This window comes from Halomonas sp. Ps84H-12 (genome assembly GCF_024124725.1).
In the GTDB taxonomy this organism is placed as follows: domain Bacteria; phylum Pseudomonadota; class Gammaproteobacteria; order Pseudomonadales; family Halomonadaceae; genus Vreelandella; species Vreelandella aquamarina.
Genome location: NZ_JAMXSJ010000020.1, coordinates 1 through 57,157 on the forward strand (window position 1 = coordinate 1; position 57,157 = coordinate 57,157).

At 58.9% G+C, this 57,157-nt stretch carries 51 protein-coding genes and 1 riboswitch (1 of these 52 cut by a window edge); of the genes, 36 read left to right on the forward strand and 15 right to left on the reverse strand.

The window, feature by feature from the left end:
• Both NH344_RS10820 and NH344_RS10825 read right to left on the reverse strand, forming a co-directional pair.
• Window positions 1-502: hypothetical protein (locus NH344_RS10820; RefSeq protein ID WP_253027901.1), on the reverse strand; the 502-nt coding region annotated here is incomplete at its 3' end.
• A 162-nt stretch (window positions 503-664) separates the two neighbouring features.
• Window positions 665-1,534: a LysR family transcriptional regulator gene (locus NH344_RS10825; RefSeq protein WP_044629272.1), complete on the reverse strand. Its 870-nt coding sequence runs from the start codon at window positions 1,532-1,534 to the stop codon at window positions 665-667.
• A 120-nt stretch (window positions 1,535-1,654) separates the two neighbouring features.
• Here NH344_RS10825 and NH344_RS10830 point away from each other — a divergent pair, with 120 nt between their 5' ends.
• On the forward strand, window positions 1,655-2,518 hold the full coding sequence (locus NH344_RS10830) for a cation diffusion facilitator family transporter (RefSeq protein WP_044629271.1): 864 nt from the start codon (window positions 1,655-1,657) through the stop codon (window positions 2,516-2,518).
• A 72-nt stretch (window positions 2,519-2,590) separates the two neighbouring features.
• Here the strand turns inward: NH344_RS10830 and NH344_RS10835 are convergent, their stop codons facing one another.
• The gene (locus tag NH344_RS10835; RefSeq protein ID WP_044629270.1) at window positions 2,591-2,803 is read right to left on the reverse strand and encodes a DUF3008 family protein; all 213 of its coding nucleotides are present in this window, start codon (window positions 2,801-2,803) and stop codon (window positions 2,591-2,593) included.
• A gap of 107 nt (window positions 2,804-2,910) precedes the next feature.
• On the opposite strand from NH344_RS10835, the gene ybaK reads away from it, so the two are divergent.
• From ybaK to NH344_RS10865, 6 genes are all read left to right on the forward strand, one after another.
• Window positions 2,911-3,378 carry a Cys-tRNA(Pro) deacylase gene (ybaK, locus tag NH344_RS10840; RefSeq protein WP_044629269.1) on the forward strand — a complete coding sequence of 156 codons (468 nt, stop codon included), beginning with the start codon at window positions 2,911-2,913 and terminating at the stop codon, window positions 3,376-3,378.
• 109 nt (window positions 3,379-3,487) lie between these two features.
• The gene (gene dbpA, locus NH344_RS10845; RefSeq protein ID WP_044629268.1) at window positions 3,488-4,879 is read left to right on the forward strand and encodes an ATP-dependent RNA helicase DbpA; all 1,392 of its coding nucleotides are present in this window, start codon (window positions 3,488-3,490) and stop codon (window positions 4,877-4,879) included.
• A gap of 48 nt (window positions 4,880-4,927) precedes the next feature.
• Entirely contained in the window at window positions 4,928-5,785 is an 858-nt protein-coding gene (locus NH344_RS10850) for a PA4780 family RIO1-like protein kinase (protein WP_044629267.1), read from the forward strand.
• Window positions 5,786-6,036: 251 nt separating this feature from the next.
• Window positions 6,037-6,447, forward strand: a complete 411-nt coding sequence (locus NH344_RS10855; protein ID WP_252860484.1) for an AbrB family transcriptional regulator — start codon at window positions 6,037-6,039, stop codon at window positions 6,445-6,447.
• 66 nt (window positions 6,448-6,513) lie between these two features.
• Window positions 6,514-8,406: an ABC transporter ATP-binding protein gene (locus NH344_RS10860; protein ID WP_290444018.1), complete on the forward strand. Its 1,893-nt coding sequence runs from the start codon at window positions 6,514-6,516 to the stop codon at window positions 8,404-8,406.
• Window positions 8,407-8,451: 45 nt separating this feature from the next.
• Entirely contained in the window at window positions 8,452-9,459 is a 1,008-nt protein-coding gene (locus tag NH344_RS10865) for an NAD(P)-dependent alcohol dehydrogenase (protein WP_058576867.1), read from the forward strand.
• 73 nt (window positions 9,460-9,532) lie between these two features.
• Here NH344_RS10865 and NH344_RS10870 read toward each other — a convergent pair whose 3' ends face one another.
• Complete coding sequence (locus tag NH344_RS10870) at window positions 9,533-9,799, reverse strand: hypothetical protein (RefSeq protein WP_054641284.1); 267 nt, start codon at window positions 9,797-9,799, stop codon at window positions 9,533-9,535.
• Window positions 9,800-9,936: 137 nt separating this feature from the next.
• Here NH344_RS10870 and NH344_RS10875 point away from each other — a divergent pair, with 137 nt between their 5' ends.
• Window positions 9,937-11,124 (forward strand): hypothetical protein, encoded by a 1,188-nt coding sequence (locus NH344_RS10875; protein WP_054645132.1) that lies wholly within the window; start codon window positions 9,937-9,939, stop codon window positions 11,122-11,124.
• A gap of 8 nt (window positions 11,125-11,132) precedes the next feature.
• Window positions 11,133-11,960, forward strand: coding sequence for a mechanosensitive ion channel domain-containing protein (locus NH344_RS10880; RefSeq protein ID WP_054641285.1), 828 nt, complete (start codon window positions 11,133-11,135; stop codon window positions 11,958-11,960).
• 316 nt (window positions 11,961-12,276) lie between these two features.
• Here NH344_RS10880 and NH344_RS10885 read toward each other — a convergent pair whose 3' ends face one another.
• Window positions 12,277-13,008, reverse strand: coding sequence for a YebC/PmpR family DNA-binding transcriptional regulator (locus NH344_RS10885; RefSeq protein WP_044629261.1), 732 nt, complete (start codon window positions 13,006-13,008; stop codon window positions 12,277-12,279).
• Between the two features lie 233 nt (window positions 13,009-13,241).
• Here NH344_RS10885 and NH344_RS10890 point away from each other — a divergent pair, with 233 nt between their 5' ends.
• Together NH344_RS10890 and NH344_RS10895 are read left to right on the forward strand one after the other, a co-directional pair.
• Window positions 13,242-13,859, forward strand: a complete 618-nt coding sequence (locus NH344_RS10890) for a LysE family translocator (protein ID WP_139296637.1) — start codon at window positions 13,242-13,244, stop codon at window positions 13,857-13,859.
• 76 nt (window positions 13,860-13,935) lie between these two features.
• A complete protein-coding gene (locus NH344_RS10895) occupies window positions 13,936-14,421 on the forward strand; it encodes a glutathione peroxidase (RefSeq protein WP_044629284.1) in 486 nt (161 codons plus the stop codon).
• A 12-nt stretch (window positions 14,422-14,433) separates the two neighbouring features.
• On the opposite strand, the gene NH344_RS10900 is transcribed toward NH344_RS10895, so the two are convergent.
• The gene (locus NH344_RS10900) at window positions 14,434-14,817 is read right to left on the reverse strand and encodes a hypothetical protein (RefSeq protein WP_044629259.1); all 384 of its coding nucleotides are present in this window, start codon (window positions 14,815-14,817) and stop codon (window positions 14,434-14,436) included.
• Window positions 14,818-14,977: 160 nt separating this feature from the next.
• Here NH344_RS10900 and fabV point away from each other — a divergent pair, with 160 nt between their 5' ends.
• The 13 genes from fabV to NH344_RS10965 all read left to right on the forward strand — a co-directional run bounded on the left by fabV (window position 14,978) and on the right by NH344_RS10965 (window position 29,608).
• Entirely contained in the window at window positions 14,978-16,174 is a 1,197-nt protein-coding gene (gene fabV, locus NH344_RS10905) for an enoyl-ACP reductase FabV (RefSeq protein WP_253027902.1), read from the forward strand.
• Between the two features lie 67 nt (window positions 16,175-16,241).
• On the forward strand, window positions 16,242-16,457 hold the full coding sequence (locus NH344_RS10910) for a hypothetical protein (RefSeq protein ID WP_054645133.1): 216 nt from the start codon (window positions 16,242-16,244) through the stop codon (window positions 16,455-16,457).
• A gap of 195 nt (window positions 16,458-16,652) precedes the next feature.
• Window positions 16,653-17,627: a GlxA family transcriptional regulator gene (locus NH344_RS10915; protein ID WP_172514762.1), complete on the forward strand. Its 975-nt coding sequence runs from the start codon at window positions 16,653-16,655 to the stop codon at window positions 17,625-17,627.
• 100 nt (window positions 17,628-17,727) lie between these two features.
• Window positions 17,728-18,942, forward strand: a complete 1,215-nt coding sequence (locus tag NH344_RS10920; RefSeq protein WP_253027903.1) for an aspartate aminotransferase family protein — start codon at window positions 17,728-17,730, stop codon at window positions 18,940-18,942.
• Window positions 18,943-18,977: 35 nt separating this feature from the next.
• Window positions 18,978-20,042 (forward strand): arginine N-succinyltransferase, encoded by a 1,065-nt coding sequence (locus NH344_RS10925; RefSeq protein ID WP_253027904.1) that lies wholly within the window; start codon window positions 18,978-18,980, stop codon window positions 20,040-20,042.
• Window positions 20,042-21,073: an arginine N-succinyltransferase gene (gene astA, locus NH344_RS10930; protein WP_137093509.1), complete on the forward strand. Its 1,032-nt coding sequence runs from the start codon at window positions 20,042-20,044 to the stop codon at window positions 21,071-21,073. Before NH344_RS10925 ends, astA begins: the two co-directional genes overlap by 1 nt.
• A gap of 82 nt (window positions 21,074-21,155) precedes the next feature.
• The gene (gene astD, locus NH344_RS10935) at window positions 21,156-22,628 is read left to right on the forward strand and encodes a succinylglutamate-semialdehyde dehydrogenase (RefSeq protein WP_137093527.1); all 1,473 of its coding nucleotides are present in this window, start codon (window positions 21,156-21,158) and stop codon (window positions 22,626-22,628) included.
• Entirely contained in the window at window positions 22,625-23,974 is a 1,350-nt protein-coding gene (gene astB / locus NH344_RS10940; RefSeq protein WP_253027905.1) for an N-succinylarginine dihydrolase, read from the forward strand. The genes astD and astB overlap by 4 nt, the downstream gene beginning before the upstream one ends.
• 211 nt (window positions 23,975-24,185) lie before the next feature.
• Entirely contained in the window at window positions 24,186-25,163 is a 978-nt protein-coding gene (locus NH344_RS10945; RefSeq protein WP_054641288.1) for a DUF1852 domain-containing protein, read from the forward strand.
• A 25-nt stretch (window positions 25,164-25,188) separates the two neighbouring features.
• Entirely contained in the window at window positions 25,189-26,217 is a 1,029-nt protein-coding gene (locus NH344_RS10950) for a methionine synthase (RefSeq protein ID WP_172416368.1), read from the forward strand.
• Between the two features lie 212 nt (window positions 26,218-26,429).
• Window positions 26,430-26,729, forward strand: coding sequence for a hypothetical protein (locus tag NH344_RS10955; protein ID WP_228168647.1), 300 nt, complete (start codon window positions 26,430-26,432; stop codon window positions 26,727-26,729).
• A complete protein-coding gene (locus tag NH344_RS10960) occupies window positions 26,722-28,212 on the forward strand; it encodes a sodium:solute symporter family protein (RefSeq protein ID WP_172416367.1) in 1,491 nt (496 codons plus the stop codon). The genes NH344_RS10955 and NH344_RS10960 overlap by 8 nt, the downstream gene beginning before the upstream one ends.
• Before the next feature lie 67 nt (window positions 28,213-28,279).
• Complete coding sequence (locus NH344_RS10965; protein WP_044629249.1) at window positions 28,280-29,608, forward strand: DUF2252 family protein; 1,329 nt, start codon at window positions 28,280-28,282, stop codon at window positions 29,606-29,608.
• A 39-nt stretch (window positions 29,609-29,647) separates the two neighbouring features.
• On the opposite strand, the gene NH344_RS10970 is transcribed toward NH344_RS10965, so the two are convergent.
• Together NH344_RS10970 and NH344_RS10975 are read right to left on the reverse strand one after the other, a co-directional pair.
• The gene (locus NH344_RS10970; RefSeq protein WP_137093500.1) at window positions 29,648-30,697 is read right to left on the reverse strand and encodes an SPFH domain-containing protein; all 1,050 of its coding nucleotides are present in this window, start codon (window positions 30,695-30,697) and stop codon (window positions 29,648-29,650) included.
• 1 nt (window position 30,698) lies between these two features.
• Window positions 30,699-31,193 (reverse strand): NfeD family protein, encoded by a 495-nt coding sequence (locus NH344_RS10975; protein ID WP_058576881.1) that lies wholly within the window; start codon window positions 31,191-31,193, stop codon window positions 30,699-30,701.
• 227 nt (window positions 31,194-31,420) lie between these two features.
• Between NH344_RS10975 and NH344_RS10980 the strand changes: the two genes are divergently transcribed.
• Entirely contained in the window at window positions 31,421-32,134 is a 714-nt protein-coding gene (locus tag NH344_RS10980; protein ID WP_082051437.1) for a trimeric intracellular cation channel family protein, read from the forward strand.
• Here the strand turns inward: NH344_RS10980 and NH344_RS10985 are convergent.
• Window positions 32,131-35,079, reverse strand: a complete 2,949-nt coding sequence (locus tag NH344_RS10985; protein WP_137093498.1) for a hypothetical protein — start codon at window positions 35,077-35,079, stop codon at window positions 32,131-32,133. The genes NH344_RS10980 and NH344_RS10985 overlap by 4 nt on opposite strands.
• Before the next feature lie 107 nt (window positions 35,080-35,186).
• Between NH344_RS10985 and NH344_RS10990 the strand changes: the two genes are divergently transcribed.
• The 4 genes from NH344_RS10990 to NH344_RS11005 all read left to right on the forward strand — a co-directional run bounded on the left by NH344_RS10990 (window position 35,187) and on the right by NH344_RS11005 (window position 38,871).
• Window positions 35,187-35,894, forward strand: coding sequence for a DUF3581 family protein (locus NH344_RS10990; RefSeq protein WP_044629245.1), 708 nt, complete (start codon window positions 35,187-35,189; stop codon window positions 35,892-35,894).
• A 148-nt stretch (window positions 35,895-36,042) separates the two neighbouring features.
• Window positions 36,043-37,029 carry a TRAP transporter substrate-binding protein gene (locus NH344_RS10995; protein ID WP_253027906.1) on the forward strand — a complete coding sequence of 329 codons (987 nt, stop codon included), beginning with the start codon at window positions 36,043-36,045 and terminating at the stop codon, window positions 37,027-37,029.
• 43 nt (window positions 37,030-37,072) lie between these two features.
• The gene (locus NH344_RS11000) at window positions 37,073-37,609 is read left to right on the forward strand and encodes a TRAP transporter small permease subunit (protein ID WP_089675139.1); all 537 of its coding nucleotides are present in this window, start codon (window positions 37,073-37,075) and stop codon (window positions 37,607-37,609) included.
• Entirely contained in the window at window positions 37,606-38,871 is a 1,266-nt protein-coding gene (locus NH344_RS11005; RefSeq protein ID WP_253027907.1) for a TRAP transporter large permease, read from the forward strand. The genes NH344_RS11000 and NH344_RS11005 overlap by 4 nt, the downstream gene beginning before the upstream one ends.
• A gap of 18 nt (window positions 38,872-38,889) precedes the next feature.
• Here NH344_RS11005 and NH344_RS11010 read toward each other — a convergent pair whose 3' ends face one another.
• The 3 genes from NH344_RS11010 to NH344_RS11020 form a co-directional block, all read right to left on the reverse strand.
• Entirely contained in the window at window positions 38,890-39,768 is an 879-nt protein-coding gene (locus NH344_RS11010) for a transglutaminase family protein (RefSeq protein WP_044629241.1), read from the reverse strand.
• Window positions 39,765-42,173, reverse strand: coding sequence for a circularly permuted type 2 ATP-grasp protein (locus NH344_RS11015; protein ID WP_253027908.1), 2,409 nt, complete (start codon window positions 42,171-42,173; stop codon window positions 39,765-39,767). Before NH344_RS11015 ends, NH344_RS11010 begins: the two co-directional genes overlap by 4 nt.
• Window positions 42,174-42,248: 75 nt before the next feature.
• Entirely contained in the window at window positions 42,249-45,599 is a 3,351-nt protein-coding gene (locus NH344_RS11020) for a transglutaminase family protein (protein ID WP_253027909.1), read from the reverse strand.
• Between the two features lie 433 nt (window positions 45,600-46,032).
• Here NH344_RS11020 and NH344_RS11025 point away from each other — a divergent pair, with 433 nt between their 5' ends.
• Both NH344_RS11025 and NH344_RS11030 read left to right on the forward strand, forming a co-directional pair.
• The gene (locus NH344_RS11025; protein ID WP_137093489.1) at window positions 46,033-47,517 is read left to right on the forward strand and encodes a circularly permuted type 2 ATP-grasp protein; all 1,485 of its coding nucleotides are present in this window, start codon (window positions 46,033-46,035) and stop codon (window positions 47,515-47,517) included.
• 4 nt (window positions 47,518-47,521) lie between these two features.
• Complete coding sequence (locus tag NH344_RS11030) at window positions 47,522-48,520, forward strand: alpha-E domain-containing protein (RefSeq protein WP_253027910.1); 999 nt, start codon at window positions 47,522-47,524, stop codon at window positions 48,518-48,520.
• Here NH344_RS11030 and NH344_RS11035 read toward each other — a convergent pair whose 3' ends face one another.
• Window positions 48,521-49,582 carry a putative zinc-binding metallopeptidase gene (locus NH344_RS11035; protein ID WP_044629236.1) on the reverse strand — a complete coding sequence of 354 codons (1,062 nt, stop codon included), beginning with the start codon at window positions 49,580-49,582 and terminating at the stop codon, window positions 48,521-48,523. It lies immediately after the preceding gene.
• A 222-nt stretch (window positions 49,583-49,804) separates the two neighbouring features.
• Between NH344_RS11035 and NH344_RS11040 the strand changes: the two genes are divergently transcribed.
• Window positions 49,805-51,301 (forward strand): CoA-acylating methylmalonate-semialdehyde dehydrogenase, encoded by a 1,497-nt coding sequence (locus tag NH344_RS11040; protein WP_044629235.1) that lies wholly within the window; start codon window positions 49,805-49,807, stop codon window positions 51,299-51,301.
• A gap of 43 nt (window positions 51,302-51,344) precedes the next feature.
• On the opposite strand, the gene NH344_RS11045 is transcribed toward NH344_RS11040, so the two are convergent.
• Window positions 51,345-52,034, reverse strand: a complete 690-nt coding sequence (locus tag NH344_RS11045) for a hypothetical protein (protein ID WP_044629234.1) — start codon at window positions 52,032-52,034, stop codon at window positions 51,345-51,347.
• Window positions 52,035-52,214: 180 nt separating this feature from the next.
• Here NH344_RS11045 and NH344_RS11050 point away from each other — a divergent pair, with 180 nt between their 5' ends.
• The 4 genes from NH344_RS11050 (at window position 52,215) to NH344_RS11065 (ending at window position 56,834) form a co-directional block, all read left to right on the forward strand.
• The gene (locus NH344_RS11050; protein ID WP_044629233.1) at window positions 52,215-52,805 is read left to right on the forward strand and encodes a peroxidase-related enzyme; all 591 of its coding nucleotides are present in this window, start codon (window positions 52,215-52,217) and stop codon (window positions 52,803-52,805) included.
• A 65-nt stretch (window positions 52,806-52,870) separates the two neighbouring features.
• Window positions 52,871-52,974, forward strand: a riboswitch (TPP riboswitch).
• Window positions 52,964-54,343 carry a sodium:solute symporter gene (locus NH344_RS11055; RefSeq protein ID WP_044629232.1) on the forward strand — a complete coding sequence of 460 codons (1,380 nt, stop codon included), beginning with the start codon at window positions 52,964-52,966 and terminating at the stop codon, window positions 54,341-54,343. Its footprint overlaps the riboswitch before it by 11 nt.
• Before the next feature lie 74 nt (window positions 54,344-54,417).
• Window positions 54,418-55,848 carry a diguanylate cyclase gene (locus NH344_RS11060; protein ID WP_058576888.1) on the forward strand — a complete coding sequence of 477 codons (1,431 nt, stop codon included), beginning with the start codon at window positions 54,418-54,420 and terminating at the stop codon, window positions 55,846-55,848.
• Window positions 55,849-55,865: 17 nt separating this feature from the next.
• Window positions 55,866-56,834 (forward strand): magnesium transporter CorA family protein, encoded by a 969-nt coding sequence (locus NH344_RS11065; protein WP_044628402.1) that lies wholly within the window; start codon window positions 55,866-55,868, stop codon window positions 56,832-56,834.
• Here NH344_RS11065 and NH344_RS11070 read toward each other — a convergent pair.
• Window positions 56,831-57,157: the 3' end of an MFS transporter gene (locus NH344_RS11070; RefSeq protein WP_044628403.1), read on the reverse strand. Its footprint extends 852 nt past the window's final position; the window shows 327 of its 1,179 coding nt (coding positions 853-1,179); the start codon falls outside the window, past its right edge — the gene reads right to left on this strand; it ends in the stop codon at window positions 56,831-56,833. The two genes, NH344_RS11065 and NH344_RS11070, sit on opposite strands and share 4 nt — an antisense overlap.

Below are 57,157 nucleotides of genomic sequence, written 5' to 3' on the forward strand. Positions count from 1 at the left end.
TTTCACTGCGGTAGCCGCCGCGAGCCGGCGATAGCAGCCGCGTGAGCAGTGGCCAGGTGGTGCCCCGCTTCAGGTCGCGTGCCACCACGCTGATCAGCGGATAACCGCCGACGATCTCGCCGGTATCACCGTCGCGAACGCGGGTTCGGTATTCACTGGTCGGGGCGCCATCCCGGTTCAGGTCGCCCGGATCGATGGCCAGCACCATGTCATCGGTGATGTAAGGCGTGATCCGCTGGAGCTGCAGTTGCTCCGCGGCCCAAGCAAGCTCGCTGTGCCGGGACAGCATGCGCGACAACCGCTTCTGCGTGTGGTGCAGCCGACAGGGTTCCTTCAAGGCGCGGGCGATCTCGGCCTGGCGCAAACTACCGCTGGCCAGGATGCCAAAGAGCGTTTCTGCCGCCAGCTTCACGACGGGTCGAGCGAGGTGATCCGACAGGTCGTCACACCAGTCGATCAGGCGAGCTTTCCATTTGGCGCGGTCTTTGGCATCTTGAAGCATCGGGGTTTTCCTTTTGGTTCATGGTGTTAGGGGTAACAACATGATACCGACGGGAAAGCCCCGATCTCGTTGATAGCACTGAAACTTTCAACGCTATTCAGGCAGTTACAGCACCACCTGTGGAAAAGTGGGGAGACGCTAGTGCTATGGGGGTAAGTCCTATTAGCGAGTCGTCCCTAAAAAGCGTGTGACGTTTGTGAGTAATGCAGTGGCGACCACCCCAAGGCTCTCGCCTTCCACGTAACGGTAGTAGTGGCTTTCCAGCAGCAGGTCGTGGTTGAGCGCACACAGCGTGTGATTGGTTAAGGCGTCTTTAACCAGCGGGTAAGGCAGTAGCGCCCAGCCGGTTCCGTTAATTACCGCATCGCGAATCACCTCGAACATGGTCAGGCCCAGATAGTTGGTGGAGAACAGCGCCTCGCTCACCAATTTGTCGCCTTGGTCGAAGGTCAGGCATACCTGGGTGTACTGTGCCAAATCATCTTTGGTGACGTTGGGCAGGCGACTGAGTGGATGCCCAGGTGCCGCCACGAGACTCATGCTCACCGGGGCAAGGTTGCTGGCGTTCACCGAGGCCCCTTCAGCGGTGTAGAGCCCAAAGGCAATATCCACCGTTTGGCGCAGCACGAACTGGGCATGCTCCTGAGGTGGGAGCAGGTATACCGAAATGGCCGTGAGCGGGTAGCGCTGCTTCAGGTCGTGCATGACCTGTCGCCAAAACGCTTCGGGCAGCGCGTCGTCCCGCGCGATGCAGAGCTGGCTCTCAACGCCCTGCAAATGCTGCTGGCAGTGCTTGTTGATGCGGTTGGCACTGGTCAGTAGGCGGTAGCAGTCGGGTAGTACGCTTTCCCCCACCGCCGTTAGCTGCAAGCTGTTACCCGAGCGCTCAAACAGTGCCACACCCAGGCTATCTTCCAGTGCATTGACGGAGGCACTGAGCGTGCTGCGCTTTATGCCGGTATGCCGGGCAGCAGCGGCAAACGAACCGTGTTCTGTGACATCAATAAACGCCTGCACCTGTTCTGCGCGCATGAGAGCCACCTTATGAAAACCCTTTGAGCGCCAATATAATTGGCGCTGAGCGATTGGTGAAGCGTTAGTGTACTCACTATGATGGCCTGCGTTTACTATCCTCTTATTGGAGCAACCCGCGTGACCCCCTTTGTCGCCGAGCGCCGAGCGCTTAGATTTTCCGCCATTTCTGCCAGCCTATTTGCCTTTACCGGGCTTGCCTTAGGCCTTGCCAGTGGCTCAATTACGATACTCTTCGATAGTGGCTATTCGCTATTAAGTTTAGTGCTGGCATCGCTGTCGCTGTTTGCACTTCAGCAGGCCCGCAAACCCGCGGATGATCACTACCCCTTTGGGCGGCTAACGGTAGAACCGCTAGCCGTGCTGCTCAAAGGCGTGGTGATTGCGCTAGTGTGTCTGTTTTCGCTGGTCTCAGCGCTCTGGAGCCTGACTCAGGGTGGACGTTTGGTCACGCTGGACTTGGCGCTGATGTTTGGCGTGGTCAACGTGACGGGGTGTTTGCTGACTTGGTGGTGGTTAAACCAGTACGCCAAGGTCGCGCAATCTTCACTACTGGCGGCGGAGCTGCGCCAATGGCAGATGGATACCTGGCTCAGTGCTGCCGTCATGCTGGGCTTTGCCCTTACCTGGGGGTTAACCCTCTCGCCATGGGCACACTTGGCGCGTTTTGCCGATCCGGTGATGGTGCTGATTATTGCGGGTTACTTCCTGCCCATGCCCATTCGTATGGTCAAAGGCGCGCTGCGCGAGTTGATGTTCGGCGAACCGGTAGGCAGCGTCCGCCAGGAGGTGGTCCAGGAAGTCGCGGATTTCGATATTGCCGATGACGATGTGCGCCTAGCGCAGGTGGGCAGTTTTTTAATGGTCGATATTCAGCTGGATAAACAGCAGATTGACGACGCCGAAGAGATCGTCGAGAGCGTAGAACAGCACTGTAAGCTGCGTAATCTGCGTCCGGTGACGAGTATTACACTGGTTACATAGTGGCCGAATCAAAAACTATTGACGCTATTGCAGTTGGGGTGATATTTAGCGCTACCGACAATTGGTGTCGGCTTAACACTGCACTTTTGAGGGTTGCAAAAACATGCCATTGCGCCGCTGTTTGCCCTTACGCTGGGTACCCTCCATCTCTTCCAACTCCTCTTCGCTCATCGAGTCATACATCCCTTTCGAGGCGTCATACAGCTCGCTTGGCTTGGTCTCACCGCGCTTAGCCGAGAGGGCAGCCCCGGCGGCTTTCTGCTGTGCTTTGGAGGTGGCTTTCATTTTGCGACTCCTGTCAGTTGACTTCCGTTACTTGCTCACGTTATTAAGCCTAGCAGTGGGTACTAATGTTTTCAGATAGTCTGGCGCGTTTAACTTAAGAGACCTCCATGACACCGGCAATCAACAGCGCAAGGCACGCAGGTATTGCGTTTCAGCTCCATGAGTATCAGCACGATAATGCCGCTCCCTCTTATGGGCTGGAAGCGGCTGAAAAACTCGGCGTCACGGCTGAACAAGTCTTCAAAACCCTGGTGGTAAGCCTGGATGGCAAGCAATTGGCCGTGGGGATTGTGCCGGTGAATAGCCAGCTTGGTTTAAAGCAGATTGCCAAAGCCGCCGGGGCAAAAAAGGCCGTGATGGCGGCGCCTGAGATTGTCGAGCGCACTACCGGCTACGTACTGGGCGGCGTTAGCCCGCTGGGCCAGAAAAAGCGCCTGCCGACGTTCATTGATGCCTCGGCACAAGCGTGGTCGACGCTTTACGTGAGTGCTGGTCGGCGAGGGTTAGAAATCGAACTCTCGCCGGAGGACCTCGCTGCACTCAGCCAGGGCCGTTTCGCAGCGCTCTCTGCATAGAACGATACGCATCGGGTTAAGTGCCTGGCAAAGCAGGAGAGGGCGCTTTCTGGTATGGTGCTTCCATCAATCGGATCGCTGGGCACCGCCGCCCCTTCAGGAATTTTTTGTGTCAGATACCTCTTTTGCCTCCCTTGCCCTCTCGCCCGCGCTGCTGAGCACGCTCGACTCTCTGGGCTATCACGACATGACGCCCGTTCAGGCGCAGAGCCTGCCGCCCATGCTGGTGGGGCGCGATGTGATGGCGCAGGCCAAAACGGGCTCGGGTAAAACCGCCGCGTTTGGTTTGGCGCTGTTGTCACAGCTGCGTGTAGAAGCCTTCAGCGTACAGGGCTTGGTGCTGTGCCCCACCCGCGAACTGGCCGATCAGGTCGCCGAGGAGCTGCGACGCCTGGCGCGGGGCATGCCCAACGTCAAAGTACTCACACTGTGTGGCGGCGCGCCCTTTGGGCCGCAGCTCGCCTCGCTGGAGCACGGTGCGCATATCGTGGTGGGCACGCCGGGGCGGGTGGACGAGCACTTGCGCAAAGGCTCGCTCACGCTTGGGTCGCTGGCCGTGCTGGTGCTGGACGAAGCCGACCGTATGCTGGACATGGGCTTTCAGGTCACCATCGACGACATCATCGCCGATACCCCCACTGACCGACAAACGCTGCTGTTCAGCGCGACGTTTCCCGATGAGCGGGAGGGGCTGGCAGCCATGACCCGCGGCGTGCTGCGCGACCCGGTCAGTGTCAAGGTGGCAGAGACCCACGATGCCACGACCATCGAGCAGCACTTTTACCGTGTGTCCCATGACGACGACCGTTTTGCTGCGTTGATCGAGCTGCTGCTTGCCACGCGACCTACCACTAGCGTGGTGTTCTGTAATACCAAGCGGGAAACCCAGGCCGTGGCCGATGGCTTGGTCGATGCGGGATTTAGCGCCGTCGCCTTGCACGGCGATCTCGAGCAGAAAGACCGCGACCGGCTGCTGGTGCTGTTTGCCAATCAGAGCGCATCGATTTTGGTCGCCACCGATGTGGCCGCCCGCGGGCTCGACATTGCTCAACTAGACGCCGTTTTCAATTACCAAATCGCCCGCGAGCTGGACGTCCACGTTCATCGAGTCGGCCGCACGGGGCGCGCAGGAGCCAGCGGTATCGCCTGTACCCTGGTCACACCGCAAGAAGATTATCGACTCGAACGCCTCGCTGAGCTGTTGGGCGAGCCGCTCGCGACCGAGCCGCTGCCGAAAGCCACCAACGGTTCGCCGTTCGAGCCCCCCATGGCCACGCTACAGTTGGCGGGTGGCAAGAAAGATAAGCTGCGCCCTGGCGACATTCTGGGAGCATTGACCAGCGAAGGCGGTCTGCGCGGTGATCAGGTGGGTAAGATCAAGGTGTTGGCTCGAAGCGCTTACGTCGCGGTGGCGCGCAGCGCTGTCCAGAAAGCTCAGGCCAAGCTGGAGCGGGATAAACTCAAAGGGCGCGCTTTCCGCGTGCGACGCATTCGCCATTAACGATCCCAATGACGTGGTCGCTATCATAAGGAGCCTTCGCAGCAAGTTATGAAAACACCCAAACGATTACAGCCCCTGGTCGACGATGGCCTGATCGATGAGGTGCTGATGCAGTTGATGAGCGGCAAGGAAGCGCAGGTGTACATAGTGCGCTGTGGCGACGACACGCGCTGTGCCAAAGTCTTCAAAGAGGCCAAACAGCGTAGCTTCAAGCAGGCGGTGCAGTACCAGGAAGGGCGTAAAGAGCGCAACAGCCGCCGCGCCCGCGCCATGGCCAAGAAGACCCGCTACGGCCAGAAAGAGCAGGAGCAGGCGTGGCTGACCGCCGAGGTGGATGCGTTGTACCGCTTGGCCGCGGCCGAGGTGCGTGTGCCCAAGCCCTATGGTTTCGTGGATGGCGTACTGCTGATGGAGATGATCACCGATGCAGAGGGGGATGTGGCACCGCGCTTGGACGATGTCACCCTGACCGAAGAGCAGGCGCTGCGCTATCACGCCAAAGTGATCCAAGACGTGGTGCGCATGCTCTGTGCAGGCTTGATCCACGGTGATTTATCGGAATTCAACGTGCTCGTCGACGCCGATGGCCCGGTCATCATCGATTTACCTCAGGCGGTGGATGCGGCGGGCAATAACAGCGCTGCTGCCATGCTGGAGCGCGATGTGAACAACATGCGTGCCTATTTTGGCCGTTTTGCGCCCGAGCTGCTCGCTACCCATTACGGTAAAGAGATGTGGGCGCTGTATGAAGCGGGGAAGCTGCATCCCGATAGCCAGCTGACCGGCCACTTCGAGTTCGATGACCACATTGCCAATGTGGACGAGCTGATGGAAGTGATCGACGACGTCAAAGAGGAGGAGGCCGAGCGCCAAGCGCGCCTGCGCGATGACGACGACGAGGATTAACCCCAATAGTGATAAACTGAGGCAACGCTTAGCAGAGTAAGTAGTTGGATGAAACGACTCTGCCATATCGCATAGCCGAAAGATCACCGGAGGGGCGTGTGAAGGGCAGTCGTTTCAGTGCAGGGAGAGCCAAGTCACTCCTGAGCTGGCCCACCGGGTGCTCGACAGGCCCGTTTCGGCCATGCTGCTGTTGGCGGGGGTAGCGTCGTCAACCGCCGTGGCGCCTGCCAAGCCCCGCGCTGCTCGCTCCCTTGTTAGCCACCGCACTTCTCTCCGGGTTAGATATCGCCAGCCTCGCCCTGCCAAGCTGGGGCATGAACCTGATGCTCTGGGTGCTGGGCAGCGCCATTGGTTCGCGCTTTCAAGGCATGACGCGGCGGCTGTTGGGCCGCTACTTATGGCAGTCAGGCGTTGCGACGCTGCTGGCCCTCGTCGTGTTGGCTGTTTTTGCCGAACTGATCCACCAAACGGTGGGGGTAGGGCGCGATGTTGCCTTGCTCGCTTTAGCCCCCGGCGGTATTGGTGAAATGGCGATACTCGCCGTCGCGCTCAACATTGACCCAGTGTTTGTGGCTTTTCATCACCTGCTGCGGATGGTCACCCTGATGATTGTTGCTCCCTTCTGGGCCCGCTGGCTAATGCGTCATCATCCTGACGCCTGACGTCGCGATCATTACGCTAACTCTCCTCGCTGTGCTCCCTTTTATCGCGTCATGTAAGGACTCTCCATGCTGTCACGTCTGCTCTCGCCGCTGTTCCGTTTTTTTGAGGAGCGCGTTAACCCCTACCCAGAGGGTGAGGTCACCACACCGCCCAAAGGGCTGTTGCCGTTTATCTGGCACTTTTCGCGCCCGGTGTGGCCGTGGCTGCTAGTGATGTCGCTGATAACGGCGGTGGTATCTGCCGCAGAGGTGGTGTTCTTTAGCTACATGGGCGATTTGGTGGATTGGCTGGGTGGCGTCGAGCGCGCCGATTTCTGGGCCAACCACGGCCTGTGGCTGGCGGGCCTTGGTTTGTTAGTGGTGGTGGGCCTGCCGCTACTGGTGCTGCTGCAGTCGCTGGTCACCCACCAGAGCATTTTTGGTAACTACCCGATGATTGGCCGCTGGCTCTCTCATCGCCATATGCTCAGCCAGAGCCTAGCGTTCTATCAAGATGAGTTTGCCGGGCGGGTATCGCAAAAAGTGATGCAAACCGCGCTGGCCGTGCGGGAAACCGTCACGAAAGTGATGGATCTGATGGTGTACGCCATCGTCTATTTTACCGGGGCGGCCATTCTGTTGGGACGCGCCGATCCATGGCTGCTGCTGCCGCTAGGCCTTTGGCTGATCGGCTATTTAGGCATCATGCGCTTTTTCGTACCGCGCCTGCGGGATGTCTCTATGGCCCAGGCGGGTGCTCGCGCTCAGATGACTGGCCGCGTGGTGGATAGCTACAGCAATATCCAGACTATCAAGCTGTTTGCCGATACTCAGCGCGAAGAGCGCTACGCCAAAGATGCTATGGAGGGCTTTATGGTCACCGTGCATCGCCAGATGCGCCTGGTCACGGTGATGAGCGTCTGCTTGACGCTCCTTAATACGCTGCTGCTGGTTGGCACGGCAGGCATGGCGATTGCAGCGTGGTACATGGAGGCGATCTCTCTGGGCGTGCTGGCCATCGCCATTGCCCTGGTGATGCGGATCCGCTTTATGTCTGACTGGATTTTATGGGAAGTCGCCGGGCTGTTTGAAAACATCGGCACGGTGCAGGATGGCATGAACACCATCGCCCAAGAGCCGACGGTGAAAGACGCGCCCAACGCTAAAGCGCTGACCGTGCCCAACGGCGAGATCGTCTTCGATACGCTGCGCTTCCAATATGCCCAGGCAAAAGGGGAGAGCAAAAACGTCTTCGATGGTCTTAGTCTGACCATCAAACCCGGTGAAAAGATCGGCCTGATTGGCCGCTCCGGGGCGGGAAAATCGACCCTGGCGAACCTGTTGCTGCGCTTTTACGACCTGCAGGGCGGGCGCATTCTGATCGACGGACAAAACATTGCTGAAGTCACCCAGAGCTCGCTGCGCCACCAGATCGGCATGGTGACCCAAGACACCTCGCTGCTGCACCGTTCGCTGCGAGATAACATCCGCTATGGCAGTCCGCACGCCAGCGATGAGGATGTCTGGCAGGCGGTATGCCGTGCCCATGCCGATACCTTCATCAACGACCTAGTCGACCCCAAAGGGCGGCGAGGTTTGGATGCTCATGTGGGTGAGCGGGGCGTGAAGCTCTCCGGCGGCCAGCGCCAGCGCATTGCCATCGCCCGGGTGCTGCTCAAAGACGCCCCGATTCTGGTGTTGGATGAAGCCACCTCGGCGCTGGATTCCGAGGTTGAAGCGGCGATTCAAGAGCAGTTGGATGCCTTGATGGAGGGCAAAACCGTAATTGCCATTGCCCATCGACTCTCCACCATCGCCATGCTGGACCGTTTGATTGTGGTGGATGAAGGGCGCATGGTGGAGAGCGGCACCCACCAGGAGTTGCTGGCCCGAAACGGCATTTATGCAGGTCTTTGGCAGCGGCAGTCGGGCGGCTTTTTAGGTAACGACCTTGATCTTGATAACAACGCCCCCATTTGAGACTAGACCGGTCGCCTACTAAGGGCGCTTTAACAGGAGGTACTGATGCAAGCTATCCAGCTTCAACAACCCGGCGGTTTAGATAAATTGAACGTTGTCGACGTGGCAGCCCCTGGGGAGCCAGGCCCCGGCGAGATCAAAGTGCGCCTGCACGCCAGCTCGCTGAACTTTCACGACTACGCGGTCGTGGCGGGGATGATTCCCACCGACGATAAGCGCATCCCGATGTCCGACGGCGCGGGCGTGGTGGAAGCCGTTGGCGAAGGTGTGGAAGAGTTTGCCGTGGGCGATGCGGTCGTCTCGACCTTCTTCCCATACTGGCTGGAAGGCCCGGCGCGCGTAGGCGACTTCACCACCACCCCAGGCGATGGCGTCGATGGCTATGCCCGCGAGCAGGTAATTCGACCGGCCACATGGTTCACTCGCCAGCCGATCGGCTACAGCCATGCAGAATCCGCCACGTTGACCACCGCGGGATTGACCGCTTGGCGCGCGCTGGTGGTGGACGGCGGCTTGAAAGCGGGCGATACCGTACTGGTACTGGGTACCGGCGGGGTGTCGATCTTTGCACTGCAGTTCGCCAAGCTGATGGGGGCTAGAGTGATCGCGACCTCCTCTTCCAATGAGAAGCTGGAGCGCCTGCGTAGCCTCGGCGCGGAGCACACCATCAACTACCGCGAGACACCCGAGTGGGGAAAAGCGGTCAAAGCGTTGACCGACGGCAAAGGCGTGGATCACGTCATCGAGGTAGGCGGCCCCAGTACGCTGCCGCAATCCATCGATGCCGTGAAGATTGGTGGACACATTTCGCTGATTGGCATACTGACCGGCCGCGAGGGAGACATTCCCACTGCCAAACTCATGGCCAAGCAGGCCAAGCTGCAGGGTTTGATCGTCGGTAGCCGTCGCCACCAGATTGAGATGATCGACGCGATCGAAGCGACGAATTTGAAGCCGATCATCGATCGTGAATTCCCGCTTAGCGAGATTGCCGAGGCGTTTCGTCATCAAGAATCGGGCAAGCACTTTGGTAAAATTTGCCTGACCTTCTGATAATCAAGCGCTAACAATCGTACTACACGTCTGCATAGAAGGCGGGCGTGTAGTGCGTATCAACCATGTTGCCCTACTCTCCTAATCGGCTAAATACCACGCCTTTTACCTCAAGCTCCCAGATGTCGTCGTAAGGCACAGTGACGCCATCCATATCGCCAGGGTCGCCGGTACTGTTTTTGATGACGGTTTCGGGAATGACCTTCACTCCCATCACCCCGACATGCTGAATTCTTCCGCTGAACCGGTTGCCCTCCTGCTCAATGAGCACCCGCTCGCCTGCAATGCACTTCGCAAGCTTCTCGTGTAGTTCAGCCATCGTGACATTCACCACGCTCATCGTTGCCTCCTGCGCATCGCTCAAAAGTGAGTTACTTGGCAATAACGACGTTATTTTAGACGATAAGTTCGGCTAGCCCCGGGGGTATGGCATAAGGCATGCTAACCTTAATCTAGTTTACTGAATCGAGGCGGGATATGGCGCAAGGCTCAACGAACGCGGCTTTATCGCCATGGAACGTGGTGGCATTAGACACCTTTCAAACCCCTGAGCGCACCCAGGCGAGCCAGTGGCGGCGTAGCTGGCGAGCGGCCACCACCTGGATGATAGGCAAGGAAGCTTCCGAGCGCCAAGCGAAGCAGGAGAGTGAACTGCGCGCGCTGCCTGAAGTGAAGCTGGCGCATGTTGCGCCCCCCATTGACTGGATGCCCGCCACCGAACGCTTGAAACAGGCGCTGAAAGACTACGAAGATGCGCCGGTTGTGCTGTTTATTTCACCGCCTTACGGCGAGCACAGCACCGTGGTGAGCCAATGGGCTGCGCAACAGGATATTCCTTGCCTCACCGTACCCACGCTGAAAGAGCTAGTGGACGGCAGCCTAGCCTGGGTAGAAGACGCTACCCAGCTAAAGCGCTGGGCAATTCCTGCCTTGGAGTACCACTTTTTACGCCATACCAATGGCTTGCAAGGCGTTCGTGAGTTGCTTGAGCGTGCTTTGAGTGGGCGCCTGGGGCAGAGCGTGATGGGATGCGATAGCTGGACCTACGCTTACTTACAGCACGCGGTGGGGCTAGAAGGCGTGCCGGTATTGACCCTCCAAGGGCTCGAAGGTGAACAGTTAGCCCACTATTTTTCCCAAGCAGCGGGGGAGTGCCCGACGGTGTACAGTACACGTACGGGTAAATCGATTCTCACCAGCGACAGTGATCAAAAAGAGGCCTATAAAGAGCTGCAGCGCCTAGCGGCACACTGCCGAGGGCACCTGGGAATTGCCTGGCACTATTGGCGTGAGCGGCTGCGTGAGCCAGCAGAAGATTCGGATAGCAGTGATAACAATGGCCATAAATGTAGCGATAAAGAGGATAGCGACACTTCTCAAGAACTATGGCTACTGGACGCGCTGGCCGAAGCCGAACTACCCACAGATACCGGCGATCTAGCTACTTTACTGCTGCATACGCTGCTGATTCACGGCGGGCTGGAAGATCATGCGTTAAAACATGTGCTGCCTTTTTCGGATCACGAATCGTTAAATGCACGCTTTGCCCTGGCGCGGCGCGGCATTCTTAGCAGCCAGCAAGGGCGGTGGCAGGTGGCGCCGCTTAGCTATGCCAGCGTGCGGCAGCTGCTTGAGTCGCGTAACTATCTCGTTGACCCGCTCTAGGAGTACTAATGGAAGACCAAGGGCAGTACGCCAAGCTGTTTAACGAAATGGATAGCCAAGCGTTGATAACGCTCGGCCTTATCTTGGTCAGCACGATTCTACTGATTATTGTCAGCCAGCGAGGACTCAACTGGGTGGCGAATCGGCTGCACGGCCAAGTGCGCTTTCGGGTCTTTGCCCTGGTGCCGCTCACCCGCCTGCTAATTTTGATCGCTGCGCTCGCCATTGCCGTACCCATCATTGTCGAGCCGTCGTTGCGCAATATGGTGACGCTGCTGGGGGCGATTGGCTTAGCCATTGGCTTTGCGCTGAAAGACTATGTCAGCAGCCTGATCGCTGGGGTAGTGTCTGCCGTCGAGCTACCGTACCGGCCTGGCGACTGGGTGAATATCGAAGGCACGTACGGCGAAGTGAAGCACGTGGGCATGCGAACAGTCGAGGTCCAAACGCCGGACGATGATATGGTAGCGGTGCCGCATTTAAAGCTTTGGGACTCTGCGATCTATAACGCCAATAATGGTGGCACTAGCCTGCAGTGCGTGGCGAGTTTTTACCTTCATCCAGAGCATGAAGCCGGCTGGGTGCGCAAAGCACTGCGCGATGTGGCGCTGACCAGTGCTTATTTAAAGTTTGGAGAGCCGATTATTGTGGTGGCGGAGGAGAAGCCCTGGGGCACGCATTACCGTATCCGTGCTTACCCCGTCGACCCCCGCCAGCAGTTTCTGTTTATCACTGACTTAACGGTGCGCGGCAAAGCAGTGCTAAGCGCTGCTGGCATTCAACCAGCGCTGCTACCACCAGATGCCGCCCTAGATGCACGAGGTGCAGCTAGCTGATGACAACACCAACCACACTCTATATTGGATGGGACGTGGGCGGCTGGAACTGCGATAACAGCTCTGCCAGCCGCGATGCGCTGGTGGTGCTGGATGACGCGCTCAATGTGATAGGCATGCCGTGGCGGGGAAACCTGCGCGTCACGCTGAATGATGCTACCTCTAGCCGTGATTTGATCAACCGGCTTCTGGCACTGTGCACTACTGGCGTGGAGCTTGGAGCATGCCAAAGGGAGTGTGGCTTGGCCGCCAGCAGAGATGCCAGCGGCCGAAGGGTGGATTTTTGTACCGAAGGATGCGTTAAGCGCCTAACGGCTCAAGCGCTCTCTTCCGGTAGCTCCGCGTTATGGAAGACGTTCTGTACGTCGTCCAGCTCGTTGAGCATGTTGAGAAATTTCTCGAACATCGCCACGTCATCGCCTTCAATCGGCGTGGTGGTTTGCGGCAGGAACTGAATCTCGTCGACTTCAAAGTCGATTTCGCCGAAGGCATCTAGCAGCGCCTGCTTGGCTTTGGCGTAGTCGGTGTGCGGGGCAAACACCGTGATGCGGCCCTCTTCCTGCTCAATATCGGTGACATCCACGTCGGCTTCCATTAGCGCTTCCAGCACCGCTTCTTCATCGTTGCCGGTGAAGGAGAAAATCGCACAGTGGTCGAACATATGGCTGACGCTGCCTGGCGTGCCGATCTTGCTTTTGGTTTTGGTGAAGCAGCCGCGCACATCGCCAAAGGTGCGGTTGGGGTTGTCGGTGAGGCAGTCGACAATCACCATGGCGTTGCCAGGGCCAAAGCCTTCGTAGCGCGCCGGTGAAAAATCCTCACCGCCTGCGCCGCTGGCTTTATCCAAGGCTTTATCAATGACGTGAGAGGGCACCTGGTCTTTCTTGGCACGCTCTATCAAACCGCGCAGTGCGAGGTTACCGTTAGGATCCGTACCGCCCGCTTTGGCACAGACGTAAATTTCACGTCCATACTTGCTGTAAACTTTGGTTTTCGCAGCGGCCGTTTTGGCCATGGATTCCTTACGGTTTTGAAACGCCCTACCCATATTGAAGTCCTTTATTAGCCATGAACCGCCTGCATGGCAGGCGTCATCGTTTTCAAAAAGGGGAAAATTTTACCCAACAGCGTACCATGCTAACAGCGTTATTTAAGCGCCTGGGTGGTTTCCCCTACGGTTAAAAGACATGCTACAGGCAACAACACAAGAATTGGCCTTAGCTTAGGCAAGCGCTGTCGTATACTGGCCAGCTCATAACGAGGCTATCCATGGAGGAGAAAATGCCGCTGACACTCTGGCTTTCGCTGGCTGCCATTTGTGCGATGGGGGCCATGTCGCCTGGGCCAAGCTTAGCATTGGTGCTACGCCACACGTTGGGGGGTGGTCGCGTGCCAGGCATCACGGCGGCTATTTTTCATGCCTTCGGCGTAGGGTTTTATGCGTTGCTCACCGTGCTGGGCTTGGGCGCTGTAATGGTGCGCTTTCCCGAATTGTTTCAGTTGATTACATGGTGCGGCGCAGCGTATTTGGCGTGGCTGGGTATCAAGGCGCTGCGCGCTGGCCGTAGCGGTGCGCTCTCGCCGAGTGCCGTGGTCACCACACCGCAGCAAGCCGCCAAGGAAGCCGTACTGGTGGCCCTGGGCAACCCCAAGCTGATCATCTTTTTTGTGGCGCTATTAAGCCAGTTTGTCACCCCCGAGATGAGCCTACTCGCCAAGGTGATTATCGTGGCCACGGCGATTATTATTGATGGTGGCTGGTACGTGCTGGTGGCAGTGGGGCTCTCTCACTCTCGAGTGCTGCCGTGGCTACAGCGTCACGCTCACTGGATTAACCGCATTACGGGCGTGCTGTTGATCGCGCTAGCGTTGCGTGTAGTGGCAGGGCCAATCATTTAACCTGTGCGCTGGTGCCACTACCGTTGTAGTGGCAAGGTAAGGTGTATGCTGGCAAAGGCATTTTAGAGGCCTGGCGATGACGATTTACGAGCAGGATTGTTATACCCATCAAGGTAAGCCCTTCAATCTGCGCGCTTTGCGTGGGCAGGTATTATTGGTGGTCAATGTGGCCAGCCAGTGCGGTTTTACGCCGCAGTTGAAAGAGCTCGAGGGGCTGTACCAGCGTTACCGGGATCGTGGATTTACCGTGTTGGGCTTCCCCTGTAACCAGTTTGGCCGCCAGTCGCCCGAGAGTGCCGAGGCGTTCTGCGCCTTTGGCGAGCAGCAGTTCGGGGTGAGCTTTCCGCTGCTGGAAAAGGTGAAAGTCAACGGCTCCGATGCTCACCCGCTATTTGTACAGCTCAAGCGGGAGGCGCCAGGGATTTTGGGCACCAAAGCTGTAAAGTGGAATTTCACCAAGTTTCTGGTAGGCCGAGATGGCAAGGTCATCGCCCGCTTTGGCCCCAAGGATCATGGGTTAACGCTGCGCTTAGCCCTTGAAGCCGCACTGGATAAAGAGTGAATCAGCCAGCCGCTAAACCTCCCCGCGCGCGACCATCAAGCGTTGCATTAGCTCGGTCCAGCGATGGCGAACCATCATGGTCGTCAATCCCGAAAAGAGTGCCCAGCTTTTGCGCCGCCAGCCTTTCAATTTCAGATTGTGGTTCACCAGCTGCTTCATCAGTTTGTAGTCATCGAACTTGCGCCACTCGCTGGCGACTGACAGCTGGTGGCGTGACATCACCGGCGCCAGCTCCAGGCGTAGCATCCACTCAAGCTCTTTGAGCGACATCTTGTGCTGCTCAATCACCTCAATCATATGGGCGTAGTCGCGCTCGCTGGGTTCGCGGTCAAGCCAGAGAGGGGCAAGTGCTAGCCACAAATCGCCCCGCTCATCGACTAGCTGCTGTGCATTCATTAAAGATCCCGTCGGCAAGTGGTGGGCAGGCCGCTATCCTGCCGCGAATGGCGGATAAGCTCAAGAGCGGACAGGGCGCGCCGAGACCGCTAGAATACCCTCATTGATAACTCGGCACTGCCGTGCCGAACGCAATACTCATCTGATGAAGGGGTCGAATGTGATCATTAAACCGAAAGTGCGTGGCTTTATCTGCACCACCACCCACCCGAAAGGCTGCGAGCAGAACGTTCTCGAGCAGATCGAAGCGACCCGCGCCCGTGGTTTGGACAAAAGCCAAGGCCCGAAGAAAGTGCTGGTGATCGGTGCCTCTAGCGGTTACGGCCTAGCGGCGCGTATTACCGCCGCCTTTGGTTACGGCGCCGACACTCTGGGGGTGTTTTTTGAAAAGCCGGGCACCGAGAAGAAGCCGGGCACCGCTGGCTGGTACAACAGCGCCGCGTTCGATAAGTTTGCCAAGCAGGAAGGTCTGTACAGCAAATCCATTAATGGCGATGCGTTCTCCCACGAAGCGCGGGAAAAAGCCATTGAGCTGATCAAGCAAGACATGGGTGAGATTGATCTCGTGGTTTACTCACTGGCATCCCCCGTGCGTAAGCTGCCCGATACCGGTGAAGTCAAACGCTCTAGCCTAAAGCCGATTGGTGAGACCTACCGCGCCACGGCCATTGATACTAACAAAGACACCATTATTGAAGCCGAAGTGGAACCGGCCACCCAGCAAGAGATCGACGACACCATCACCGTGATGGGCGGCGAAGACTGGGAGCTGTGGATGAGCGCTCTGGATGAGGCGGGCGTGCTGGCCAAAGGCGCGCGCAGCGTGGCGTTTAGCTACATCGGCACCGAAATTACTTGGCCGATTTACTGGCATGGTGCCTTGGGTAAGGCCAAAGAGGACCTGGACCGCGCAGCGGCGGCCATCGATGCCAAACTGCAAGAGAGCGGCGGCGGTGCCAACGTGGCGGTGCTGAAATCCGTCGTTACCCAAGCCAGCGCGGCGATTCCGGTGATGCCGCTGTACATCGCCATGGTCTACAATGTGATGAAGGAGAAGGGCCTGCACGAAGGCACCATCGAGCAGCTCAACCGCCTGTTCGGCGAGCGCCTCTATGGAGGTGAGTTCACCACCGACGAGGCTGGCCGCCTGCGTCTGGACGACTGGGAGCTGCGTGACGACGTGCAGCAGGCGTGTAAGGATCTGTGGCCTCAGGTGACCACCGAGAACCTGTTCCAGATCACCGACTATGCTGGTTACAAGCACGAGTTCCTGAAGCTGTTCGGCTTCGAGCGTGACGACGTGGACTACGATGCCGATGTGAACCCCGAGGTCGAGTTCGATGTTGTAACGTTATAAACGCAGCGCGACGGGCAGCGCACACCGACGCGCTATGAATCATCGACCGGACTGGATGAGGTGACGTATGGATACCCGAGAGAGCAAAACCCCGGAAGAAGAGAAAGAGCACGTGCTGAGCGAGCGCATACCTGAAGATTTCGAGACCTCGCAGCCCCAACAACAGCCAGAAGCGAAAAAGTCTGCGAATGGGCTGCATAAAATGCTGCCGTTAATCATCGTGATTATGGGCATCATCGTCGCTGGCATTGTCATGTTGGGGCTAGGCAATAGCGGCGGCTAAAGTGAGCGTTTGCTGTTGTGCTTATTGCCGGGCCTAGGCTCGGCAATTTGTATTTTTGCGTCCTGTTTTTGTTTGCGTGGACATGGCGCTGCCTTCAATCGCGCAATTGAGTAAGATAGCGTTTAAATAGAACGCCTTATCCAGTCCACCAGCGGCGGTTTTCATGCAGCGCAATAGGCAGCACAGCGAATTCACATGCATTCCAGTACGTTAACGCCACCCCCAAGCCAACGCAGGCGGGTGGCGTTTGTGTTGCTGCCTGGGTTTTCGCTGCTGGCTCACGCCAGCGCTATTGAGCCGCTGCAAATGGCCAATCAGCTGAGCGGCCAGATGCTTTACCACACCGTTACCCTCAGCCTAGATGAAGAGCCCGTGCGCAGCGGCGCGCAGCTTTCGCTCATCGCGCAGCATGCGTTAGGAGCCCCCCTTGGCCCGCTGGATTTACTGCTGGTGTGTGCGCCTACGCCGCTACCCTACGTATTGCCCGCGAAGCTCAATGAGTGGCTGCGTAGCCATCATGGCCGTGGCGTTGCTATCGGCGGTTTGGCCGGAGGCACCGAGGTGCTCGCCCGCTGTGGTTTGCTGGAAGGCTACCGCGCTACCTTGCCTTGGCAGCGCTTCGATGCGTTTGCCCAAGCCTATCCCCAGGTGACGCTCTCCCAACAGCTGTTTGAAATTGATCGTGACCGCCTGACCTGCGCGGGCGGCACCGCCGCTATGGATATGATGCTCACGCTAATTGGCAAGCATCACGGCCCGCGCTTGGCCGAGCAGGTTTCTGAACAGTTTGTTTGCGACCGTATTCGCTTAGCCGATGAGCGCCAGCACGTGCCGCTGCGCAACCGTTTGGGCCACGCGCCCCAGAGCTTGGTAGATGCGGTGACTCTTATGGAAGCCAATATCGAAGAGCCGCTCTCGACGTTGGAACTGGCCGAGCATTTGGGGATCTCCCGGCGTCAGCTGGAGCGACTATTCAAGAAGTACCTGCAGGCGGTGCCAAGCCGTTATTATCTGGACTTGCGGCTGCAGGAAGCCCGCAAGCAGCTCAGAGAGAGCGACCGTCCCGTGGGCGACATTGCCCTGATGACCGGTTTCTCCTCGGGCGCGCACTTTTCCACCGCCTACCGTAACCATTTTGGGATCACCCCGCGGGAAGAGCGGCTGGGGTAGGCGCAGCTTTTCATAATTTACCGTCCCAATACTGAAAGCAGGGCGTCCTACGCCCCCCGTATACTGAATCCATCGCTTACTCCACTGGAGGTACTGTCCCATGAGCCACACCCCGAACCGTCAAGACTTCGACCACTACATGACGCCTAACTACGCGCCGCAGCAGATTATTCCGGTACGTGGTGAAGGCAGCCGCTTGTGGGACCAAGAAGGCCGCGAGTACATCGATTTCGCTGGCGGTATTGCGGTGAACTCCCTGGGTCACTGCCATCCGGTGCTGGTCAATGCGCTGAAAGAGCAGGGCGAAAAGCTTTGGCATCTCTCCAACGTATTCACCAACGAACCGGCGCTCAAACTGGCCAAAACCCTTACCGAGCGCACCTTCGCCGATAAGGTCTTTTTATGCTCCTCCGGCGGTGAAGCCAACGAAGCCGCGCTGAAGCTGGCACGCCGCTGGGCGGTCGACCACTACGGCGAGCATAAAGACAAAATCATTTCGTTCTACCAGTCGTTCCATGGCCGCACGTTCTTCACCGTGAGCGTAGGCGGCCAGCCCAAGTACTCCCAAGGTTTTGGCCCGGTACCGGGCGGCATTCTGCACGCCAACTTCAACGACCTGGAGAGCGTGCGTAAGCTCGTGGGCGACGACACCTGCGCCATCATGGTTGAGCCGATGCAGGGCGAGGGCGGGATCGTCCCCGCGACCCAAGAGTTCCTGCAGGGCCTGCGCGATCTGTGTGACGAGCACAACGCGCTGCTGATTTTCGATGAAGTGCAAACCGGCGTTGGACGCAGCGGAGAGCTGTATGCCTATAAAAACTTCGGCATTACCCCGGATATTCTCACCAGCGCTAAGTCGCTGGGCGGCGGCTTCCCGATTGGTGCCATGCTGACCACCGATGCCATCGCCACATCGCTAGCCATCGGCACCCACGGCTCTACCTACGGCGGTAACGCATTGGCCTCAGCGGTGGCGCTGGCGGCGGTCGAGTTCATCGATACGCCGGAGGTGCTGCAAGGTGTTAAACACCGCCACGACCTGTTCCGCGAGCACCTGGAAACCATCAACCGCAAACACGGCGTTTTCAAAGAGATCCGTGGTATGGGCATGCTGATGGGTGCCCAGATGTCGGACGCTTTCGAAGGCCGTGCCAAAGATATTCTGCCGTTGGCGATTGAAGAGGGCGTGATGGCGCTGATTGCAGGCCCCAACGTGCTGCGTATGGCGCCCTCGCTGGTGATTCCCGAGGAAGACATCGCCGAGGGCATGGCACGTCTCGAGCGTGCCATCAAGCGACTTGTCGCTAGCGCATGAGTCAGGCGCAAGTCACACAAGAGGGGGCGTTAAACATGTTGGTAATCCGACCGGTCACCCTGGCTGACCTTTCCGCCTTAGAGCAACTGGCAGAACATGCGGTGCCTCGGCTTACCAACCTGCCCGCCAATCGCGACCGTCTTGAGGAGCGCATCGTGCGCTCCCAAGAAGCATTCGCCAGCGAGATCGAGTACCCCGGTAACGAGCACTATATGTTCGTGTTGGCGGACGATAGCCGCAACGAGGTGCTGGGCACGGCCACTATCCGCGCCCAGGCGGGGGCTGCCGAGGCCTACTACACCTACCGCCAAGAGACGCTGATTCACGCCTCTCAGCAGCTCAACGTGCGCCGTGAAGTGCAAACGCTGGCGCTGTCTCATGAAGCCTCGGATGCCACGCTGCTTTGCGCGCTGTCGCTTAACCCGCGCTACAAAGGCACCAGCGCGGAGAGCCTGCTGCGCCGGGCGCGGCTGATGTTTATCGCCCAGTACCCGGAGCGTTTCTCACGGATTCTGGCGGTGGCCTTTCCCGGCTTTTTGGATAGCCAGAACGAATCCCCCTTCTGGGAGAGCGTGGGCCGCCACTTTTTTGCCCGCAGCTTCCAAGAAATGAATCACATAGCGGGCGTGCGCTCAAAGAGCTTCATCGCCGAGGTGATGCCGCAGTTTCCGCTCTATTTGCCACTGCTCACGCCCCAGGCCCGTGCTGCCATTGGCCGCGAGCATCCTGCCCATGAAGAGGCGCTGGGCGAAATGCTGGCCGAAGGGTTCGTGCGCTCCAGACACGTGGATATTTTCGATGCAGGCCCCATCGTCAAAGCCGAGCGCGAGCGCCTGGAAACCTTCCGCCGCGCCGCCTGGCACCCGGTACGGATACGCCCCGAGCACGCGCTACCTGATGCCGAACCGGCGATGATTGCCAACCAAACGCTGAGTGATTTCCGCTGTATCGTCGCGCGCTACGCACTCTCGCCCACGGGGCAGCTGATGCTCTCGCCGCAGCACGCTGAGCGTTTGGGTGTAGAAGAGGGGCGGGCGGTGCTGGCGGCGCCGTTAACCCTGCCCAGCGCCGTGGACGCGCTCGATGAAGGAGAGATGTAATGCGCATTCGACCCATTGCCCGTGATGATCTGGATGGGCTCCAGGCGCTTGCGCAGCAGGCCGGTGTTGGCTTTACCTCGCTGCCGGATAACCGCGAGTTTTTGGCCGGTAAGATCGAGTCCGCCGCCCGCGCGTTCGAAGAGCGTACGCCAGTGGACGACCGTCTCTACTTCTTCGTGCTAGAAGATGAAACCAACGGCGAGCTAGCAGGTTGTTGCGCCATCGAAGGCCAGGTAGGGCGTGAAGTGCCGTTCTACAACTACCGGCTTGGCACGCTGGCGCACTCGTCGGTACAGCTCGATTTGCATCGCACCATCGATACGCTGTTCTTGAGCTCCGACCATACCGGCGACGCCGAGGTGTGTTCGCTGTTTCTGCGCCCCGAGTATCGCGGCGAGGCCAACAAACACCTGCGTAACGGGGCGCTGCTTTCCAAAGCACGCTGGCTGTTCATTGCCCAGTTCCGCGACCGCTTTCCGCAGAAAGTGCTGGCCGAGATGCGCGGCGTGTTCGACGAGAATAACGTTAGTCCCTTCTGGGAGAGCCTGGGGAAACACTTCTTCCCCATGGATTTCAACGAAGCCGACCGCTTGACCGGCCTGGGCCAGAAGAGCTTTATCGGCGAGCTGATGCCCAAGTTCCCGATCTACACCACGTTTATGTCGGAAGAGGCGCGGGCGTGTATCGGGCAGGTGCACCGTCACACCCGGCCGGCGCTGGAGATGCTTAAAAAAGAGGGGCTGCGCTGGGAAGGCTATATCGACATTTTCGATGGTGGCCCCACAGTGGAGGCCTACATCGATGACGTGCGGGCGATTCGCAACTCGCAGCTTTATCAGGTGGAAGTCTCAGCGAGCGCGCCGCAAGAGAGCGTTAGCCGCTGGCTGGCGGCATCTACCCAAATGCTGAACTTTACCGCGAGCTGGATCGGCCGCGGCCCGGCAGATAGCAGCACGATTGTGCTCACCCCCGACGAGGCCGAGCGGCTAGGCGTTTCCACCGGCGACGCCGTTCGCCTGCTGGAAACCTAATATTGGCAATCTAAGCGCCCCCCTCGACCCGCGCCAAGACGACAAAAACTCAGTGAAGGAGAGCACGATGCACCCCCAGAACATGCATGCCCAGCAGCAACAACTGATCAACGGCGCTTGGGTCGTCGGCAACGCCGAGCCTTTTACCAAGCATGATCCGGTGGCGGGTATGCTGCTTTGGCAAGGAGCGGCAGCTTCCAGCAGCCAAGTCGGCGCTGCGGTGGAGGCGGCGCGAGCGGCATTCCCGACCTGGGCGCGCACGCCCTTTGCTGAGCGTCAGGCGCTGGTGGAGCGGTTCGTCGAGGTGCTCAAGGCGCGCCAGGAAGACCTGGCCGTGGCGATTGCCGCAGAAACCGGCAAGCCGCTATGGGAAGCGCGTACCGAAGTCGGCGCCATGGTGGGCAAGGTGGCGCTCTCCATCAAGGCGTACCACGAGCGCACCGGGGAGCGTGAAAAAGCCGTCGGCAGTGCCAAAGCGGTACTGCGCCACCGCCCCCACGGCGTCATGGCGGTGTTTGGCCCCTATAACTTCCCTGGCCACCTGCCCAATGGCCATATGGTGCCCGCCCTGTTGGCGGGTAACACCGTGGTGTTCAAGCCCAGCGACCAAACCCCGCTCACCGCGGATCTCACCCTGCAGTGCTGGATAGAAGCCGGGCTGCCTGCTGGGGTGATCAACCTCGTGCAGGGCGGGGTGGCCGTGGGACAGGCGCTCTCTGCCCACCCGGGTATCGATGGCCTGCTGTTTACCGGCAGTGCCAAAGTGGGTGGCATGCTGCAGCAGCAGTTTGCCGGGCAGCTGGATAAAATCCTCGCGCTGGAATTAGGCGGCAACAATCCGCTGGTGGTGAAAGATGTGGAGGATGAGCGCGCTGCCGTGCTGACGATTCTCCAGTCGGCGTTTCTCTCAGGGGGGCAGCGCTGCACCTGCGCCCGCCGCTTGATGGTGCCCCAAGGCGAGGTGGGCGACCGCCTCATCGATGCGCTTTCTGATGCCATCGCCAAGCTGCACGTGGCGGGGCAGTTCGACGAGGAGCCAGCGCCGTTTTATGGCGGATTGGTCAGCGTTGCCGCCGCCGATGGCCTGCTCAACGCCCAGGATGAACTGGAAGCCATGGGCGGCACGGTGATTAACCGTATGCAGCGCCTCAAGGAGAATACCAGCCTGCTCAGCCCCGCGCTGATCGACGTGACGGGCCTAGACGTGCCCGACGAGGAGCACTTCGGCCCGCTGCTGAAAATCCATCGCTACGCGGATTGGGATGAGGCGCTGGCCCTTGCCAACGACACCCGCTATGGCCTTTCTGCCGGGTTGATTGGTGGCGAGCAGGCGGATTGGGACGACTTCCTGCTGCGTATTCGCGCAGGCATTGTGAACTGGAACCGCCAGACCACCGGAGCCTCTGGCGATGCGCCCTTCGGCGGCGTAGGCGACAGCGGCAACCACCGCCCCAGTGCTTACTACGCCGCAGACTACTGCGCTTACCCGGTCGCCTCCATGGAGGCGGAAAGCCTGGAAATGCCCGAAACCCTGCCGCCGGGAGTCAATCTATGAGCCTGAACAGCATTCGCGAAGTCAACTTCGATGGCTTGGTAGGGCTTACCCACAACTACTCGGGGCTTGCCCACGGCAACGTGGCCTCCATGAGCCACGGTGGCTTGGTCTCCAACCCCAAAGAGGGGGCGCTGCAGGGGCTGGCCAAGATGAAGTCGCTGATGGACGCGGGCTATGCCCAAGGCGTGCTGCCTCCTCAGCAGCGGCCTGATTTGGGCGCGCTGCGAGCGTTAGGCTTTAGCGGCAGCAACAGCGAGATCCTCGCTCAAGCCGCGAAGCAAGCGCCGCAGCTGCTGCGGGCGGTATGTTCAGCCTCCAGCATGTGGACGGCTAACGCAGGCACAATTACCCCCAGCGTCGATGCACCGGATGGTCGGGTGCACTTTACCCCCGCCAACCTGCAATCCAGCTTTCATCGCTACCTAGAGCCGAAGACTACCGGCCGCGTGCTGCAAGCGATTTTTCGCGATGAGCAGCACTTTGCCCATCACCCGGTGCTGCCTGCCACGCCCGCATTTTCCGATGAAGGGGCGGCCAACCACACCCGCCTGTGCGGCGAGTATGGCGAGCCCGGCGTGCACCTGTTCGTGTATGGCCGACAGGCGTTTAGCGGCGGGCGGAACGAACCCAAGCGCTACCCCGCCCGGCAAACGCTGGAAGCCAGCCAGGCGGTGGCCCGCCAGCACGGGTTGAGCGACGCCCAGACCGTCTTTGCCCAGCAGCACCCGGAGGCCATCGATGCTGGGGTGTTCCACAACGATGTGATTGCCGTGGGCAACGGCCCGGTGCTGCTCTACCACGAAATGGCATTTCTCGATGAAGAGCGCACGCTGGACGAGCTGCGCGCCAAAATGAGTACGCCGCTGATTCCCATTCGGGTGCCGATGGAAGCGGTGAGCATGGAAGACGCGGTGGCGTCGTACCTGTTCAACTCGCAACTGCTCTCCAACCCGGATGGCACCATGACTCTGGTGGTGCCCAGCGAGTGCCAAGAGCGCGAAGCCGTGTGGAACACGATTCAAAACTTCATCCTGGCGGGCAATAACCCTATTGGCGAAGTGATCGTTAAAGACGTTAAGCAAAGTATGCGCAACGGCGGCGGTCCCGCCTGCCTGCGCCTGCGCGTGGTGCTGTCGGAAGCCGAGCGCGCTGCGCTGACTGGCCGTGTACTGCTCAACGAGGCACTTTATAGCGACCTCACCGCCTGGGTGAACCGCCACTACCGCGACCGCCTCGCTACCGACGACTTGGCCGATCCGCAGCTCGCGACGGAGGTGCTCACCGCGCTGGATGAGCTGACGCAGCTGCTGAACATTGGCTCGGTGTATCCGTTTCAACAGGGGTAAGCGCCCTGCCAAACAACTCATCATGAGGTTTTCTCATGATGAGTTGAATTAATGTCGCTTTTCATTCATATGGTGGGTCTGGCATAAAGAACACATCCTCTTCGATGACGTGGCGCTAACGCCCGTCTATCGAAACGTCACACATGGCATCGAGCGCTGAGCTGCATTGGGGCGCCGTCGCCAATCTCGACCAACAGGGTGTTTGTTCGCGATGAGCTACGACTTTACCTTCGATATCAAGAGCGTCCGGTTCGACGAAAACTACCGTCCTGCCGAGAGCACGCGTACCACGACCAACTTCGCCAATCTGGCGAGAGGCGAGCGCTGCCAGGAAAACCTGCGTAACGCGCTGACCATGATCGACAATCGCTTCAATACCCTGGCCCATTGGGATAACCCCAAGGCAGATCGCTACGCCGTCGAGCTGGAGATCATTACCGGCGAGCTAAGCGTGGCGGCTGAAGGCGCTACCTTCCCGGCGATCGAGATGTTGAAGACGACCATCATCGATCGGCATCTCGACAAACGCATCGAGGGCATGACGGGGAACAACTTCTCCTCCTACGTCCGCGACTACGACTTCAGCGTGTGGCTCTCGGAGCACAACAAGGAGCGGTCGGAATTTGGTATTCCGGAGGGGTTTGGCGATCTTCACGGCAAGCTGTTCAAGCGTTTCGTCGACTCCGAGGCGTATCGATCCGTTGCCAGCAAGGCGCCGGTGATCTGTCTCAGCGTTTCCAGCAACAAGGTGTATCGTCAGACGGAAAATCGCCACCCGGTGCTGGGCGTCGAATACGTGAACGACACATCGTCACTCACGGATTTCTATTTCGCCAAGATGGGCCTGCAGGTGCGTTACTTCATGCCGCCCCATAGCGTGGCACCGCTGGCGTTCTACTTTTCCGGCGATCTGCTGGCCGATTACAGCGATCTCGAACTGATCAGCGCCATCAGCACCATGGAGACGTTCCAGAAGATCTATCGACCGGAAATTTACAACGCTAACTCGGCGGCAGGTAAGGTCTATCAACCGCATCTGACCCATCAGGACTACTCGTTGACCCGTATCGAGTACGACCGCGAAGAGCGTAGCCAGCTGGCCGTCGAGCAGGGCAAGTTTGCCGAGCGCTACTTCATCGAACCTTTCCGTCACGTGCTCGAGCGCTGGTCGGCCGATGTCGCCCTTTGATTCACTGTTTACCAAGGATATTGTTATGAAGACATTGCTGCCCACATCGACGGCCGGAAGCCTGCCCAAGCCCGCTTGGCTGGCCGAACCCGAAAAACTCTGGTCGGACTGGAAGCTGCAGGGCGAGGAGCTGGCCCAAGGCAAGCAGGATGCACTGCGGGTGTCGCTGCACGATCAGCGGCTGGCGGGCATCGACATCGTCAGCGACGGCGAGCAGACTCGCCAGCACTTCGTCACCACCTTCATCGAGCACTTGAACGGCGTCGATTTCGAGCAGCGCGAGATCGTCAAGATCCGCGACCGCTATGAGGCCAGCGTGCCCTCGGTGGTCGGCCCCGTATCGCGGGAAAAACCGGTCTTCGTCGAGGATGCCAAGTTCCTGCGCCAGCAGACCGACCAGCCGATCAAGTGGGCGCTGCCCGGGCCCATGACCATGGTCGATACGCTCTATGATGGCCACTACAAGAGCCGCGAAAAGCTGGCCTGGGAGTTCGCCAAGATCCTCAACCAGGAAGCCCGCGATCTGGCGGCGGCTGGCGTGGACATCATTCAGTTCGATGAGCCCGCCTTCAACGTTTTCTTCGATGAGGTGAACGACTGGGGCATCGCCGCCCTGGAGAAAGCTATCGAAGGCGTCACCTGCGAGACCGGCGTGCATATCTGCTACGGCTACGGCATCAAGGCCAATACCGATTGGAAGAAGACGCTCGGGTCGGAGTGGCGCCAGTACGAAGAGATCTTCCCCAAGCTGCAGGCGTCGAACATCGACATCGTTTCGCTAGAGTGCCAGAACTCCCACGTGCCGATGGAGCTGATCGAGCTGATTCGCGGCAAGAAGGTGATGGTTGGGGCCATCGACGTGGCCACCCACGCCATCGAGACGCCGGAAGAGGTCGCCGACACGCTGCGCAAGGCGCTGCAGTTCGTCGATGCCGACAAGCTCTACCCCTGCACCAACTGCGGTATGACGCCCCTGCCTCGTGAAGTCGCCCAGGGTAAGCTGAAGGCGCTGAGCGCTGGCGCGGCAATCGTACGGCAGGAGATTTCTCGATAGTCGGCTTGGCCATTAGGCGGGTGATGACCCCCATGCATTGGGACACAGAGAGTGATACAGGCGGACTAGAGCTTCCGCCTGGGTATCCTCGTTCCAGCGCCCCCCGAAAGCTTTCGATCGACGTCGGCACGCCGTTCACCCGAGGGAAATAGACGTCGGAAAGCATTAAAATCTTCATCATGAACGACTTAACGGCTAGGGTGGCTGCCAGTATGGCAACGCGCCGCGACACCGCCATGACAGCCGTGGTGGTGTTGACTTCCTTTCATCATGATGGATATGACATGCGACGTATTTTTGTGCTGCCCACGTCCTGGGCGGGCTGGGGGCTTTTCATTGCCTTTGTGGCGCTAGTATTGGCCGGTATTTGGCCAGTGATTGGTTGGGTGAACCGGGCCACGCTGGTCATGGGGTTGCCGCTGCTGGTGGTGTGGAGCTATGTGATCATCCTCTCCTGCGTAGCGGTCATGCTGGTGGGCAATCGCATTGTAGAGCGAGACGACCATGAATAGTGCCTGGCCGTTAGTGATCACGCTGTTATACGTGGCCACCGCCATGTTGATCGGCCTTCGCGCACGGGCGGGGCGCTCTATGAATACGCTAGAAGAGTGGGGCGTGGCTGGGCGCAGTATGGGGCCAGTGACCCTCTACTTACTGATCGCGGCGGGCAGTGTGAGTGCTTACACCTTCATGGGCGCACCGGGCTGGGCCTACTCCAAGGGCGTGGCGGTATTTTATGTGGCGGTTTATTTGGCCTATTTAGCGCTGGTGGCGTGGTACTTCGGGCCGAAGGTATGGCAGTTCGGCGAGCAGTTTGGCCATGTGACCCAAGCAAGCGCCATTGCCGACCGTTATCAAAGCCCTGCGCTAGGGGCGCTCTCCGCGCTGGTGATGGCGGTGGGCTCGGTGGCCTACGCAGTGCTACAAACCATTGGTTCCGCTTATATCCTGTTTGTGATGAGCGGCGGGTTGATACCCGTTTGGCTAGGCGTGCTGTTGGTGCTGACTTGTATAGCCGTGTATCTCTACGCCAGCGGGCAGCGGGCGATAGGCCGCACTAACGCGTTCCAGGGTGTGCTGATGCTGGCGGTGGCCTGGGCGGTAGGCCTGTGGGCCGTACACAGCGCCACCGGCGGGCTGAGTTTTACGGGCGTATTTGAACGCATCGCCGCAGAGCACCCCGAGTTTCTGACCCTCCCCGGCGCGGGGGGCGATATGAGTTTTAGCTTCTGGACCACGTCGATCATCGTCTCGATGCTGTCGTTCATGCCCCCCGTCTGGACGCAGTGGATGAGCGCCTCCTCCGCACGTACCATTCGCCGTAGCGCAACGTGGCTGCCTACCTATTACGTGGTGATTCTGCCCATGGTGGTGGTGGGCTTTATCGGTATTTTCTCGCTGCCGGAGCTGGCGCGGGCAGATACCGTGGTGCTGGAATACGCCATGCAGCACTTGCCCGTGGTGCTGGTGGGGCTGCTGGGCGCGGGCACCCTGGCAGCCTCCATGTCTTCCAGCGAGCCATTCATTCACTCGGTTTCCCTTTCCGTGAGTAAAGACGTGCTGCAGCCGCTTTTCAAGCTCTCGGAGGGTGACACCGCCCAGTTGGCGCGGCTTTTGATTCTACCCATTATGTTCTTGCTGATTGCGCCGCTGGCGATTGCCGAGCCGGGTAGCCTAGTAATGATCCTGCTGGTTGGGCTTGGTTTTGCGTCGCAGGTGTTGCCTGCATTCATTGGTATGTTCTTTTGGCCTCGCGCCTCTAGGTTGGGCGTTATGGCGGGCATTTTGGGCGGTTTCGTAGTGACGGTAGCATTCACCACGCTATGGCGACACCCGCTCGGCATTCATGCCGGTTTTTGGGGGCTCATGGTCAATTTGCCGCTATTTGTTCTGGTGTCATTAGTGACCCCTGCTACGCGTGAAGAGGTGGTCGAGCGTTTCTTTCGCATTTCAGCCCCTCGCGGACTGACGCGTTTGGGCAGACGGGTGTCTTAATCTGTTAACGTCCATCGTCTACGCTTATCTCAGAGCGTTTTAATGCACTACTGACAAAGGCACTGCAATGAGCCACGCATTGACTGGACATAACCGCCCTCAACAGGTCATTGAGGCCATTCAACAGGCGAATGCACCGCTGAGCACGGCGCATCGGCAGGCGAAATACGCCAAAATGGCGGCCTCTCCCTATCGATTCTTTCGAGGCTCAAATCACCTTTATTGGCAAGACGTATGGCACGACTGGCGCTTTGCGCTGTTCGGCGGTTGGCCGAATACGCAAACCTGGCTTCAGGGCGATGCCCATGCCTACAACTTTGGCGCATACGGCCACCACGATGACCAAGTGCGCTACGGCATGGATGACTTCGACGATGCGTTGATTGGGGATTACCAGTACGACGTGTGGCGGCTGGCGATTAGCCTCGTGTTGGATGCCCGTGAGAACGCTGAGCTAAGCCCTAAAGCCATTGATAAAGCGCTGAACAAGCTGCTGGAAGGGTATATGGACACCCTTAGCGTTCATCGTGAGGATGACGTGGCGATCCACGCGATCACGCTGGACAACGCCAAGGATCCACTTAAGTCGTTTATGGGCAAGGTGGCCGATAAGCAGAGCCGTGCCCGCATGCTGGAGAAGTGGACGACGCTAGACCCAGATAAAGGGCGTCAGTTTGCCGAGCGCCCCGGTAAGCTCGCCAACCTGCCTGCCGATGTAGCAAGCCAGCTTAGCCGCATCGTCGAGCAGGAGTATCAGCAAACGCTGCAGCACCCCATCAAGGAGAGCGACCCGCAGCACTTCCGCGTCAAAGACACCGCACGGCGTTTGGATGCAGGCACTGGGTCGTTGGGCGTCGAGCGGTACTATGTGCTGATCGAAGGCGGTGCGGATCACGAGCACGACGATGTGATCCTAGACATCAAAGAGCAGGTCACGCCAGAAGCCTATCGTCTGATGGACAAAGCGCAGCAGCAGGCGTGGCGCAAGCTGTTTCCCAATGAAGGCATTCGCCATGCCGCGGCGTTCCATGCCATTGCCGAACACCCGGATGCCTACCTTGGCTGGTTGACCATGAACGGCAAGGTGTTTTCGGTACGCGAGCGATCACCGTTCAAAAAAGACTATCCCACCCATAAGCTTTCTAGCGGTAAAGCCTACCGCAAGCTGGCACGGCAGTGGGGTGAGATTCTGGCCCGGGAACACCTGCGCGGCGCGCAGGCGCTTAACCGAGGCAAAGCCGCACCGTTTGCCAACGCGGTATGCCAGCGATTAGAAGGGCGTGAGGAGCAGTTTATTGGCGTGGTCGCAACGCTTGCTAAGGCCTATGCCGACTGTGTTACTCAAGACTACCAAGTGTTCATGGAGCATTTTCAAGCCAACGACACGGCATTATAGGTTGAGTAGTGCCGTGCCAGTGGCTTAATACGTAACGCGTTAGCTGCTACTGGCACCACCGACGATGCCACTTCTCAAGCCGCTTTCCTGACCGGAGCGGCTTTTTAAATGATGAGACACGGTGTCTTCTGGGGAGCCTGCCATTTCCCGGAACATGCCCATGGAGCCCAGCAGAGCCGAAGATTCGTAAGGCACGAAGACTCGCTCGCCGTCTTTCGCCATGGTGGGCAACACTTTGATATAGCTTTGGCCAAGCAGGTAACCTACCACCGTGCGCTTGTTCTCTTCGCTATCGCCAATAGCGCTCAGCACCAGCTTGATGGACTCCTGCTCACCCTGGGCGCGCAGAATGGCAGACTCTTTATCGCCCTGGGCATTCAAGATGGCGGATTCACGCTGGCCTTGGGCCATGGCAATGGCGGCCGATTTTTCACCCTCGGCTTCGGTCACGGTGGCGCGACGCTTCCGCTCGGCTGCCATCTGCAGGCGCATGGCCGACTCGACCTCTTCCGGCATGGCGATATCCTGCACTTCCACACGGGAGATCTTGACGCCCCACTTGGAGGCGGGCTCTTCCATCGCCGCCTGAATCTCGTTGTTGACCTCCGCGCGGGACTCGAACAGTTTATCCAACTCCATCTTACCCACCACCGAGCGGAGCGTGGTTTTCGCCAATACCTCGACGGCTTGGCTCATGTTTTCGACTTCATAGACCGCCCGCTTGGGATCGATGATCTGGTAATACAGCGCGCCGTTGATGCGCACGGTGACGTTGTCCGTGGTCACCACGGGTTGGCCGGGGAAATCCATCACTGTCTCGCGGCGGTCGATGCGGGTCTCATCGGTAGTGATGGCCGTGTACTCCTCGCCCATTTTGCGATAGCGCAGCATGGTGATGGCGCGGGGCTGTTCGATAAATGGAATGATGATATTAATGCCGCTCTCTAACACGCGGTGAAAAGAGCCGAGGCGTTCAATCACCATCACTTCCGACTGGCGAACAATCACCAAGCCTTTCGAGATGATCAAAATGCCAATGATGACAATAATCAGGCTAATCAATAGGCCGGGGCTAATCGGTAAGTCCATTTTAAAACTCCTTGGTGTTGGGCGTATTGCGTTCACTATCGAGTGTTTCAGGTGATGATACATTCACCAAAGCGGTCGTACCTTCAAAGTGTTTGAACACGACCTGAGTGCCTTCGGGCAGCTCTGTTTGGCCACTTTCGAGCACACGTATACGGTAGAAATCGCCGTTCACTTTAATCCCAGTGGCATTGTCGTAATCTCTCAGCAGCGTGGTATAGCGGTTGCCTTTTTCTACGCCGGTACCAGTGGTGCCGTAGGCAACCCCTTTGGGAGAGAAGCGTGGCCGAATCACCATTACGCCTAATGGCACCAGCACTCCCGCAAAGATGCCCATGCTGAGCAACTGCCAGGGCAGCGATAGCCCCAAAGCCGTGACGGCGGCGGTGAGCGCCGCAGCGATGCCGAGCGCCAACAGCACCATCGCGCCAGAGGTCAGTTCGGCTAGGCTCAACAGTAGGGCGAGCACTAGCCAGCTATAGGCAGGGTTCCAATCCATATACGCTCCTGATGCCAATACACATTTTATAGGACAACGTACCACTGCTTTGGCAGTGACATAAGCATGGTTGTGATATTCATAGTAAATAGTTAGACCAATTCAATTGGGTGTTATCCTCCGCACCTGATTTAGCGATCCCCCCATAGCTTTATAGACATGGCATGGGTAGATGGGGACGAGTGAAAAGGAAGTAATGAAAAGAAAGTAATGAAAAGGAGAGCCGCGTGTCGGGTGTGATTTATGGGTTGGATATGGCGGGTGTGATCGTGTTTGCCCTGTCGGGCGTGATTTTGGCCTGCCGTTCACGGATGGACCCGTTCGGTATGCTGGTGCTGGCGGCGGTGACGGGCATTGGGGGCGGTACGCTGCGAGATCTGGTGCTGGGTGTCCGGCCGGTGTTCTGGGTCACCGACCCCACGTATCTGTGGGTCATCCTCGCCACGGTGGGCGTGTCGTTGGTGGGATTTCACTATATCCATCGTCTGTCTCGGGGTTTTTTACCCATCGCGGATGCCTTCGGCCTGGCACTGTTTACCGTGATCGGTACCCACAAGGCGCTGCTGCTGGGCACGTCGGGGGTGGTAGCGGTACTCATGGGCATGATGACCGGTGTGGCGGGAGGCATGATTCGTGATGTGCTGGCCCAGCGGGTGCCCATGGTGCTGCGCGAAGAGATTTACGCCACCGCTGCCATGGCGGGCGGGATTGTCTATGTCGCGCTGCAGGCGCTCGATGCGCCACTGACTATCGCCATTGCCGCCTCGCTCAGTGTGACACTGGGGCTGCGCTTAGCGGCAATTCATTGGCACTTGGCTTTGCCGGTGTTTGCCTGGGTCACGCTGCCGCCTAAACACCAAGACGCCAACGCGCCGCTGTCGACACCGCAAAAGGCCAAAGAGCGTGTACGGATGATTCGTCGGGAGCGCACGCGCCGCTAAGGCCTTGGAAAGCGCTGGGCCTCCCGCCAGCGGTCAAACCAGCGCTTGGGCTGGAGTACACGCAGGGCCGGTTCGCTGTCGTTCAGCTCCACGCCAAGGCCCACGGCACCAAGCCGGGCATAGAGCGCGCCATTGGCTTGGCCGTTGGCTAGGGTCACATCGGAGAGCAGTCGCAGCGGCCCGCCTGTGAGCGTGAGGTCATGCAGGCGTATTTGCTCACCGCTCATCGCCAGTGCCGCACTGCCATGGATGTCATGCACGTTCAGTAGCCTACCCAGCCAGTCGCTCTCCCGGGCGCGGGCGAGAAAGAGCCGTGCCAAGAGCCCCGTATCGCGCATCCCTAAACGTAGCTGGCTAGTGAGTTGAATCGGATCACTCCACTCCAGTTGCGCCTCCTCCATGGTGAGCTGTACCCACCAGCCCGCATCCTGAGTGCCGTCGTCGCTTCGGCGAAAAACGTTTTCCAGGCGCAGGTAGGAGTCATTGGCGACAAAGCGGCGCGTCTCGATATCGCCCTCGGTGAGCTGTAGGTGCAGCGTTACATCGCCCCTCAGGCGCTGCTCCATTAGCGCCATCTCGGTGTCGAAAGCGCGCAGCGTGATATCACCTTGGGCGCGCCGCCCCTCTAGCAGCCATTCGCTGGTTAGGCTGGCACTGCCGGAGAGTAGCTCAACCCCTGCATCTTCTGCTAAATAGCGGTTGTAGCGGGCAATGTCCGGCACCTCGGTAATTGGCAGCGCAACTCGGGTGGTGAAGTGTTCGGGAGCGGGTGAGTCCAGCACGTCACTAAAGCGGTCGGTTTGGGTGGTGAGCGCAAAGTGGCGGCCTTCCAGATGCGGGCGGTCATCATCTTGTCGCCGTAGGGCAAACTGTGGAATGCCTAGCGAAAGCTGTGCCTGCTCGGGGCTATCTAACTGGGCGGTCAGCTCGCCGCGCCCGGTGGCCAAGTAGTCGAGAAACGTCACTTCCAACTGGTTAGCATTGACCCGCAGCCGCGTAGGGGCTTGCAGCGTGTCGTCTATAAACGCGCCTTGCAAAAAAAGCTGACCGTTGCCGGAAAGAGATACGCCGTGGGCATCCGGTAAAAACGTGTTGAGAAACCCCAGCCGCTGCACGCTGCCCTCCAGTGTGAACTGCCCGCTTGGGGTGGCGTTTTGGCGCTGAAAGCGACCGTCGCGCAGCACCAGCGTGCTCTCCAGCGCTTCGCCGGGACGTTGCGGGTCGGCCACCTGCCAGCTTAACCGCGAGCCGCTGATGTCCATCTCCGTGCCATCCAGCGCCGCTTGGCGAATCGCCAGTGTGAGCTGCGTATTGCTCACCAAGGTGCCGCGCTGCCCGCTACGTTGCCAGCCGGTGGTCAGCGCGTTGCCGGCTAGATGAAGCTCTCCGCTTAGTTGCTCGGTCGTGAGGATTAGCTGCCCATGGCTGGTGGCCGTGCCACTGTTTAACGTAAGCGGAGAAGGGCTGGGCAACACCGACGCAAGGTAGGGTTGTAGCGTTTGGATATTGGGCAGCGTGGCGTCTTCCCAGCTCAGTTGCGCCGTGGCACTTTGTTGGGCCTGCTCGGGGTCGAGGGGGCTTTGTGCCGCTAGTGTTAGCGCTGCGTTTGCCAGCAAGGTGCGCTCCTGATGGCGCAGCGTGGCGTCCGTGAAGGCCAGTTTTGCCGTTATCTGTTCCTTAGTAGAGAGCGCCGCGTCGAGGGTACCGCTGCCTTGCGCGGTGAGTTCGAGCAGCTCTGCGCCTAGCGTGGGGGCTTGAACGGTTAGCGATGCTTCGTAAGGGCGTGCATCCTGGAGCGTCGCGCTGGCGGTGATGCTCCCCTGGCCGGAAAGCCGAACCCCTTGGCCATCGAAAGCCGTTGCGAGATAGCGGTCGAGCATGTCGAGTCGTGTCACTTCGCCCGATAGCTCAAATGACGCACGGGTGGGCAAGTCGAGCTGATCCAGGCGCTGATTGGGAATGTGGGTAGCGAGGGCGAGCTGGGTATTCGTCGCGTAGGGATGCGTATCGGCTAGCGTGACGTTTTCCAACTGGGTCGTGAAGCGCAGTTGACCCTCTTCCACGGCGAGTCTGACGCGCCCCTGGCCCGTGGCGGTATGCGGCGGCGGTGTGTCATCCGCTACCAGCCAGCGGCGCGTGTTATCGGTACTTCTCAAGCGCTGCTCATCCATCGAGAGGGCCAGCTCGGGGGCTGCTAACGTCAGTTCGCTGTCCGGCTGCAGTTGGCCCTCGGCGAGCGCAAGCTCGCCTTCCAACACGCCGCTGCCTGCCAAGCTTAGCCAGGGCAGTGCCTCTAAGTAAGGCATGAACACATCCCAAGCGTCGGCTTGAGCCGTGATGGCAAGCTGGGCGGTGAGGGCGTCGAGCAGCGCCTCCGTCAGCGCATCGTTACTTTGCTGGGTGGACAGTGAGTCCAGTGACGCCGTACTGCGTAGCTGAATGTCCTGCACCAGCGTGGTTTGATCGCTCAAGCGGACGAGGCGGCCCTGGGTAATATCCAAGCCTACATAAGGCACGCTGAGGGTCTCTTGGCTGAACTGGGTATCCTCGACCTTCAGCTGGCCCTCTGCTTCCAGGGCAATGTCCCCGATGGTAAAGCGGCGAATGCCGTTCGCTTCCAGTGCTTGAATATGTAGCTCTCCGCGCAGCAGGGCAAGCAGCGATAGCGACAGGGTGGCTTGGCTGGCCTCGACGGTAATCGGTAGCGCCTCGTCTTCTCGGGCTAGGTAGAGGTTGTCGACTTCCCAACGGCCAGGGTGAAGGCTCTGGGCGTTCGTCCAGCGTACCTCGACCCCTTCGATGGTGGAGAGTCGTTGCGGTAGCCATTGGCTGTTAAGCAGCCAGTGGCTGCCTACTAGCCAGATCAGCACGAGGGCTAGCGCGCCAAACAGCAGGACGATCAGTGGGCGAAAACGACGTGGTGCAGCGGGCGTGTCACGGGACATACGGGCTTCCTAGCAGATGACTCCTGTTGGCGCGTGTTTTATGGCATTATGCGCGACGTGGGGCAGTTATGGGTTTTCGATTTCAACGCTAGGCAGGCAGCAAAGCCATGTTCAAGGATTTTTACGCGCAGCGCGGAGAGTATGTGGTGATCTCCGCGGAGCAGGCCAGCCGCTTCGCTAAAAGCGTGGCTGGCGACTACAACCCGATTCACAACCCGGATGCGCGGCGTTTCTGCGTGCCCGGCGACCTGCTGTTTACGCTGGTGCTGGTGAAGTTTGGGCTGTCGCGACAAATGGAATTTCGCTTCACCAATATGGTGGGTGCCGACACACCGATCAAGTTTAGTGAAACCGTTGACGGGGATATTCACGTTTGTGACGACAGCGGTAAATGCTATTTACAGGTCGTCCGCAGCGGCGATATGACGCGTGATGAGGCGGTGGTCGAAGGCTTTGCCCGCTGCTACGTCGCCTTCTCGGGTAAGAATTTTCCCCACTATCTCAAGCCGCTCATGGAGCAGCATGGGGTGATGTTCAATCCCAAGCGTCCGTTAGTGATCTACGACAGCATGGGGTTCTGCCTGGATCGCTTGGATGGCTTTTCGCCTCATTTGGCGCTTACACAATCCTCGTTGGACGTACAGGGAAAGCGTGCCGACGCGCTGCTGGAGTTTTCCATCGAATCGGCTGGTGAAGCGGTCGGTGTGGGCTCAAAGAAGCTCGTGGTGAGCGGTCTGTGCGACTACGATGCTACCGAAATGGCGGCCATCGTCGACGAGTTTTACCGCTTGAAAGCGGCCTACGAAGCCGCCTAGGGCAGTGGATGCCTACCCGTCATTGCGACGCTGCGTTAGCGCAATGGCGGGTGCCATTAACGCTACCGCTCAGGTATTCTCAAAGCCGACTAAGTAAAAAAATACCCAAAGCGCCGACCGGCACTTTGGCTGGACAATGAGGCTTTGCATGAACCGAATGAAAACGCTGACGCTTGCCTGTGCCGCAGTGACCCTGGCCGTTACCTCTATCAGCGCCCAGGCACGTGATTTTCGTCTAGGGCTGATTACGCCCGCCCAGCACTTGTGGTCTACCGAAGCCGAAGCGTTTGCCCAAACGCTGAGCGAGCGCTCAGGCGGTGAGCATAGCGTTAGCGTGTTTCCAGCTCAGCAGCTAGGTAACGAAGCGCAGATGGTGCAGCAACTGCAAACCGGCGCGCTGGACATGGCGTTTCTGACCATTGCTGAAATCTCCAACCGCATTCCTGATTTCGGCGCGCTCTACGCCCCTTATTTGGTGGATGACGTGAACCATGCCGCGCGTCTGCTGCGTTCCGATGCCGCCGGAGAGTTGCTGGATCTGATGCCGGAAGGTGTTGGCTTGGTCGGTGTGGGTTACGGCATGGTGGGCATGCGCCAAGTGTTGAGCCGCAGTCCTATCGAAAGCGCTGACGATCTGCAAGGCCAGCGGCTACGTATCACGCCCTTCGAGCCGATCCGTGACTTCTACACCGCGACTGGCGCCGCTCCTGCGCCCATGCCTTTGTTGGAAGTGTATGATGCTCTCGCCAATGGGCAGGTCGACGCCATCGACATGGACTTCGACTCCATTCTGATTCTGAAATTCTACGAGCAGGCGAACAATCTGCTGATCTCCAACCATATGATGTTCCCGATGGTAGGGGTGGTGTCTGGGCGGGTATGGCGCGAGCTCTCTGAAGAAGACCGTGAGCTGATTGATACCGCCATGTCCGAACACCTGGAGAACGTATTGACGGGGTTTGAGGAGATGGACGCCGCTCAGGAAGAGGAAATTCGCGGGTTGGACATCAATATTGTCGAAGCCGATGCCGAGTTCTTTTCTGAGGCGATTGCCGAGTGGGAAAGTATTTGGGCACCGAAAGCCCCTATGTTGGAAACCCTGCGCGCCGAGGCTGACCGCCTGCGCGACGAGTAATCCTTAACGTCAAACAAGCCGTTGATAAAGGCCTTTAATCATCATGTTGCAACGCCTTTCCAAAGGGCTTGCCCGTTGTGAAGAGATCACCGCCGCTGCCTTGGCAGCGGCGGTGACGTGTTTAATTCTCACAAATATCGCCTTTCGCGCGCTGGGCAGCCCGCTGTACTGGGTCAGTGAACTGGCGATTTACGCCATGATCTGGATGACGTTCTTGATTGCTGGGGCGGTGTTGAAACGCCGCCAGGGCATCGCGGTGACACTGGTGAGCGACCTGCTGCCGCCAACGGGTAGAAAGCTGGTCGGCGTGGCGGTGGATGCCATGGTGCTGTTGTTTGCCCTGCTGCTGGTCTGGCTCTGCTGGGGCTGGTACCAGCCGCTGACGCTGGCCCAAACCGGCTTCGATACCCAGGCGTTTCAGGGGCAAACGTTTAATTTTATCTATGCGGAAAACACCTCCACCCTGGGCATTAAAAAGTTCTGGGCGTGGCTGATTGTGCCTTGGTTTGCGCTCTCGCTGAGCCTGCACGGCGTGGCGAACCTGACGCAATCGCTAATGGCATTAAGGGGGCGGGTATGACGGTCGCGGTGTTCTTGCTGCTGCTACTGGGAGCGGTGCCTATTGCGCTAGTGCTGGCGCTTACGGCGATGTGGTATATCCAGGCCTCTGGCAATACGGTGCTGTTTGATTCCTACCCGCAGCAGCTGTTTAGCGCCATTGAAAGCTACGGCTTGCTGGCGATTCCGCTATTTATGCTGGCCGGGGAGTTGATGAACGAGGGCGGGTTGACCAAGCGATTGATTGCTCTGGCGCGCATTTTGGTGGGAGGCTTTCGCGGCGGCTTGGCCTATATCAACTTGGTGGCCAACATGATGATGGCGGCGATCATTGGTTCGGCGGCGTCACAAATCGCCATCATGTCTCGCGCCATGGTGCCTGCAATGGAGCAGGAAGGTTACGATACCCCCTACAGCGCGGCGATCACCGCCGCAGGGGGCCTGCTATCGCCGATCATCCCGCCCTCCATGCTGTTCGTGCTATTTGGGGTCATGGCTCAGGTGCCCATTGCAGAGATGTTTATTGCAGGGCTGTTACCAGGGCTTTTGTTGGGCGCAAGTTTTTTTGTGGTCATCGCTTTGGTGGGGCTGGTGCAGCAGTACCCGAAAGGGCAGTGGCCGAGCCGTCAACAAGCGCTGCATGATGCGTTATGGGGGTTGCCCGCACTGCTGATTCCCGTGATTATCATCGGCGGCATTTTGTTGGGTATCGCCACGCCCACGGAATCGGCGGCACTGGCCTCGCTGGCGGCGCTGCTGATGGGGCGCTTCGTGTATGGTGATCTGCGTTTGACGCAGCTTCCCATGGTACTCACACGCACGGCGATCAATGCCGGTCTTGTCATCATGCTGATTGCCGCAGCGGGTGTGTTTGGCTGGGTAGTGATCTACGAGCAACTGCCGCAAATGGCCGCTGAATGGATTGCTGCGTTGACCAGTAGTCCGTTTCTTTTTTTGCTGTTGGTGATTGGGGCGCTGCTGCTAGTGGGAATGGTGATCGATGGGATTGCCGCGCTGATTTTGGTAGTGCCCATTTTGATGCCTATCGCCCAGAGCCAGTTTGCGATTAGCCCTTATCAGTTTGGCGTGGTGGTCTGCTTAACCTTGGTAATGGGCTTGCTGACGCCCCCGGTGGGAGCTGGGCTGTTCATTGCCTCTTCCATGACCGGCGCACCGCCGCTAAAAATCTTCCGAGCGTTGCTGCCCTTTTTACTGGCCACCCTGGTCACGCTGGTCCTGCTGGCGTGGTTGCCATGGTTGACTAACGGATTGATTCAACGGTGATCGTCTCGCACGCGCGGTTTAGGCCGCGCTGTTGTCCGTGAGGGGCATTACGTCTACCTCCACCTCGAGCTGGTGGTCGCCGCCGCCATTCATCACGCCTTTGAGTGGTGCCACGTCCGCATAATCTCGCCCCCAAGCCAGCACTGGGTGCTGTTCACCGGCTACCGTACCGTTGGTTGGATCCAGCGCTAGCCACCCCCAGTCCGGAATCCACGCGGCTAGCCACGCGTGGGAGGCATCGGCGCCAATGAGTCGTGGTTGGCCAGGTGGCGGCTGAGTCTCCAAGTAGCCGCTTACATAGCGTGCCGCCAAGCCCACCGAGCGCAGTGCGCCAATGGCGAGGTGGGCAAAATCTTGGCAGACCCCCCGTCGGTTAGCCAGCACCTCACTCAATGGTGTGGCCAACGTGGTAAAGCTGGGGTCGTACTCGAAGGTGTCGTAAATCGACTGATTGAGCGCTAGCGCGGCATCGACCAGCGGTCGGCCGGGAGTGAAACAGCTGCGCGCAAAGGCCGCCAGCTCATCGTTACGACGAATGAACGGCGAGTCGAGCCGGTAGAGCTGCATATCGAAGCGGCTGTCGTTGCGCAACTGCTCGGCTACACGCTCCCACGCCGGAGAGCTGCTCGGCAATGGCCCGAGCGGTTGAGTGTTGAGCGGCGTCACGACGGTCACATCCAGCGTTTGGTGCACGTCTTCCAGTGCGAAGTAGAGCACTCGATTGCCAAACACATCGCGGCGCTCGGCCTGCACCTGAGGCATTGGGCTGATCGTCAGTTCCGAGGCACCACACTGCTGGTGCTGGGTTTTACGTGGCAGTACCCGGGCCTCGCTATGACAGAGCGTCACCGGTGCGCTGTAGTGGTAGCGTGTGGTGTGCCGCAAGGTGTAGTTCATTCGTCGGGCTCCATGCTGACAAGTTGGCGCGGCCGTTCCACGTGGCTGAAGTGGCTGTGGCTAATGGCATCAGAGAGCGCATTGAGCGGCGCAATCAGCTCGTCCAACAGTTGCTCCAGCGCGGCCTGCGCATCTGGAGTATCGGCCAAGTGGCTAATTCGGTCGATGTCGGCGAGATGCAGAGCGGCGTTGGCTTGAATGAGCAAACGTCGCTCGGCATTTCGGTAGGGCGACGAGCTGCCGGGCAGCCGATCCATCTGCCGTTCCAGACGTTTGAGCATGTAGCCCACCGAGCGCGGGTTGGTTTCGTCGAAGAGCAGCAGGTCAAGAATCGCTTCGGGGTGCAGCTCGCTTCGGTAGCGTCGCCGGTAGGCCGTAAAGTTATCGGTGGTGGCGAGCACCACCTCCCATAGCGCCAGCCCCGGTGAGTGGGGAGCGTTGAGAGTGAGTTTGAGCAGCGACAGCAGGCCTAACACGCGATCCAGGAAGCGGCCAATGTCCATGAAACGCCAGCCGTAATGGTGGGGCATGGTTTCGTTGCACAAGCCAAAAAAGGCGGCAATTTGCGCCGACAGCCCTTCGCAGGCACGCCGCGCCGCGCTGGCACCCAGGCTCGGGTTGAACGTGTCTACCCGCTGTCGCAGTTGGTGTACCACTCGCCAGGAGTCATCTCCCAGATGTTCGCGCACGCTGCGAGCGTTACGCAGCATTTGGGCGAACAGTGGCTGCAAGGCTTGGGCGTCGCGCTCATCGAACTGGGTCAGCAGCGCCGTGCGCTTTTGCGCAAAGCCCACCAGGGGCGGCTTGGTGCTTTCCCCTTCATGGTCGAGCGTGGTGATATCGAGGGCTAGCAGCAGCTCATCTAGCAGTTGATCCGCGATCTCGTCCTGGTCGTACTCCATCAAACGCAGCAGCGCTTCGCGCAGCAAGCGGGCGCGGGCATCCAGCCGTTCGCCGTAGCGTCCCAGCCAAAAAAGACTTTCGGCCACCCGACTGGGCAAGTCGGTGCCATCGCGGGTGGCGACCACTGGGCCACGCGCTTGGCGTAGCTGGCTGACATGGGGTTGGGGCGTATTCGCGGTGACCCAGACATCTTTGACGATCGGGCTGCTCAACGATGGTGAGCCCGGGGAACCAACCCACGCCAGGCCGCCGGGCATGACATGATAGTCACTAGGCTGCGGACACTGGGTCGCGATGCTGCCAGGCATTCGTGTAACGAAGCAGCGCAAGTTCAGCGTTGCGGGGGATAACCGCTGCATGTTGGCATCGAACACTGGGGCCGATGCTGGTTGGGTACTGGCATCGGCACTAGGCAGTAGCAATTCCTCACCGAGTAGATGCTGGCATAAGGCAGGGAGATAGTCGGCCAGCTCGGCCATTTCCAACACGCCAACGCCGACTGCATTCGACATGGCCACGCCGCTGGCGCGGGTGGCTTGTAGCAATCCAGGCACGCCGAGTTGAGAGTCGCCGCGTAGTTCGAGCGGATCGCAGTAAGCGTCGTCGCAGTGGCGCAGCACCACATCCACAGGTTGCAGGCCTCCTAAGGTACGCAGCCATAGCTGGCTATCGCGTACCACCATGTCCTGGCCTTCGGCGAGATCGATATTGAGATAGTTCGCCAAATAGGCGTGCTCGAAGTAGCGTGGGCTGCCTGGGCCGGGGGTGAGCAGCACGATCGTGGGATTGTCACGGTGCTGGTAGGCCAGCGCGGTCAACGTACGGTGATATTTGTCCAAAAAGCCCGCCAGCCGCTTGAGCGGGGCGTTTCGATACATTTCCGGCAGCGCGCGGGCCATGAGTATGCGGTTCTCCAGCGCGAAGCCAGTGCCAGACGGCGCCTGCAGGCGATCGCCCATCACCCGCCAACGCCCATCGGTATCTTGAATGACATCGATACCGTGAAAGCTGATCGACGGACGGTCGCTGGGTTGCGAGCCATGGCAAGGCAGTAAAAAGTGGGGCGAAGCGAGAATGGACTGCGTAGGAAGAAGCCCTGCATCGAACAGTGTGCGCGGGCCATAAATATCGTCGTAGAGCGCATTGAACAGGCGCGTGCGCTGGGTCAAGCCGACCTCTAGTGCTTGCCACTGCACCTGATCGATCACCCAGGGAAGCGGATCGAGCCGCCAAGAGCGGCCCTGAGTGTCTTCGTGCATGTTAAAGATCACGCCGTTCTCTGCCAGCAGGCGCTGAATCTCTTCATGCTGCTGATAGCGGCCATCCGCGCCGAGTGCTTCCAAGGCACAGAGCAGGCTCTGCCAGCCGGGGCGCAACTGCCCCTGCCGGTCGAGCATCGCATCAAACGTGCCGGGCTGTCCCTTGCCTAGCTGATTCGTGTAGTCCTCAACCAGCCCGGCAGCGCCGAGCCCGAGCAGTGAGGGAGAGACAGGGGCGGTCATGATCCTGATTGTCCTAAGCGAGTAGGGGGCGGATTATCCTGTAGCTAGCGCAGATAAGGAAGCACTCTTCATCCATCAGCGTGGGCTCCAGCGCAAATCGAGCGTGCAAGGCAGCTCCTGGCTCGCCCTTTCCGGTACGGGGGCCTGAAAGCCATGGCGGTGGCCACTGTCGCTGAAGCGTCCCAAACGGCGGGCTTCGGCTTCGAACGCATTGACAGGGAAGGTCTCGAAGCTACGTCCTGTGGGATGTACCACATAGTAAGTGCAGCCGGCTACTGAACGTTGGTTCCAGGTGTCGATGACATCGAACACTAGTGGTGCGTGAATGGGGATTTTCGGGTGCAGCGCCGAGGGTGGCTGCCAGGCGCGATAACGAACGCCGGCCACGGCTTCGCCATTACGCCCGGTGGCGGTAAGTGGCACGGGGCGGCCGTTACAGGTGACGACGTAACGATCACCGCTCATGCCGCTGACTTTGACTTCCAAGCGCTCTACCGAGGAGTCGACGTAGCGCGCGGTGCCGCCTGCAGTCGCTTCTTCGCCGAGGACGTGCCAGGGCTCGATGGCTTGGCGAAGCTCGATCGAGAGCATCGGCGTATGCAAACGGCCGTGCACCGGGAATCGGAACTCCAAGAACGGCGCAAACCAGTCAAGCTCGAAGTCGAATCCGTGATGACGCAGGTCGCTGAGCACGTCGTTCAGGTCTTCCCACAAATAGTGGGGCAGCATCCAGCGGTCTTGCAGCGCGCTTCCCCAGCGCACCGGCTTGCCACGGTAGGGCGTTTTCCAACAGCGGGCGACCAGCGCGCGAATCAGCAGCATCTGCATCAAGCCCATTCGCGCGTGGGGAGGCATTTCGAAGCCGCGCAGCTCCAATAGACCCAGGCGTCCGCTGTCGCTGTCCGGCGAGTAGAGTTTATCGATACAGAACTCGGCACGGTGGGTATTACCGGTCAAGTCGGTCAGCAAGTGACGCAGCAGACGGTCGACCAGCCAGGGTTGCACTACTTCGCCTTCGGGCATTTGCTGCAGAGCGATTTCCAGCTCGTAGAGCGCTTCGTGGCGCGCTTCATCGACGCGTGGTGCCTGGCTGGTAGGGCCAATGAACAGTCCCGAGAAAAGATACGACAGGCTGGGATGATGCTGCCAGTAGGTGACCAGACTGGCCAACAGGTCGGGGCGACGCAAGAACGGCGAATCGTCCGGCGTGATCCCGCCCAAAGTGACGTGGTTGCCGCCGCCGGTACCGGTATGGCGACCGTCCAGCATGAACTTTTCGGTGCCTAACCGCGCTTGGCGTGCTTCATCGTAGAGACGTTCGGTTTGTGCCACCAGAGTTTGCCAACTGGCGGCAGGCATGATGTTGACTTCGATGACGCCTGGGTCGGGAGTGATCTGGAAACTTTCCAGCCGCGGATCGCGCGGCGGCGCGTAGCCTTCGATCATGACCGGGCAGGCAAGTTCGCGGGCGCACGCTTCGATACTGCTGAGCAGGTCGAGGTAGTGCTCGAGCTGAGTCAGCGGCGGCAAAAAAATATGCAGCCTGCCTTCACGGGGTTCGACGCACAGACTCGTGTGGATGATCTTGTGCTCCCGATCCTCCTCGGCGCTAGGTTGCTGCTGTACCGATTCGCCTTCCGGGTGGCTATGGCTTGGATGGGTGCTTTGGCCCAGGCGCTCAGCACTGGTGAAGCGGTGCTGTTCGGCGTTACGACGCGCCACCTCTCCGTGAATGTCGCCCAGCGCCGGGCGAGGAGCAAACAGCGACTGCGGTTGGGGCTGGTCTTCCGGGTCGGCCCAGGGCAGGGCAGAGAGCGGAAGGCGTAACCCCATGGGCGAGTCCCCGGGTACCAGGAAAAGGTGGTCGCGTTTCAGCGGCCAGCGTCCGCTCTCCCAACGGTGTGACTGGGCAATCGAGTGGCGCAGTGGCAGCGCATAGCCAACGACCGCGCTCAGATCCTGCTCCAGCAGGCGGGCAAGGCGTCGGCGTTCGGCGTCATCTTTCAAATCGGTTTTGCGTGGGTCTACGTTGACCGGCAGCGTTTGCTCTTTCCACAAATAGTAGTAAGCATCCTCATAGGCAGGAATCCAGCAGCGATGAGCCACACCCAGACGTTCGCTCAGCGCTTGAGTAAAGCGCTGAGCCATGGTGTCGTCGGCCACCACGTCGGGGGCACCTTCCATGCAGGCCAGCCAGCTTGGGTCGCGCCATAGCGGCACCCCATCTTTACGCCAGTAGCAGGCCAGCGCCCAGCGGGGCAGCGGCTCGCCAGGATACCACTTGCCCTGCTGCTGCTGAATCACGCTGCCAGGGGCGTAGGCGGCCTGCAGGCGCGACAATAGCGCTTCGGCGCGTTCACGTTTGTGCTCCCCCAAGGCTTCGGTGTTCCACTGAGGGCTCTCCATGTCGTCGATGGAAACGAACGTCGGTTCGCCGCCCATGGTCAGTCGAACGTCTTGCTGGTTGAGCGCTTGGTCAACCTCGTCGCCCAGCGTCAGAATGCGTTGCCACTGCTGCTCGCTATAGGGTTTGGTGACGCGCGGGTCTTCATGAATGCGCTCGACGCGCATCTCGACGTCGAACTCCACCTCGCACTTATCGGAAAAGCCAGTGATGGCGGCGGCGCTGCCGGTCGTAGGCGTAGCGGCGAGTGGAATATGACCTTCGCCTGCAAACAGGCCAGAGGTGGGGTCCAGTCCTACCCAGCCAGCGCCGGGCAGAAAGACTTCGGTCCAGGCGTGGAGGTCGGTAAAGTCCACGGCGGTGCCGCTAGGACCATCCAGCGCTTTCACATCCGGTGTCAGTTGAATCAAATAACCCGACACGAAGCGTGCCGCCAAGCCTAGATGACGCAGTATTTGTACCAATAGCCAAGCGCTGTCGCGGCAGGAGCCGCTCGCCAGAGTCAGCGTCTCTTCACAGCTTTGTACCCCAGGCTCCATACGCACCAAATAACTGATGTCCTTTTGCAGGCGCTGATTGAGGGCGACGAGGAAATCGACGCTGGTGGTCGGTTCGAGAGAGACGTCTTTCAACCAGTCCAGGAGTCGCGGTCCCGCTTCGGTTACCTCTAGGTAGGGGCCAAGCTCTTTGCTGAGTTCGTCGGGATAGGTGAACGGAATCTTTTGGGCGACGTCATCCAAAAAGAAATCGAACGGGTTGATCACCGTCATGGGGGCCACGAGTTCGACGGCAATGGTGAGCTCTTTACGTGGCTCGGGGAACACCACGCGGGCATTGAAGTTGCCGAACGGATCCTGCTGCCAATTCAAGAAATGGTCGTCGCCTGAAATATTCAGTGAATAGGCGTCGATATGGGTACGGCAGTGGGGGGGCGGACGCAGACGAATCACATGGGGCGAGAGCTTGACGGGGCGGTCGAAGCGATAGGTCGTGCGGTGATGCAAGGCAACGCGAATGGTCATGAGCCACCCTCAAAGAAAGCCAAAAGTCACCGTGCGTATTCCGCATAGCGCGTCGGTGAAGAAAATAAGTACCAAGAAGTATCGTTGGAGTTGAACTATTTTGCAGCTGCAATATGAGTAATGGCGTTTAAAGAGTGTGGAAAATTGTCATCGCACCATAATCGATAACTGGTATGCACTATTTTGGTGCTCTAATAACGATTAAGTACTAAAAGATGAGTGTTAATTTCTTTCATGTATAAAAGTTGTGCCAACCGAGCCTTACAAAGAGAAGAGTAAACGCTAAGCGCCTATTGAGCGTTGAAATAGCGGGGAATATGGCGCGAGTTTTGCGTGTTTATATGGTCAAGTTGCTACGTACATTGCACGCGGCAGGCCTACACTACTGAATTAAGGAAGTTGCCGCTTCCACCCTAGCGCCAGGAGAGCGCCCATGAGCCAAGTAGATTGGAATAACTATGCGTGCCGTGACTTTTACGACGAGCTGTTGGCGGCGCCAGGCAAGCCTCGTGCTTCTGCGGACGAGTTATGTCACATGTTGGCGCGCTTTAGTGCGGAAGAGCTAGCTGAACGTAAAACTGCGGCAGAAATTGCCATTCGAACGATGGGCATCACGTTTACCGTTTATTCAGAAGGGGCGATGATCGACCGCGCCTGGCCTTTCGATATCGTTCCCCGCATCATTCCGGCCAATGAGTGGCGAAAAACCGAGGCGGGTTTAAAGCAGCGCGTACAAGCGCTGAACTTGTTTATCGATGATCTCTATCACGAGCAAAAAGTCGTCAAAGATAAAGTGTTGCCCGCCGAAGTATTGGCTCAGTCGGCCAATTTTCGACCTCAGTGTGTGGGCATCAATCCGCCCCACGGCGTGTGGGCCCATATTTGCGGATCTGACTTGGTGCGCGGCGGCGATGGCACGCTTTACGTGTTGGAAGACAACTTGCGTATCCCGTCGGGCGTTTCGTACATGCTGGAAAACCGCAACGTCACCAAGCGCGTGTTACCGGAGCTTTTCGCCTCGGGCAAGATCTTGCCAGTGGACGACTATGTCGCGCAGCTGTACGACATGCTGGCGGCCATGTCGCCCCGTCCGGGCGACGACCCGCAGGTAGTGGTGCTGACGCCTGGCATCTATAACTCTGCCTATTTCGAACACGCCTACCTGGCGCAGCAAATGGGGGTCGAGCTGGTGCAGGGCAGCGATATGCTGGTCGATGACGACGATGTGGTCTACATGCGCACGGTAGAGGGCTTGCGCCGTGTCGATGTGATCTACCGCCGCGTAGACGATGAGTTTCTCGACCCCGAGGCGTTCAATCCGCACTCCATGCTGGGCGTGCCGGGATTGATGCGCGCTTGGCGGGCGGGCAACGTCGCGCTGGCCAACGCGCCCGGGGCGGGCGTCGCCGACGACAAAGTCGTTTACGCCTTCGTCCCTGAGCTGATTCGTTACTACCTGGATCAAGAGCCACTGCTGCCGAACGTGCCGAGTTATCTCTGTATGTTCGACGAGGACCGCCAGTACGTGCTCGATCATTTGAACGAGCTGGTGGTAAAACCCGCCAACGAATCCGGTGGTTACGGCATGCTGATCGGACCGCGCTCCACCAAAGAAACGCGGGACGAGTTTGCGCGCTTGATCAATGAAAATCCGCGTAACTATATGGCCCAACCGACACTGGCGCTTTCCACTACGCCAACGCTGGCCAACGGTTTGCCTCAGCCCCGCCATGTCGACCTTCGCCCGTTCATCCTCTCGGGACCGGAAACCCATGTAACCACAGGCGGTTTGACCCGCGTGGCGCTGGTCGAAGGGTCGCTGGTGGTCAATTCGTCCCAAGGGGGCGGGAGTAAAGACACCTGGATCGTCGAAACCGACGAGAACGCGGCGGGTGCCGCTGAGCAGAAAGGAGCCTAGCGCCATGCTGTCACGCGTTGCTGAAAACCTCTATTGGATGGCTCGCTACATCGAGCGTGCCGAAGACACCGCACGGTTATTGAGCGTCAATACGCACCTGATGCTGGATTTGCCACGCCATTTACCGCTGGGCTGGGCGCCGCTGATCGAAATGACCGGGACGCTGGATGCCTTCAACGCACGGCATGCCAGTTTCGATGAGCGAAGTGTGATGCACTTTTTGTGCGCCGATGCCGAAAACGGCAGCTCGATTCTCTCGGCGCTCGCTAGCGCCAGAGAAAACCTGCGCACCACGCGGGACGTGGTGCCCCGAGAGATTTGGGAAGAGGTCAACCAGCTCTATCTCAGCGTGGCGGATCACGCGGAGAACGGCGTGAGCCCTCGGCGTCGGGATGCATTTTTGAAAAACGTCATTCGTGGCTGCCAAACGCTAACAGGGCTCATCGAAGGCACCTTGAGCCACGGCCCGGCGCGTACGTTCATCAAGCTGGGCCGTCAGTTGGAGCGGGCGGACATGACCACGCGGATCGTCGACGTGCGTTCGGCAAGCTTGCTGCCGCAAAACCCTGAAGAATTGCTGCCGTTCGAAAATTTGCAGTGGATGAGCGTGCTGAAATCCCTGACGGCGTACCAGATGTATCGCCAGCAGGTCAGGCTGCGCGTGCGTGGGCCAGACGTATTGCGTTTTCTGCTTCAAGACCCGCACCTGCCGCGCTCCATTGCCTGTAGCTTGGAAACGTTGGGGCACGAGCTGCAGTTACTGCCTCGCCAAGATCGCGTGGCGGCCACGGTGTCACTGGTACGCGCCGATGTGGTCGATGCGGACATTCAGGCATTGGCCCACTCGCCGAGCAAACTGCACGCTTTCGTGGACGAGCTACAAATTGGTTTTGCCGCCATTCACGATACGCTCAGCGCTACGTATTTCGTAAACGGCGATGGCGTTCCTCGAGTCACTCAGCGCCAAAGCCAGAGCCACGTGGGCGACCATGACAACGACTGATTAGGCCGTTTTAGGGCTGGCGTTTGCGCGTTGAATGAGATCGTGTAGATACGCCAGCTTTTCATGCACCGCGGGGGCAAGAACCCCTGGGGCTAGATCCAGTAGGCCCATGTCACGATTGAGTTCATTCACCGTCAAGCCTACCTGATGAAACGCTTGTAGCATGCTCTCCAATGAGCCATCGTACTCGGCCCGAGAGAGGCCCATGTGCAGTGCCGTATCCAGCACAGCCACCATGTCCAGATAAAAGGCAAACGTCTCTGCGAAATCCTCCCACGGATGCATGGCGGCGTAGGCGGAGATGAACCGTGTGGGCCAGTCTGCTGGAGCGCCTTGCTGATAGTACTGCTCTAGGGCGTCGCCATAGGTGGGATGGTTGTGGTCGCCGAACACGCGAATGCTGGCGGCTTCGTCTTGGTCTTTGATCAGTAGGTCCCAGTAGTAGTGGCCGATTTCGTGACGAAAATGGCCGATCAACGTACGGTGGGATTCATTCATGTCGACACGCAGCCGCTCACGCTCGACGTCATCGGCCTCTTTGACGTTGATGGTGATATGGCCATTGGCATGGCCGGTATACACCTTTTCTTGGTTTGCCGTGGAGCGCCACAGCCCTTGGTCGGGCAGCGCATCGGCCATGAACGAAAAGCTCAGTGGGACGCGGATGTCCTCGCCCTCGACGCCGTGGGGAAGCTTGAGCAAATCCAGCGTATAGAAAAGCCGCCGTTTGGCGCTCTCCAGCGCTGCCCAGCGTTCCCGGTTGCCCTCGACCTCTAGGTCGGGAATCACCTCGTTGTAGCGGCAGCAGTCGCACAGCGTATCGGCGTGCCCGTCGGCCATCACCACCATCCGGTTGCAGACGTTTTCGACGGCATAGTTGTGGCACTTCATTAGTGCCGTGCCGCAGTTTTCATGGGTACAGCGGTAGCCGCCGCTATCCAACGGTTCCAGCGCCACGATGTTACAACACGCGGGGCACCAGCCAACCTCCGACTCACAGGCCAAGCAGTGGGTATTTTCGAAAAACAGCGGATTGCCACAGCGGCAGCTAAACGTCTGCATGGATACCTCCTTGTGATCACCACAGCGCATCTCACGAGGGTGAGTAGTGATACGTCATTGTCTCAGCATAGCGATGCCCTTACCGAGAGGGAAAGCCAAATCGTCGGGCGGAGGGCATATTGTCTTTGTCCAGTGGCTAATTGACGTTTACGTCAACTTGCTGATATACCCTAAGGGTTCCCTATTTGATCCCATAACAAACACAAGCTGAGGAAACGCATCATGTCCGTTCGTGAAATTCCGATGTACATCGATGGCCAGCCAGTCATGTCGCAAAGCCAAGAGTGGCGCGATGTGGTGAATCCTGCCACCCAGGACGTGGTGGCGCGAGTACCGTTCTGTACGTCCGAAGAAGTCGAGCGCGCCATCGCCAGCGCCAAAACGGCGTTCAAAGAGTGGCGCAAAGTGCCGCTCGGCAAGCGCATGCGCATCATGCTCAAACTGCAGGCGTTGATTCGCGAGAATACAGCGGAACTTGCCGCCTTGATCACCGAAGAGCACGGTAAAACCCTGCCGGATGCCGAGGGTGAAGTGGGGCGCGGGCTAGAAGTGGTAGAGCACGCCTGTTCGATTACCTCCCTACAGCTTGGCGAGCTGGCGGAGAATGCGGCCAACGAGGTGGACGTCTATACCATGCATCAGCCGCTGGGTGTGGGGGCGGGCATTACCGCCTTCAATTTTCCGATCATGCTGCCCTGTTTCATGTTCCCGTTGGCGATTGCCACCGGAAACACCTTCGTCTTGAAGCCTTCCGAGCAAGACCCGAGTTCTACCATGCGGCTCGTGGAACTGGCACATGAAGCGGGTATTCCGGCTGGAGTATTGAACGTCGTGCACGGTGGGCCTGACGTCGCCAATCAAATTGCCGACCATCAAGATATCAAGGCGCTGTCGTTCATCGGTTCGACCCATGTGGGGTCGCTGCTTTATAACCGTGCGGCCGCTGCTGGCAAACGTATGCAGGCCATGATGGGTGCAAAAAACCACTGTGTCGTCATGCCGGATGCCAACCGTAGTCAAGCCATCGATAGCCTGCTGGGCTCTGCCTTTGGTGCCGCCGGTCAGCGCTGCATGGCGAACTCGGTGGTCGTGCTGGTGGGGGAAGCGCGCGAGTGGATCAAAGACATCGAAGCCGGCGCGCGCGGTATGATCGTAGGACCCGGCACCCAGCGCGAGGCCGATCTGGGGCCACTGGTCTCTCCGCAAGCCAAGGAGCGGGTCGAGCGTTTGATTACGGCAGGTGAAAAGGAGGGGGCTACGCTGCTGGTTGATGGGCGCGGCTACACGGTCGACGGCTACCCAGACGGTAATTTCGTCGGGCCGACTCTGTTTTCCGATGTAACGGCAGAGATGACGATCTATCGCGAGGAAATTTTTGGGCCGGTGCTGTGTGTCGTCAACGTCGAAACGCTGGACGACGCCATCGCTTTCGTTAACGCCAATCCGAATGGCAACGGCACCTCGATCTTTACGAACTCGGGCTGGGTCGCGCGACGCTTCGAGACCGACATCGACGTCGGCCAAATTGGCATCAACGTGCCTATTCCAGTGCCGGTCGCCTACTTTAGCTTTACTGGTTCTCGGGCGTCGAAGCTGGGCGACCTAGGGCCTAACGGTAAACAGGCGATTGCGTTCTGGACGCAGACTAAAACGGTCACTGCCCGCTGGTTCGAGCCCGAAAACGTCTCTAGCGGTATCAATAGCACGATCTCGCTATAGCGAGCGGCAACGCGCTGCGCCTCCTCGGTAGAGGAGGCGACCTTCACACGTCCTGAAACAGCGGTAAGCTCTCCGAGAGCAGTTGGCCTATGGGGCCAAGCTGGCTCTCGTGTAGTACGAGCAGGTAGGGCGCCTCCTGCTCATCGCGAACGGGCGCCAGCAGCGCGAATTCTCCCTCTTCGAGGTGAAATTCATGAATTTCACGAAGGCCGTGGGGGGTCTCACATTGTGAGCAACGGTAGGTATCGTCCTCGCCATATACGAGGCGATGGTACATTTTGAACAGAGTGTAGAGGGCAAGCCCACCCTCGAACGCGGGCCAGCGAGCCGGTGTGGCACGAATATCGTCGGTAAGCGCGTTGCCTTCTGCTTCAGCATCGGCAATGGCATCGGCCAGGGGAGCCGCGAGAATAGCGGTTTGATCTGCGGGTAGGGGGGCATTTCGTTCCGCCGCCGCGTGAAAGGAGGTGGCCGCCGCCTCGAAATCTTGCAGGTTGTGCAGCGTAAAATCGGCATGCTGTAGGTCGGCAGGTTCGAAACCACCGTTCTCCCAGCCGTGAATCACACGAAGCGTGACCAGGCCGCGCTGCATAGGCCGGGCCAGCAGGGTGTGAAGCATGACACGGATATGCAACTGACGCTCATCCGTATCGTTCTCGAACGCACGGTACGGGTCTGCGAACAGTTCATGCAAACGCCCTGGCGTGTGCTCTTTTGCTTCGGAGTATGACATGGTGGTTTCCCTGTAAGTACGCCGCTTGGCTAGCCGAATAGCGTACGGCTTTTATGACATTAGATCACTAAAAGTATGGCGAGCGTAAAACCATATGAAAAGAGTCTTTAGTTAGCAATTTGTTACGGATAAAAGTGAGTTGGTAGTGGGACTCTACTTCAAAATAAAAAAGGAGCCTTTATGGCTGCATCGATCAGTCGGTTCAAACTTCCTGACACTCTGGATAATGTTCCCAATGATATTCGGGAAGCCATGTTGGCCGTGCAGGAGAAAGCGGGCTTCGTGCCCAACGTATTTTTGATGTTGGCTCACCGACCCGACGAGTTTCGCGCTTTTTTTGCGTATCACGATGCGTTGATGGAGCGACCATCGGAGACGCTGACCAAAGCAGAGAAAGAGATGATTGTCGTTGCGACCAGTGCCCGCAATCGCTGCTTGTACTGTGTCGTCGCCCATGGCGCGCTGGTGCGTATCTACAGTAAAGATCCGTTACTGGCCGATAATATCGCTATCAACCATCGTGTGGCGGGATTGAGCGAGCGTCATCGGTTAATGCTCGACTTTGCACTGCACAGTGCCATCGATCTGGGCGAGTTTTCAGACGAATGGCAGGCGCGTTTAGAGGCAGTGGGGTTCACGCTGGATGATTGCTGGGACATCGGTGCCATTGCCGCGTTTTTTGGCATGTCCAACCGCTTGGTGACACTAGCAGGAACACCGCCCAACGCCGAGTTTTACCTGATGGGGCGTGTCCCCAAGAAAGTGGAATAAGCAGCCCGGCCCCATGGGCAAGGCTTTACTAACGCACCACTTTGATTGAGGATACTGCCTCCACTCACTGTCGCCAGGGGAGCCCCAATGGGGCTGAGAATGCGCGCAACGCAGACCCTGGAACCTGATCCGGTTCGTACCGGCGGAGGAAGCGCGACATGCCTTACCTAACGTCTTTCGTGTTAGGCGCAGCGTTATGCTGCTTTGCTTTTCTGGGTCTTCGGGCACGTTTCAGTGGCGGCTCGCTGGATGATTATGTCTCCGCCCGTAATTCGCAAACGTCGGCCACCCTGGGGCTCTCCTTTTTGGCGTCCGGTATGGGGGCTTGGATACTCTTTGCACCCCCTGAAATCGGCGCATTCGTAGGGCCCGTGGCGCTACTGGGCTATGCCCTTGGCTCGGCGCTGCCGTTCATCGTTTTGGGTCTCTACGGGCCTAAGATACGCCAAGCACTGCCCGAGGGACGCAGCATTGCCGAGTTTGCCGACGCCTGCTATGGCAAGGGGGTACGCCATTTCGTGGCGCTCGTTTCCGTGGCTTACATGGGCTGCTTCCTGGCTGCTGAACTCACCGCCATCGGGGCGATTACCGCGCTGCTCTCCGACGTGCCTCCCGCCGTGGTGATCATCGGGGTGGCGCTCACCACGCTGGTGTACACCGTCATGGGCGGGCTGCGGGCAAGCTTGGCCACCGACCGCTGGCAAGCGTGGCTGCTTTTGGCGCTGCTGCTCGCCGTCGCCAGCGTGACGCTCTGGCGACTGCCCAGTATGCCGAATGACGCGCAACTCCCGTCGCTCCCCATCGGCAGCTCGCTCAGCGTGGCGTTGACGCTGGTGATCGCCGTGACCGCGGCCAACTTGTTTCACCAAGGCTATTGGCAGCGGGTATGGGCGGCCCAAGACGACGCGAGCCTGGGGCGCGGTGCCTGGTTGGGTGGCGGCTTGACCGTACTGGTCGTCATGGTGATCGGTGGCGTAGGTATCATGGCAGCGATGAGCGGGGTCAGTCTCGGCGAGCCGCCCATGCCGTTTTTTGCGCTGCTTAGTGATGCCCCGGTATGGATCACGCTGCCTTCATTGGTACTGGCCGTCACGCTGGTCACCTCGAGCGTCGACACCTTACAAAACGGCATTGCGTCGCTGTGGGCCAATGGTCACCGGCCCGAGGCCCTCAACAAGGCGCGCTGGCTCACCGTGGCGATCATGCTGCCCGTGATCGTGATTGCCTTGCAAGGGCTCTCCGTGCTGCGGCTATTTTTAATTGCCGATCTGCTGTGTGCAGCGATAGTGGTGCCGGTGCTGCTGGGTTTGTGGCAGCGTATGACACCGATGGCAGCAATAAGCGGCGGGTTGGCGGGGCTTGTAGGGGCCGTGCTGCCTGGCTGGATCGGTCAGGGCAGCGTCAGCGCAGGGGTAATGGCCGCCACGTTCCCCGGCAGCGTACCGACGTTAGGCCCGTTCGTAGGGGCGCTGCTACTCTCAACAACGGTCAGCGTGGCGTTGGCTCTGGTGAGCCGTCAACGTGTCGAAGTCCGTTAATCAAGGCGTTAAGCAGGACATTTCGTTTCGCGTTATGCTGTTAAGGGTTTGATGACCATTTAGGTGTGATCGCCATGAGCCACCTGTTACCCCCCAACGAAACTGCCCGTTTGGCTGCGCTTAACGAACTGGCCCTCCTGGATACGCCAAACGAGCCCGTTTTCGATCGGATCACGCGATTGGTCACCGTGCTGCTCGGCGTTCCTAAATCTACCATCAGTCTGATCGACACCGATCGTCAGTGGTTCAAGTCTCAAGTGGGCATGGCGGTATCGGAAACACCTAGGGACGTCGCGTTTTGTGCTTACACGGTACTCGAAGATGAGCCGCTAGTGGTCGAAGACGCTCAGCAAGACGCACGCTTCGCGACCAATCCCTACGTGATGACACCTGGCGGCATCCGTTTTTATGCCGGGATACCGCTGCGTAGTTCACAAGGGCTGGTCCTCGGATCGCTATGCGCCATGGACAGCCAGCCACGCAGCTTAAGTGACCAAGAAAAGGCTGCGATGCAAGATTTGGCCGATATCGTGATTGGCGAAATCCACCTGCGCGAACGGCTCATCAACGAGCAGAAGATTCGTGCCGCCAATCAGCAGGCGCTCACGGCGCTGCATCAAAGCCTCGAGCAGCGTATCGAGCAGCGAACCCGCGAACTCAATCTGGTGATCGAGTCGGCATATGATGCCTATTTGAGCGTCGATGAGCAGGGGCGCGTGCTGGATTGGAACCATGCAGCCGAGACCATGTTCGGCTGGAGTCGCAAAGAAGCCCTCACTCGACCGATTACATCGCTCATGTTTCCCGACGGAATCACCAGTGACGATGTCGCCATGCCAGTGACCGGAGAAGCCCTACGGCGCGATGGCGTTCGCTTGCCGGTCGAGGTGCGACTGAAGCGTTTCGAGGTGAATGGCCGCCCACGCCGCAGCTTGTTCATTCACGACATTACCGAACGCCAGCAGCTAGAGCGCCTACGCGACCAGCAGGCCCGAGAAGACGTGCTCACCCGTTTGCCCAACCGCCGCGCCCTAGACGAGCGTCTGCCGGAGGCAATGGCACGGGTACGCCGTACGCTCGCACCGCTGGCCGTGCTGTTTCTAGACCTCGATGGGTTCAAACGCATTAACGATCAGCACGGCCATGCCATGGGGGACGAGCTGCTGCGCGACATCGCGAGCCGTCTCCAGCGAACCGTCCGCGAGACGGATTTCGTTGCCCGATGGGCGGGAGATGAGTTCGTCGTGCTGCTCGAGGGGGTGACCAGCGACGCACCGGAGCCGCTGGCCCATAAGCTGATCGAGGTGATCGAGGAGCCGCTCAGCGCAGGTGGCGTGACCCTGCAAGTAAGTACCAGCATTGGTGTGGCGCTGTTCGTCCACGACGCGGCGGAGACACCTCAGGAGTTATTGAAGCGCGCCGATGAGGCCATGTACAACGCCAAACGCGCAGGCAAAGCGCGTATCGCGCTGGCACGTCCGGCGGATACGTCTGCCCCCCATTAACGAACCCAAGGACGAGTATGATTCGTTGTCTATTGACCACCCCAGAGGGCGACGTGCGCGAGGGCGACATTCGCCTGATGGACGAGTGGATGCGCATGCCCACAGCACACTTGTGGGTCGACATGAAAGGAGAGAGCGAAGCGCAGGAGCGTGAGATACTGGAGCGCTTCGAGTGTCACCCGATGGCCATACAAGACGCCCACAAAGAGCGCCATCCGCCGAAAATCGAAGAGTTCGACAATCACACGCTGATCATCTATCGCGGCATTTCCTCGTTCGATGCCCAGCTAAACTTCGTACCTCAGCAGATCTGTTTCTTCGTCGGCGAACGCTTTTTGGTGACCTTGCACCCCGGCGAGGCGATGAGTATCGAACGCTTACTCAATGAGCACGGCAAAACGCTATTGGCCCAGTCACCCGAGCAGGTGGCACTGAGAGTGATGTACACCTCGGCGGGCTTTTATATCGATAGCTTGCTGGAATTCGAAACGGAGCTCAGTGATCTCGAGGACGAGCTGCTAGACAATGGTAACGACGTGTTGATGCGTAAAATCACCACGTATCGCTCGCGTCTGGTCAAAATGCGCCGGATCTTCAGCTATCACAAAGGCATCACCCAAGAGCTGACGGCGTACGACTACGCGCACTTGCCGCGAGGCGAAAGCGAAACGCTGCATGCCATAACCGATGTCGAAGAACGTTTCGAGCGACTCTACACCCTAACGCAAATGTACTACGACATTTGTGGCGATCTCGTCGACGGCTATATCTCCATTTCATCACACCAGTTGAACATCACCATGCGGGTGTTGACGGTGATTACCGCTATTTTCGTCCCGCTAACCTTTATCGCCGGTATTTACGGCATGAACTTCGAGTACATGCCAGAACTGAGCTATCAGTACGGCTACTTTTTCGTTTGGGGGGCCATGCTAGGGATTGGTGGGGTGCTCATTTGGCTGTTCAAACGGAAACGCTGGTTTTAACCCCCTTGTCGAACCGCCAATTGCCGCAGACGACTGGCCAACAGTAAGAGCCCCAGCGCAATCAGTAGCCAAAGCGTGGCCAACAATATAGGAAACGCCCCCGCACCCGCCAGATCCAGCAGCGGGCCGGTCAGTGACGGAATGACCAGCGCCCCGCTGCCCGCGGCGGTAAAGATGGCGCCGGTGGTGCGCCCGCGCATGACGATCGACTGGTTGCACAGTGCAAACAGCGTAGGGAAAAACGCCGAGGCGGAGAGGCCAAACAGCAGCGCGCCAGCGCTTGGCGGCAGCGCGTTGAGGTGCAGACCTGCCGCTGCGCTCAG

Bases quoted from the DNA above. Each gene is read 5' to 3' on its own strand.
- NH344_RS10870 (WP_054641284.1), bottom strand. From the start codon at position 9,799: ATGAGCGTGGTGAATGTCACGATGGCTGAACTACACGAGAAGCTTGCG.
- NH344_RS10925 (WP_253027904.1), top strand. From the start codon at position 18,978: ATGTTGGTAATCCGACCGGTCACCCTGGCTGACCTTTCCGCCTTAGAG.
- NH344_RS10875 (WP_054645132.1), top strand. From the start codon at position 9,937: ATGGCGCAAGGCTCAACGAACGCGGCTTTATCGCCATGGAACGTGGTG.
- NH344_RS10880 (WP_054641285.1), top strand. From the start codon at position 11,133: ATGGAAGACCAAGGGCAGTACGCCAAGCTGTTTAACGAAATGGATAGC.
- NH344_RS10960 (WP_172416367.1), top strand. From the start codon at position 26,722: ATGAATAGTGCCTGGCCGTTAGTGATCACGCTGTTATACGTGGCCACC.
- NH344_RS11050 (WP_044629233.1), top strand. From the start codon at position 52,215: ATGGCTGCATCGATCAGTCGGTTCAAACTTCCTGACACTCTGGATAAT.
- NH344_RS10890 (WP_139296637.1), top strand. From the start codon at position 13,242: ATGCCGCTGACACTCTGGCTTTCGCTGGCTGCCATTTGTGCGATGGGG.
- NH344_RS10975 (WP_058576881.1), bottom strand. From the start codon at position 31,193: ATGGATTGGAACCCTGCCTATAGCTGGCTAGTGCTCGCCCTACTGTTG.
- NH344_RS10895 (WP_044629284.1), top strand. From the start codon at position 13,936: ATGACGATTTACGAGCAGGATTGTTATACCCATCAAGGTAAGCCCTTC.
- NH344_RS11055 (WP_044629232.1), top strand. From the start codon at position 52,964: ATGCCTTACCTAACGTCTTTCGTGTTAGGCGCAGCGTTATGCTGCTTT.
- NH344_RS11045 (WP_044629234.1), bottom strand. From the start codon at position 52,034: ATGTCATACTCCGAAGCAAAAGAGCACACGCCAGGGCGTTTGCATGAA.
- NH344_RS10915 (WP_172514762.1), top strand. From the start codon at position 16,653: ATGCATTCCAGTACGTTAACGCCACCCCCAAGCCAACGCAGGCGGGTG.
- NH344_RS10920 (WP_253027903.1), top strand. From the start codon at position 17,728: ATGAGCCACACCCCGAACCGTCAAGACTTCGACCACTACATGACGCCT.
- NH344_RS10900 (WP_044629259.1), bottom strand. From the start codon at position 14,817: ATGAATGCACAGCAGCTAGTCGATGAGCGGGGCGATTTGTGGCTAGCA.
- NH344_RS10910 (WP_054645133.1), top strand. From the start codon at position 16,242: ATGGATACCCGAGAGAGCAAAACCCCGGAAGAAGAGAAAGAGCACGTG.
- astB (WP_253027905.1), top strand. From the start codon at position 22,625: ATGAGCCTGAACAGCATTCGCGAAGTCAACTTCGATGGCTTGGTAGGG.
- NH344_RS10865 (WP_058576867.1), top strand. From the start codon at position 8,452: ATGCAAGCTATCCAGCTTCAACAACCCGGCGGTTTAGATAAATTGAAC.
- NH344_RS10835 (WP_044629270.1), bottom strand. From the start codon at position 2,803: ATGAAAGCCACCTCCAAAGCACAGCAGAAAGCCGCCGGGGCTGCCCTC.
- NH344_RS10990 (WP_044629245.1), top strand. From the start codon at position 35,187: ATGTTCAAGGATTTTTACGCGCAGCGCGGAGAGTATGTGGTGATCTCC.
- NH344_RS11000 (WP_089675139.1), top strand. From the start codon at position 37,073: ATGTTGCAACGCCTTTCCAAAGGGCTTGCCCGTTGTGAAGAGATCACC.
- NH344_RS10985 (WP_137093498.1), bottom strand. From the start codon at position 35,079: ATGTCCCGTGACACGCCCGCTGCACCACGTCGTTTTCGCCCACTGATC.
- NH344_RS10850 (WP_044629267.1), top strand. From the start codon at position 4,928: ATGAAAACACCCAAACGATTACAGCCCCTGGTCGACGATGGCCTGATC.
- NH344_RS11020 (WP_253027909.1), bottom strand. From the start codon at position 45,599: ATGACCATTCGCGTTGCCTTGCATCACCGCACGACCTATCGCTTCGAC.
- NH344_RS10970 (WP_137093500.1), bottom strand. From the start codon at position 30,697: ATGGACTTACCGATTAGCCCCGGCCTATTGATTAGCCTGATTATTGTC.
- NH344_RS10965 (WP_044629249.1), top strand. From the start codon at position 28,280: ATGAGCCACGCATTGACTGGACATAACCGCCCTCAACAGGTCATTGAG.
- NH344_RS11015 (WP_253027908.1), bottom strand. From the start codon at position 42,173: ATGACCGCCCCTGTCTCTCCCTCACTGCTCGGGCTCGGCGCTGCCGGG.
- NH344_RS10885 (WP_044629261.1), bottom strand. From the start codon at position 13,008: ATGGGTAGGGCGTTTCAAAACCGTAAGGAATCCATGGCCAAAACGGCC.
- ybaK (WP_044629269.1), top strand. From the start codon at position 2,911: ATGACACCGGCAATCAACAGCGCAAGGCACGCAGGTATTGCGTTTCAG.
- NH344_RS10995 (WP_253027906.1), top strand. From the start codon at position 36,043: ATGAACCGAATGAAAACGCTGACGCTTGCCTGTGCCGCAGTGACCCTG.
- NH344_RS11035 (WP_044629236.1), bottom strand. From the start codon at position 49,582: ATGCAGACGTTTAGCTGCCGCTGTGGCAATCCGCTGTTTTTCGAAAAT.
- NH344_RS11005 (WP_253027907.1), top strand. From the start codon at position 37,606: ATGACGGTCGCGGTGTTCTTGCTGCTGCTACTGGGAGCGGTGCCTATT.
- NH344_RS11060 (WP_058576888.1), top strand. From the start codon at position 54,418: ATGAGCCACCTGTTACCCCCCAACGAAACTGCCCGTTTGGCTGCGCTT.
- NH344_RS10825 (WP_044629272.1), bottom strand. From the start codon at position 1,534: ATGCGCGCAGAACAGGTGCAGGCGTTTATTGATGTCACAGAACACGGT.
- NH344_RS10955 (WP_228168647.1), top strand. From the start codon at position 26,430: ATGGCAACGCGCCGCGACACCGCCATGACAGCCGTGGTGGTGTTGACT.
- astA (WP_137093509.1), top strand. From the start codon at position 20,042: ATGCGCATTCGACCCATTGCCCGTGATGATCTGGATGGGCTCCAGGCG.
- NH344_RS11025 (WP_137093489.1), top strand. From the start codon at position 46,033: ATGAGCCAAGTAGATTGGAATAACTATGCGTGCCGTGACTTTTACGAC.
- NH344_RS11010 (WP_044629241.1), bottom strand. From the start codon at position 39,768: ATGAACTACACCTTGCGGCACACCACACGCTACCACTACAGCGCACCG.
- NH344_RS11030 (WP_253027910.1), top strand. From the start codon at position 47,522: ATGCTGTCACGCGTTGCTGAAAACCTCTATTGGATGGCTCGCTACATC.
- astD (WP_137093527.1), top strand. From the start codon at position 21,156: ATGCATGCCCAGCAGCAACAACTGATCAACGGCGCTTGGGTCGTCGGC.
- NH344_RS11065 (WP_044628402.1), top strand. From the start codon at position 55,866: ATGATTCGTTGTCTATTGACCACCCCAGAGGGCGACGTGCGCGAGGGC.
- NH344_RS10950 (WP_172416368.1), top strand. From the start codon at position 25,189: ATGAAGACATTGCTGCCCACATCGACGGCCGGAAGCCTGCCCAAGCCC.
- NH344_RS10945 (WP_054641288.1), top strand. From the start codon at position 24,186: ATGAGCTACGACTTTACCTTCGATATCAAGAGCGTCCGGTTCGACGAA.
- NH344_RS10860 (WP_290444018.1), top strand. From the start codon at position 6,514: ATGCTGTCACGTCTGCTCTCGCCGCTGTTCCGTTTTTTTGAGGAGCGC.
- NH344_RS11040 (WP_044629235.1), top strand. From the start codon at position 49,805: ATGTCCGTTCGTGAAATTCCGATGTACATCGATGGCCAGCCAGTCATG.